Annotated in this window: 45 protein-coding genes and 1 tRNA gene (1 of these 46 cut by a window edge); 22 read left to right on the top strand and 24 right to left on the bottom strand. The window is 72.9% G+C overall.

Annotated elements, in window-relative coordinates; genetic code table 11:
* The 3 genes from ACFYYJ_RS14215 to ACFYYJ_RS14205 all read left to right on the top strand — a co-directional run.
* Positions 1-945 carry the 3' portion of a YfjI family protein gene (locus ACFYYJ_RS14215; RefSeq protein ID WP_389132048.1) on the top strand. Its footprint begins 390 nt before the window's first position, so 945 of the gene's 1335 nt are visible here — the last part of the coding sequence; its start codon lies beyond the left edge, outside the window; the stop codon is at positions 943-945.
* A gap of 593 nt (positions 946-1538) precedes the next feature.
* Positions 1539-1736: an AlpA family transcriptional regulator gene (locus tag ACFYYJ_RS14210; RefSeq protein WP_054226825.1), complete on the top strand. Its 198-nt coding sequence runs from the start codon at positions 1539-1541 to the stop codon at positions 1734-1736.
* Complete coding sequence (locus ACFYYJ_RS14205) at positions 1736-3136, top strand: tyrosine-type recombinase/integrase (protein ID WP_389132044.1); 1401 nt, start codon at positions 1736-1738, stop codon at positions 3134-3136. Before ACFYYJ_RS14210 ends, ACFYYJ_RS14205 begins: the two co-directional genes overlap by 1 nt.
* 164 nt (positions 3137-3300) lie before the next feature.
* Here ACFYYJ_RS14205 and ACFYYJ_RS14200 read toward each other — a convergent pair.
* Positions 3301-3376 (bottom strand) — tRNA-Arg (locus ACFYYJ_RS14200).
* A gap of 299 nt (positions 3377-3675) precedes the next feature.
* Here ACFYYJ_RS14200 and ACFYYJ_RS14195 point away from each other — a divergent pair.
* The 4 genes from ACFYYJ_RS14195 to ACFYYJ_RS14180 all read left to right on the top strand — a co-directional run bounded on the left by ACFYYJ_RS14195 (position 3676) and on the right by ACFYYJ_RS14180 (position 8937).
* Positions 3676-5298 carry a dynamin family protein gene (locus tag ACFYYJ_RS14195; protein WP_389132042.1) on the top strand — a complete coding sequence of 541 codons (1623 nt, stop codon included), beginning with the start codon at positions 3676-3678 and terminating at the stop codon, positions 5296-5298.
* 4 nt (positions 5299-5302) lie between these two features.
* A complete protein-coding gene (locus ACFYYJ_RS14190) occupies positions 5303-7153 on the top strand; it encodes a GTPase (RefSeq protein WP_389132040.1) in 1851 nt (616 codons plus the stop codon).
* Between the two features lie 99 nt (positions 7154-7252).
* Positions 7253-7660 carry a single-stranded DNA-binding protein gene (locus tag ACFYYJ_RS14185; RefSeq protein WP_384591782.1) on the top strand — a complete coding sequence of 136 codons (408 nt, stop codon included), beginning with the start codon at positions 7253-7255 and terminating at the stop codon, positions 7658-7660.
* Positions 7661-7731: 71 nt separating this feature from the next.
* A complete protein-coding gene (locus tag ACFYYJ_RS14180) occupies positions 7732-8937 on the top strand; it encodes a thioester domain-containing protein (RefSeq protein WP_389132037.1) in 1206 nt (401 codons plus the stop codon).
* A 57-nt stretch (positions 8938-8994) separates the two neighbouring features.
* Here the strand turns inward: ACFYYJ_RS14180 and ACFYYJ_RS14175 are convergent, their stop codons facing one another.
* Entirely contained in the window at positions 8995-9579 is a 585-nt protein-coding gene (locus tag ACFYYJ_RS14175; protein WP_385361028.1) for a hypothetical protein, read from the bottom strand.
* A gap of 153 nt (positions 9580-9732) precedes the next feature.
* On the opposite strand from ACFYYJ_RS14175, the gene ACFYYJ_RS14170 reads away from it, so the two are divergent.
* The 4 genes from ACFYYJ_RS14170 to ACFYYJ_RS14155 all read left to right on the top strand — a co-directional run bounded on the left by ACFYYJ_RS14170 (position 9733) and on the right by ACFYYJ_RS14155 (position 13392).
* Complete coding sequence (locus ACFYYJ_RS14170; RefSeq protein ID WP_389132033.1) at positions 9733-10347, top strand: YcxB family protein; 615 nt, start codon at positions 9733-9735, stop codon at positions 10345-10347.
* Positions 10348-10536: 189 nt separating this feature from the next.
* A complete protein-coding gene (ettA, locus tag ACFYYJ_RS14165) occupies positions 10537-12201 on the top strand; it encodes an energy-dependent translational throttle protein EttA (RefSeq protein WP_389132031.1) in 1665 nt (554 codons plus the stop codon).
* 13 nt (positions 12202-12214) lie between these two features.
* Positions 12215-12682 carry an acyl-CoA thioesterase gene (locus tag ACFYYJ_RS14160; protein WP_385129474.1) on the top strand — a complete coding sequence of 156 codons (468 nt, stop codon included), beginning with the start codon at positions 12215-12217 and terminating at the stop codon, positions 12680-12682.
* Positions 12679-13392 (top strand): hypothetical protein, encoded by a 714-nt coding sequence (locus ACFYYJ_RS14155; RefSeq protein ID WP_385361034.1) that lies wholly within the window; start codon positions 12679-12681, stop codon positions 13390-13392. The genes ACFYYJ_RS14160 and ACFYYJ_RS14155 overlap by 4 nt, the downstream gene beginning before the upstream one ends.
* A gap of 65 nt (positions 13393-13457) precedes the next feature.
* Here ACFYYJ_RS14155 and ACFYYJ_RS14150 read toward each other — a convergent pair whose 3' ends face one another.
* Positions 13458-13862 (bottom strand): globin, encoded by a 405-nt coding sequence (locus tag ACFYYJ_RS14150; protein WP_384590862.1) that lies wholly within the window; start codon positions 13860-13862, stop codon positions 13458-13460.
* Positions 13863-13975: 113 nt separating this feature from the next.
* Between ACFYYJ_RS14150 and ACFYYJ_RS14145 the strand changes: the two genes are divergently transcribed.
* Entirely contained in the window at positions 13976-14968 is a 993-nt protein-coding gene (locus ACFYYJ_RS14145) for a methyltransferase domain-containing protein (RefSeq protein WP_389132026.1), read from the top strand.
* A 24-nt stretch (positions 14969-14992) separates the two neighbouring features.
* On the opposite strand, the gene ACFYYJ_RS14140 is transcribed toward ACFYYJ_RS14145, so the two are convergent.
* The 14 genes from ACFYYJ_RS14140 to ACFYYJ_RS14075 form a co-directional block, all read right to left on the bottom strand.
* Positions 14993-16003: an FHA domain-containing protein gene (locus ACFYYJ_RS14140; protein WP_385361036.1), complete on the bottom strand. Its 1011-nt coding sequence runs from the start codon at positions 16001-16003 to the stop codon at positions 14993-14995.
* 58 nt (positions 16004-16061) lie between these two features.
* Entirely contained in the window at positions 16062-17390 is a 1329-nt protein-coding gene (locus ACFYYJ_RS14135) for a VWA domain-containing protein (protein ID WP_389132023.1), read from the bottom strand.
* A gap of 83 nt (positions 17391-17473) precedes the next feature.
* A complete protein-coding gene (locus tag ACFYYJ_RS14130; RefSeq protein WP_389132021.1) occupies positions 17474-19060 on the bottom strand; it encodes a protein phosphatase 2C domain-containing protein in 1587 nt (528 codons plus the stop codon).
* A gap of 3 nt (positions 19061-19063) precedes the next feature.
* On the bottom strand, positions 19064-22021 hold the full coding sequence (locus tag ACFYYJ_RS14125; protein WP_389132018.1) for a tetratricopeptide repeat protein: 2958 nt from the start codon (positions 22019-22021) through the stop codon (positions 19064-19066).
* A complete protein-coding gene (locus ACFYYJ_RS14120; protein ID WP_385361046.1) occupies positions 22018-23265 on the bottom strand; it encodes a hypothetical protein in 1248 nt (415 codons plus the stop codon). The genes ACFYYJ_RS14125 and ACFYYJ_RS14120 overlap by 4 nt, the downstream gene beginning before the upstream one ends.
* Before the next feature lie 83 nt (positions 23266-23348).
* Positions 23349-24323 (bottom strand): glutamate ABC transporter substrate-binding protein, encoded by a 975-nt coding sequence (locus ACFYYJ_RS14115; protein ID WP_385129505.1) that lies wholly within the window; start codon positions 24321-24323, stop codon positions 23349-23351.
* Between the two features lie 314 nt (positions 24324-24637).
* Entirely contained in the window at positions 24638-26047 is a 1410-nt protein-coding gene (locus ACFYYJ_RS14110) for a hypothetical protein (RefSeq protein WP_385361048.1), read from the bottom strand.
* Positions 26048-26227: 180 nt separating this feature from the next.
* Complete coding sequence (locus ACFYYJ_RS14105) at positions 26228-27256, bottom strand: N-acetylglucosamine kinase (protein ID WP_389132014.1); 1029 nt, start codon at positions 27254-27256, stop codon at positions 26228-26230.
* A complete protein-coding gene (locus ACFYYJ_RS14100; RefSeq protein ID WP_389132011.1) occupies positions 27247-28512 on the bottom strand; it encodes a 6-phospho-beta-glucosidase in 1266 nt (421 codons plus the stop codon). Before ACFYYJ_RS14100 ends, ACFYYJ_RS14105 begins: the two co-directional genes overlap by 10 nt.
* Positions 28513-28518: 6 nt before the next feature.
* On the bottom strand, positions 28519-29376 hold the full coding sequence (locus ACFYYJ_RS14095) for a carbohydrate ABC transporter permease (protein WP_389132007.1): 858 nt from the start codon (positions 29374-29376) through the stop codon (positions 28519-28521).
* Entirely contained in the window at positions 29373-30317 is a 945-nt protein-coding gene (locus ACFYYJ_RS14090) for a carbohydrate ABC transporter permease (RefSeq protein WP_385361056.1), read from the bottom strand. Before ACFYYJ_RS14090 ends, ACFYYJ_RS14095 begins: the two co-directional genes overlap by 4 nt.
* 6 nt (positions 30318-30323) lie before the next feature.
* Entirely contained in the window at positions 30324-31658 is a 1335-nt protein-coding gene (locus ACFYYJ_RS14085; protein WP_389132003.1) for an ABC transporter substrate-binding protein, read from the bottom strand.
* A gap of 124 nt (positions 31659-31782) precedes the next feature.
* Positions 31783-33000 carry an ROK family transcriptional regulator gene (locus ACFYYJ_RS14080; protein WP_389132000.1) on the bottom strand — a complete coding sequence of 406 codons (1218 nt, stop codon included), beginning with the start codon at positions 32998-33000 and terminating at the stop codon, positions 31783-31785.
* A gap of 205 nt (positions 33001-33205) precedes the next feature.
* Positions 33206-34288, bottom strand: coding sequence for a mechanosensitive ion channel family protein (locus tag ACFYYJ_RS14075; protein ID WP_385129499.1), 1083 nt, complete (start codon positions 34286-34288; stop codon positions 33206-33208).
* 269 nt (positions 34289-34557) lie between these two features.
* On the opposite strand from ACFYYJ_RS14075, the gene ACFYYJ_RS14070 reads away from it, so the two are divergent.
* Positions 34558-35094 carry an HNH endonuclease gene (locus ACFYYJ_RS14070; RefSeq protein ID WP_385129501.1) on the top strand — a complete coding sequence of 179 codons (537 nt, stop codon included), beginning with the start codon at positions 34558-34560 and terminating at the stop codon, positions 35092-35094.
* A 218-nt stretch (positions 35095-35312) separates the two neighbouring features.
* Here ACFYYJ_RS14070 and ACFYYJ_RS14065 read toward each other — a convergent pair whose 3' ends face one another.
* Entirely contained in the window at positions 35313-38312 is a 3000-nt protein-coding gene (locus ACFYYJ_RS14065; protein WP_389131995.1) for a beta-N-acetylglucosaminidase domain-containing protein, read from the bottom strand.
* A gap of 220 nt (positions 38313-38532) precedes the next feature.
* Here ACFYYJ_RS14065 and ACFYYJ_RS14060 point away from each other — a divergent pair, with 220 nt between their 5' ends.
* Together ACFYYJ_RS14060 and ACFYYJ_RS14055 are read left to right on the top strand one after the other, a co-directional pair.
* Complete coding sequence (locus tag ACFYYJ_RS14060) at positions 38533-40515, top strand: 4-alpha-glucanotransferase (RefSeq protein ID WP_389131992.1); 1983 nt, start codon at positions 38533-38535, stop codon at positions 40513-40515.
* A 56-nt stretch (positions 40516-40571) separates the two neighbouring features.
* Entirely contained in the window at positions 40572-40811 is a 240-nt protein-coding gene (locus ACFYYJ_RS14055) for a hypothetical protein (protein ID WP_385133822.1), read from the top strand.
* Between the two features lie 108 nt (positions 40812-40919).
* On the opposite strand, the gene ACFYYJ_RS14050 is transcribed toward ACFYYJ_RS14055, so the two are convergent.
* The gene (locus ACFYYJ_RS14050) at positions 40920-41414 is read right to left on the bottom strand and encodes a MarR family winged helix-turn-helix transcriptional regulator (protein WP_385133819.1); all 495 of its coding nucleotides are present in this window, start codon (positions 41412-41414) and stop codon (positions 40920-40922) included.
* Between the two features lie 117 nt (positions 41415-41531).
* On the opposite strand from ACFYYJ_RS14050, the gene ACFYYJ_RS14045 reads away from it, so the two are divergent.
* The 4 genes from ACFYYJ_RS14045 (at position 41532) to ACFYYJ_RS14030 (ending at position 45712) form a co-directional block, all read left to right on the top strand.
* Positions 41532-42800 carry an MFS transporter gene (locus tag ACFYYJ_RS14045; protein ID WP_389131988.1) on the top strand — a complete coding sequence of 423 codons (1269 nt, stop codon included), beginning with the start codon at positions 41532-41534 and terminating at the stop codon, positions 42798-42800.
* A 66-nt stretch (positions 42801-42866) separates the two neighbouring features.
* Entirely contained in the window at positions 42867-43811 is a 945-nt protein-coding gene (locus ACFYYJ_RS14040) for an EamA family transporter (protein ID WP_385365945.1), read from the top strand.
* A 42-nt stretch (positions 43812-43853) separates the two neighbouring features.
* A complete protein-coding gene (locus tag ACFYYJ_RS14035; RefSeq protein WP_385133813.1) occupies positions 43854-44789 on the top strand; it encodes a DMT family transporter in 936 nt (311 codons plus the stop codon).
* A 20-nt stretch (positions 44790-44809) separates the two neighbouring features.
* On the top strand, positions 44810-45712 hold the full coding sequence (locus ACFYYJ_RS14030; protein WP_385365947.1) for a LysR family transcriptional regulator: 903 nt from the start codon (positions 44810-44812) through the stop codon (positions 45710-45712).
* A gap of 577 nt (positions 45713-46289) precedes the next feature.
* Here the strand turns inward: ACFYYJ_RS14030 and pepN are convergent.
* Positions 46290-48875 carry an aminopeptidase N gene (gene pepN / locus ACFYYJ_RS14025; protein WP_389131982.1) on the bottom strand — a complete coding sequence of 862 codons (2586 nt, stop codon included), beginning with the start codon at positions 48873-48875 and terminating at the stop codon, positions 46290-46292.
* A 139-nt stretch (positions 48876-49014) separates the two neighbouring features.
* On the opposite strand from pepN, the gene ACFYYJ_RS14020 reads away from it, so the two are divergent.
* Complete coding sequence (locus ACFYYJ_RS14020; protein ID WP_389131979.1) at positions 49015-49515, top strand: DUF1203 domain-containing protein; 501 nt, start codon at positions 49015-49017, stop codon at positions 49513-49515.
* 60 nt (positions 49516-49575) lie between these two features.
* Here the strand turns inward: ACFYYJ_RS14020 and ACFYYJ_RS14015 are convergent, their stop codons facing one another.
* The 3 genes from ACFYYJ_RS14015 to ACFYYJ_RS14005 all read right to left on the bottom strand — a co-directional run bounded on the left by ACFYYJ_RS14015 (position 49576) and on the right by ACFYYJ_RS14005 (position 54992).
* The gene (locus ACFYYJ_RS14015) at positions 49576-50607 is read right to left on the bottom strand and encodes an aspartate-semialdehyde dehydrogenase (protein WP_385122587.1); all 1032 of its coding nucleotides are present in this window, start codon (positions 50605-50607) and stop codon (positions 49576-49578) included.
* 203 nt (positions 50608-50810) lie between these two features.
* Positions 50811-54134, bottom strand: a complete 3324-nt coding sequence (locus tag ACFYYJ_RS14010) for a S8 family serine peptidase (protein WP_389131974.1) — start codon at positions 54132-54134, stop codon at positions 50811-50813.
* A gap of 273 nt (positions 54135-54407) precedes the next feature.
* Positions 54408-54992 carry a CGNR zinc finger domain-containing protein gene (locus ACFYYJ_RS14005; RefSeq protein ID WP_385122582.1) on the bottom strand — a complete coding sequence of 195 codons (585 nt, stop codon included), beginning with the start codon at positions 54990-54992 and terminating at the stop codon, positions 54408-54410.
* A 127-nt stretch (positions 54993-55119) separates the two neighbouring features.
* Here ACFYYJ_RS14005 and ACFYYJ_RS14000 point away from each other — a divergent pair, with 127 nt between their 5' ends.
* Positions 55120-55578 carry a VOC family protein gene (locus ACFYYJ_RS14000; RefSeq protein ID WP_385122580.1) on the top strand — a complete coding sequence of 153 codons (459 nt, stop codon included), beginning with the start codon at positions 55120-55122 and terminating at the stop codon, positions 55576-55578.
* Positions 55578-56474: a pyridoxamine 5'-phosphate oxidase family protein gene (locus tag ACFYYJ_RS13995; protein WP_385122578.1), complete on the top strand. Its 897-nt coding sequence runs from the start codon at positions 55578-55580 to the stop codon at positions 56472-56474. Before ACFYYJ_RS14000 ends, ACFYYJ_RS13995 begins: the two co-directional genes overlap by 1 nt.
* Here ACFYYJ_RS13995 and ACFYYJ_RS13990 read toward each other — a convergent pair.
* A complete protein-coding gene (locus ACFYYJ_RS13990) occupies positions 56450-57412 on the bottom strand; it encodes a hypothetical protein (RefSeq protein WP_385122575.1) in 963 nt (320 codons plus the stop codon). The genes ACFYYJ_RS13995 and ACFYYJ_RS13990 overlap by 25 nt on opposite strands.
* Positions 57413-57671 lie beyond the last annotated feature (259 nt).

The raw sequence follows: 57671 nt of genomic DNA, 5'->3' as shown, positions 1-57671 counted from the left end.
ACCAGTCTCCTCGCCCAGCAGGACGGACGCATCGCGATCCTGTCCCCCGAGGGCGAGATCTTCGAGATCATCGCCGGACGCTACTCCGGCGTCCCGAACATGGGGATCTTCCTCAAGGGCCACGCCGGCGACATGGCTCGCGTCAACCGCCAGGCCCGGGACGCCCAGTTCATCGAGAACCCCGCCATCACCATGGGCCTGGCCGTCCAGCCGGACGTCCTGGACTCCATCGGCCAGATCAAGGGCGCCGACGGGCGCGGGCTGCTTGCCCGTTTCCTCTACTCCAAGCCCGAATCCCTCGTCGGCTACCGCAACCTCACCCCCGAACTCCTCGGCCCCGATACAGCCGACGCCTATGCGCAGAAGCTCGGGTGTCTGGCCCTGACCCTCGCAGGCTGGATCGAGACCGCAGCTCTCACCCTGACCCCCGAGGCGGACGCCGTCCTCCTCGCCTATCAGCGCGTCACGGAATCCCGTCTCCGCAAGGACGGGAGCCTCGCGCCGATCGTGAACTGGGCCAGCAAGCGCGACGGCGCCGTCGCCCGCATCGCAGGCCTCCTCCACCTCGCCACCCATCCCGAGGACGCCTGGACCCGGCCGATCACCGCCGAGACCATGGCCGCCGCCACCCGCCTCGGGGACTACTTCACCGCCCACGCTCTCGACGTCTTCAACGCCATGAAGGCCGACCCCGCACAGGAAGCCGCACATACGGTCCTAACGCACCTGACCGAGACCCGCACCACCGCCTTCACCAAACGCGACCTCTTCCGCGCGATGTCCCGCACTGAGTTCCCCGCCATGGGCGACCTCGACCCCGCCCTGGACCTCCTGGAGGAACACGGTTGGGTCCGCCAGCAGCCCCCGCCGCCCCGCACCACACGCGGCGGCCGGCCGCCTTCCCCCCGCTACGAGACCCATCCCCGCATCACCCCCGCCGCCTGAAACCTCCCAACCCACTGACAGAACTGACAGAACCTCCCGACCAGCCCCGTGACCTGCGGAAACGAGCACTTTCGGAGCTCTGACAAAACCTCCGAAAACTCTGACAGAACTCCAAAAACCTCGCCCGCGGGCGAGCCGCCCGGTCTGACAGAACCTAGGTTTTCGAGGTTCTGTCAGAGTTTTTTGAGGTTTTGTCACGCGGCCCGAACCGGCCGAAACCGCAGGTCAGAGCCCACATGGCGAGGTTCTGTCAGTTCTGTCAGTACTTTCCGGGGTTTTCGCGCCCCGGACCGAGCTGCCCGTGGACGTCCTGTGGGCCGGCCTGGTGGGAGTGGGCCCAGGCCAACGGCATGAAGTCGCTCGGCACGACACAGGTCTTCGGCCACAAGCTCCTCTCAGTCGTGCCCCAACTCCGCCGCTACCGCCCCTGCGATGCGTACGGCCAGCAGGGGGCCACGTGCGCCGGTCCGCAGAACTTTCTTGAGAGTCGCGACTCATCGCGACTCAAACCCCCTCACACCCGCTCTGAGTCGCGATGAGTCGCGACTCAGAGCAATCTCACTCCAACTTTTCGCCCCGAGGAGGGGATTTCGATGGCCGGCACGCCCAAGACCCGCGCGATGCTCACCGTCCCCGAGCTGTGCGACGAACTCGGCATCACCCGCTCCACCTTCTACGACTGGCGCCAGAAGCAGCGGGCACCCCGCTGCATCAAGCTTCCCAACGGCGGACTCCGCGTGCGCCGGGTCGACCTTGAGATCTGGCTGGACGAACACGAGGACGCTGCTTGATGGACACGACGTACGACGTGAAGTTCTGGAAGACCTCCGTGTACGAGGGGAAGACGAAGACCACTTACACGGTCCGCTGGTTGGTGGCGCGGGAGGAGTGGCGGAAGCCATTCGTCAAGGCAGCCCTCGCCGACTCCTTCCGCGCGGGGTTGATGTCCGCCGCCAGCAAGGGGGAGGCGTTCAGCCTCTCCACCGGCCTGCCCGTCTCGCACATGTCCCGGGCGGCCGGCGTGAAGTGGTACGACTTCGCGATCCAGTTTGTGGACCAGCTCTGGGAGCGGACGTCGGCGAACAACCGGCGGAACGTGGCCAAGGCGCTCACGCCCGTCACGATCGCTCTGCTCCGCTCCCAGCCGACGATGTTCAAGGGCGTGGACGTGCGCCGTGCGCTCCGCGAGTACGCGTTCAACACCCGCCGGCGGGACCAGGCCCCGCCCGAGATCGCCGTGATCCTGCGGTGGGTGCAGCGGAACTCGCTCACGATGGCGGCCTGGGAGAACGAGAGCATCGTGGACGAGGCGCTCCGTGCGGCCGCGACGAAACTGGACGGCACGTCTGTGGCCGCCAGTTCGGCCCGGCGGACGAAGCGCGTCCTGAACGTCCTTTTCGAGTACGCCCTCAAGAAGAAGGTGCTTAAGGAGAACCCCCTCCCGAAGGGGAAGGGCACCAGCACCACCGCGGCCAAGACCTCCTCCGCGGTCGACAAGCGGTCGCTGCTCAACACCGAGCAGGCCGCGAAGCTGCTCGGCTGGATCCACGGGCGGCCGCGGGGCGGCCGGCGGCTGCACACCTTCTTCGCCGCGATGTACTACGCCGGCGCCCGCCCCGAGGAGGTCGTGGCGATCGTCGTTGGGGACGTACGGCTGCCCGCCGCGGACGCTGACGACCAGTGGGGCGAGTTGCTGCTCCACACTGCCCACCCCGAGGTCGGGAAGCAGTGGACGGACACGGGAGAGGTGCGTGAGGAGCGCGGGCTCAAGGGACGGGCCGCCGACGACACGCGCACGGTGCCCTGTCGCCCTGCCCTCACCCGGATTCTCCGGGCCCATATCGAGAAGGAAGGGCTAAAGCCGGACGATCTGTTGATGCAAGGGGAGAAAGGAGGAGATCTCGCCGGGTCCGTGTTCCGGCGAGCGTGGCGGCGGGCCCGAAAGGAAGTGCTCACTTCGTACGAATTCGGGACCCCTCTCGGTCGCCGCGTGTACGACCTCCGGCACACCTGTCTGACGAACTGGCTCAACGCCGGCGTTCCGGCCGCGACCGTCGCCGAGTGGGCGGGCAACAGCGTCCCCGTCCTCCTCGCCACCTACGCCCGGTGCATCGACGGGCAGCTCGATGACCTGAAGCACCGCATCGAGCAGGCGGGGGAGCTGCCGGACCCCTCCGCGGCGACGGGCTGAAAATTTCTCCGCGTATTCTCCGTGGCCACCCGCAGAAACCCGGTTCCAGCCGGACACCGCCGGACGTGCCTTCCCTCGTCGTGGGGTGCGTCCGGCCCCTGGCCCGCCTGTCGAAAACTGCCCCTGACCAGGAAAAAGGACCCTCCTGAAGGGGGGTCCAGCTTTGGTGCCCCCGGCAGGACTCGAACCTGCGGCCAAGTGCTTAGAAGGCACCTGCTCTATCCACTGAGCTACGGGGGCCGGAAGGTGGCCGTTGTGGGCCGCGCCGGGTCAAGGATAGGGCTCCGGCTGCCTTGTCCCGGTTGCTTCACCCGCGTGCCACGATGTGTAGGTTCGGTGAAGCGGTCCCGATAATCGCAGGCAGGTGCGATTCACGCACCGCTTTTGCGCCGCCGCGCCCTTGGTGTTGTGCACTCGTTATGCCTGCGCCCCACTCGTCCACTGTGTCCAGGATGTCTCCTGGGGTAGCGCTCGGCGCGCAGAGGACTTATAAGCTTCAAAAATGGTCCTAAATTGGGCATTCTTCGCATGTGGTGACCTTGGATGTTCGGCCTCAGCTGCTCGATGCCCTGTCCGCCCTGCGCGACCGGGTCGCGTCCGTGCGTCTGCCGCTGCCCCTGCCCGGCGCCCCACGCGCCCGCCAGACCAGAGCCGAGCTGCTCGCGCAGCTCGACGACTACCTCGTACCCCGGCTGAAGGCGCCCGAGGCGCCGATGCTCGCCGTCGTCGGCGGGTCCACCGGAGCCGGCAAGTCCACCCTCGTCAACTCCCTCGTCGGCCGCCAGGTGAGTGAGGCGGGGGTGCTCCGGCCCACGACGCGCATCCCCGTGCTCGTCTGCCACCCGGACGACCACCACTGGTTCGCCGGGATGCGCGTACTGCCCGACCTGATGCGGGTCTGGGTGCCGCACGACGAGGACGAAGGACCGCCCGTCCCCCGCAAGTCCCCCCGCGACCCGGGACGAGGCGCCGTCGCCGGCCGACTGGTCCGCGAGATCCGCATCGAGACCGTGTCCACCCTGCCCCGCGGCCTCGCCATCCTCGACGCCCCCGACATCGACTCCCTCGTCGTCGAGAACCGCAACCTCGCCGCCCAGCTCATCTGCGCCGCCGACGTCTGGGTGATGGTCACCACCGCCTCGCGGTACGCCGACGCCGTCCCCTGGCACCTGCTGCGCACCGCCAAGCAGTACAAGGCCACGCTCGTCACCGTCCTCGACCGCGTCCCGCACCAGGTGCTCGCCGAGGTCTCACGCCAGTACGCCGCGCTCCTGACCCGGGCCGGGCTGGGCGACCTGCCGCGCTTCACCGTGCCGGAGCTGCCCGAATCGGCGGGCGGCGGCGGCCTGCTGCCCGCCAGCGCCGTCGCCCCCCTCTTCGCCTGGCTCGCCCACCACGCGCAGGACCCGGCCGCCCGCCAGTACGCCGTCGGGCGGACCGCCCTCGGGGCGCTCGACTCCCTCTCGCGGCGGATGCCGGAGCTCGCCTCGGCCGTCGCCGCCCAGCACGCCGCCGCCGTACGGCTGACCGCCGCCGTCGAGGACGCGTACAAGAAGGAGGGGAAGCGGATCCAGGGCCGCCTCGACCAGGGCGCCGTACTGGCCGGCGACGCCCTCACCCGCTGGCGCGGCTACCCCCTCGACACCAGCGCCGCCGAACTCCTCGACTCCCTCGCCGATTCCCTCGCCGCACTGGTCCAGTGCGCCGTGGCCGCCGCCGACGAGCGCATCGCCGAGGCCTGGAGGCGCGAACCGGCCTCCGGCGCCGTGACCCTGCCCGCCCCGGACAGGGAAGCGGGAGAACGCATCGGCATGGCCGTCCGGCGCTGGCGGCGCGTACTGGAGGAACTCGCCGAGGAAGAGGTCGCCACCCTCGACCGGCAGTCCGCCCCCGACCCCGACGGCGTCGCCGCCCTGCTCGCCGCCAACCTCCTCGGCGGCAAGCGGGCCCGCCCCGCGGGGGAGCGGCTCGCCGAACGGATCGGCGCCCAGGCCGCCCTCCGGCTGCGCGACCGGGGCGCCGAACTGGTCGGCGACCACCTCGACCAAGTGCTGCGCGCCGAACGCGACCGCCGGCTCGCCCCCCTCGAAGCACTCGAAGTGACCCCGGAACCACAGGCCGAGCTCATCGCCGCACTGTCCGTACTGCAGAAGGAGAGGTGACGCGGTGAGCGCCCTGACCGACCCGGACCGCGACCGCACCGAGGACCGCTGGGACGACGGACTGATCGCGCGCTCGCGCCGGGCGGAGGCGGACGGGGGCGAAGAGGGGATCGGCGAGGACGGCGACGACGCACTCGTACGGGCCGTCTCCGGCGCCGGCAGCGACGGCGGCAAATCGGCCACGCCCCCGCTCAGCGCCGAGGCCCAGGCCCTGAGGGCACGTCTCGACGCCCTGCGCCAGCTCGTCGGCCTCTCCCGGACCCGCATCCTCGACGGCAAGACCCTCGCCGAAGCCGGGCGGGTACTGGACGAAGCGGCCGCACGCCGCGGGCTGTCACCGCAACACACGGTCGTCGCGATCGCCGGCGCCACCGGAAGCGGCAAGTCCACGCTGTTCAATTCACTCGCCGGAGTGCAGATCTCCGAGACCGGGCTGCGCAGGCCGACCACCGCCGCACCCATCGCGTGCAGCTGGTCGGACGGAGCCGCCGGACTGCTGGACCGGCTGGAGATCCCGGGCCGACTGCGCCGCCGGCCCCGCGAGACCTCGGGGGCGGGGGCCCTGCGCGGCATGGTCCTCGTGGACCTGCCGGACCTGGACTCCGCGGTCGGCGCGCACCGCGACCACGTGGACCGCGTACTGGCGCTGGTCGACGCCGTGGTGTGGGTGGTCGACCCGGAGAAGTACGCGGACGCCGTCCTGCACGAGCGCTACCTGCGGCCGCTCGCCGGGCACGCCGAGGTCACCTTCGTCGTCCTGAACCAGGTCGACAGGCTGGCCGGCGAGTCCGCGGACCTCGTACTGGACGACCTGCGCCGGCTGCTCGACGAGGACGGGATCGCACTCGGCGAGCACGGGGAGCCCGGGGCCACGGTCCTCGGACTTTCCGCCCTCACGGGTGAAGGCGTCGGGGAACTGCGCGAGCTCCTCGGACAGTTCACCCAGGAGAAGGGCGCCGCGACCAGACGGATCTCCGCCGACGTGGACCGCGCCGCCGTGCGCCTGCGGCCGCTGTACGTGGCCGACGGGCACCCGGGGCCGGAGATCGGGGAGGCGGCGCGCACCGAGTTCGAGGACCGCCTCGCCGAGGCCGTCGGGGCGTACGCGGCCGGCCTCGCCGCCGAGCGGGCCTGGCGGCGCAACGCCGGGCGGGCGTGCGGGACGCCGTGGCTGAGGCTGTGGCGGTGGTACGAGGGCCGCCGCGCGCCCCGCACCCTGGCGGGCCTGGCCGCACTGGCCGTGATCGGCGGCCGGGGCGCCTCCAGCGCGCAGGCTCCCGTCGAGGAGGAGGTGACCGCGCGCCAGCGCGTGGAGCAGGCCGTACGGGCGGTCGCCGACGAGGCGGTCACCGGCCTGCCCGAGCCGTGGGCCCAGGCCGTGCGGGAGACCGCGGTGCGCGGCGGCGACCGGCTCCCGGAGGCTCTGGACGAGATCGCGGTGACCCTCGGCGCGGCGGTCGCGGTGCCGAACGCCAAACCCCCGCGGCCCGCGTGGTGGCCCGCGGCCGTGCTGGGGCAGGCGGCCATGACGCTGCTCCAGATCTTCGGCGGGCTGTGGCTGGTCGGACAGATCGTCGGGGTCCTGGAGCCGAAGCTGCTGCCGCCCGTGCTGCTGATGGTGGCGGGCATCATCGGCGGGCCGCTCGTGGAATGGGCCTGCTCGATCGCGGCCCGGGGCCCGGCACGCCGCTACGGGCAGGACGCGGAGCGCAAACTGCGCCAGGCCGCGGCCGGATGCGGGCGGGCCCGGGTGTTGGAACCGGTGGCGGCGGAACTGCTGCGCTACCGCGAGGTGCGCGAGCAGTACGCCACGGTCGCCGCAGGGGGGACGAAGTTGTCCACAACCCGTCAGTAGTCCACAGGCTCCGGCGGGTGTCGGCGCCGCGCCCCAGCATGGTCCGTAGCCCGTACGGATGGTCCGCACGGGCACGGTACGAGGGGGAGGGCGGCCGGGATGAACGACACCCAGGTGACGCTGGTGGGCTTCGTGGCGACGCGGATCGACTTCAGGGAGACGCCGGGCGGTCCGTCGGCGAGGTTCCGGTTCGCGGTGACGCCGAGGTACCTCGACCGGCGCACGGACACCTGGACCAACGGGGCGACGAGCTTCTACACGGTCTGGGCGCGGCGCTCGCTCGCGGTGAACCTGGCCGGCTCCGTTTCGGTCGGCGAACCGCTGGTGGTGCACGGGCGGCTGCGGGTGCGGGACGACCCCGCCGACGGGGAGCGCGACCGGTGGTTCTCGGCGGACATCGAGGCGACGGCCATCGGGCACGACCTCAACCTGGGGACCGCGGCCTTCCGGCGCGTGGTGAAGACGGAGACCCCGCTGATGCCCAATCAGAAGGCGGCGGTGGTCTGAGTGTTCGAGGCGGATAGGATTCCCCGGTACTCACGGGCACCTGGGTCTATTTCGGCCCGAAGGGGAAGACTGTGTCGATTTCCGTTCCCGCATCCTCCGCTCCTGATCCCGCTGCTTCCGTACGGGGTTCCACGCGCCGGCCGCTGGCAGTGGCCCTGCTGGCGGCGGCACTCACCGCCGCGCCCGGCGCCCGGGCGCTCGCCGACTCCGGCCCCGTGGCGCCCCGGACACCGGAGGGTGCGAGCGCCGTGCTGGACGGGCTGAAGACGTACGGGGCGGCGGTCGTGCGCTCCGGCGACGGATCCGTACGGCAGATCCCGGCCGGGCTCTACGAGATGCGGGTCGACGGCGGCGGCATGCTCCAGACGTACGGGGTGGGCGTGGCGGGCAACGCGCAGCCCCAGGCCCGGTACACGGAGAGCGGCTGGAGCGGCAGCCCGCTCGCCGGGAACGGGGACGCGGGCCGGATCCGCTGGGTCCTGGAGCACTCCTACCCCCAGCTGAACGACCTGGCCGGGCTCGCCAAGGCGGCCGGAGCCGGGGCGCTCACCGCGGAGAGCGCGGCGGCCGGTACCCAGGTGGCGATCTGGCGGCTGGCGGACAAGGTTCAGGTCGAGGCGGTGGACCCGGCGGCGGAGAAGCTCGCCGACTACCTCCAGAAGGCGGCCGCACGGCTGCCGGAGCCGCCGGCCTCGCTCGCGCTGGAGCCCGGCGAGGTGTCGGGGGCGGTGGGCACCCGGATCGGCCCGGTGACCGTGCACACCGGGGCGCGGAGCGTCTCCGTCGTGCCCGACGCCGCGGCGCTCGCGATGGGGGTGCGGGTGGTGGACGCCGAGGGGCGGCCGCTGGGCACCGCCGTCCACGGGACGCGGCTGTACTTCGAGGTGCCCGCCGGCACGCCCGACGGGGCGGCCTCGGTCACCGTCCACGGGGCGACGAAGGTGCCGGTCGGGCGGGTCTTCACCGGCGAGGTGCCGGCCCAGGCGCAGGTCGTGGCCGGCTCCAGCGAGTCCGCCTCCACGGCGATCGTCCACGCGCGGTGGCCGCAGCCCCAGGCCACCGGGACGGGCGCCACGGCCGATGCGGCGGGCCTCACGGCCCTCGGCACCCGCGCGGCCCCGGTCTCCCAGGCCACCCCCGAGGAGGAACGCCTGGCCACCAGCGGCAGCTCGGCGGCCACCCCGGTCATCGCCTCCCTGGCGGTGGGCCTGGTGGTCCTGGGCGGCGTCGTGGTCCTCCTGCTCCGCAAGCGCCCCCAGGACGAGGAGGAGGCCTAGCCTCACCGGCCTGCCGGAGGCCGTACCGGGCCTGTCCCGGCCGTGGCCGGCAGGGCCTCAGGGGTCGACGGGGGGCGGGCCCGCGGAGGCCGGTCCGGGATTCACTCCCAGGTCGGCGCGCATCGTGGAGCGCATGCCCGCCCACTGGACTCCCAGGTGCAGCAGGTCGTCGTGGACCTCTTGGAACGACCCGCCCTCGGGCCGGGGCCGGCCCTCCTCCAGTCGCATGGTGCGGCTGTACGCCTTGGCGAGTTCCTGCGTCATGGTGTCCAGCTCCGCCAGGACCGCGTCCGAGGAGACCATCTGCGCCTCGGCGAAGGCGGCGTGCATCGCGTGCCGGGCCTCTTCCAGCTCCGCCCGGGCCTCCGGGGTGACCTCGCCCTTGTGGGCGAGCCACAGGTACTTCATCAGCTCGGTGCGGTAGCGGCGGTAGCCGGAGTTCGCCGTCACGTAGCAGGCGCGCCGCTTGTCCACCTCGGCCAGGCGTTGCTCCCGCGCCCACTGGGCCTCGGCCACGCGCTGCTGCCGGTCGAACTGTTCCGCCTGGACGCGGCCCAGCACGCGCTGGGACAGGATCGGCGCGAGCAGGGTCCCCGTCACCGCGACGACCGCGCCGGCCAGGGCCAGCAGGGCGTTCTCCATCAAGCCTCCGTACAGATCATCGTCCGAGAGGCCGTGGCCCCGGGTCACATGGTCACCGGGTCATCCTGCCCGGTGATCATGTGACTCGGGTCGGATTCGGGGCCCACCGCCTCCGTTCTTGACCTGTACCTGACCTGCGCTACATTTCCGGCCATGAACACGGGTGGGGATCAAGACAAGGGCGCGATCGCAGAAGCTGCGGAGGTCGGAGAGGCCGCGAAGGCCACGACGGTCGAACTGGCGTACCGGCCGACCCCCGCGGACATGGCGGCGGGCATCAGGGCGCGGTGGCGTTTCACCCCCTCGGGGCGCAGGCAGCGGTGGACCTTCCCCCTGCTGGCGGCGCTCTTCTTCCTGATGGCCGCGAACAAGCTGCAGCACGGGATGAGCCTGGGCGACCGGGGCGTCTACCTGCAGCTGGTGATCGGCACGACCCTGCTCGCGATGGTCTTCCTCGGTCCGCGGCTGGGCGCCAAGAGGGTGCACAAGGCTCTGGTCGAGAAGCAGGGCGAGTTCCGTGCCGTGGTGACGGAGGCCGGAGTCACCGTCGGCTCCACCTCCTTCTCGCAGTCCCTGACCTGGGCGATGGCGCCGCGGTACACGGAGACCCCCGAGGCGTTCGTGCTGCTGAGCGCCGACAAGTACGGCGCGGGGATCACCGTCCTGCCCAAGCGGGGCACGCAGGACCCCGCCGACGTGGACCGGCTCCGGGCGTTGCTGGACCGGCACATCGAAAGGGTCGGCAAGACCCCCGCTCGGCCCGTGTGACCGTTGGCGGCCGGGGCGCCGGTCGAGCCGCCGGTCGGGCCGCCGGTCGGGCCGCCGGTCGGGGCCGCCGTTCGCGGACGCGGCGAGGGCCCAGCTCAGGGGCCCTGACCATACGGGTTTCCCCCGGGGGATGGACGTACGGCAGTATGGGGTGTATCTGCCCACCATCGATCTGCCGGACGGTTTCTCTTGGCTGAGTTCATCTACACCATGCGCAAGACGCGCAAGGCACACGGCGACAAGGTCATCCTTGACGACGTCTTCCTGAACTTCCTGCCCGGCGCGAAGATCGGTGTGGTCGGCCCGAACGGCGCCGGTAAGTCCACCGTCCTGAAGATCATGGCGGGCATCGAGCAGCCGTCCAACGGTGACGCCTTCCTCTCTCCCGGCTACTCCGTCGGCATCCTCATGCAGGAGCCGAAGCTCGACGAGTCCAAGACCGTCCTGGAGAACGTCGAGGACGGCGTCGGCCCGATCAAGCAGAAGCTCAACCGGTTCAACGCGATCGCCGAGGAAATGGCGACGAACTACACCGACGAGCTGATGGAGGAGATGGGCAAGCTCCAGGACGACCTCGACCACGCCAACGCGTGGGACCTGGACGCCCAGCTGGAGCAGGCCATGGACGCCCTGGGCTGCCCGCCCGGCGACTGGCCCGTCACCAACCTCTCCGGTGGTGAGAAGCGCCGCGTGGCCCTCTGCAAGCTGCTGCTGGAGGCCCCCGACCTGCTGCTCCTCGACGAGCCCACCAACCACCTCGACGCCGAGTCCGTGAACTGGCTGGAGCAGCACCTCGCCCAGTACAAGGGTGCCGTCGTGGCCGTGACCCACGACCGCTACTTCCTCGACAACGTCGCCGAGTGGATCCTCGAACTCGACCGCGGCCGCGCCCACCCCTACGAGGGCAACTACTCCACCTACCTGGAGAAGAAGGCCGAGCGCCTCAAGGTCGAGGGCAAGAAGGACGAGAAGCGCGCCAAGCGCCTCAAGGAAGAGCTGGAGTGGGTCCGCTCCAACGCCAAGGGCCGTCAGGCCAAGTCCAAGGCCCGTCTCGCCCGCTACGAGGAGATGGCGGCCGAGGCCGACAAGATGCGGAAGCTGGACTTCGAGGAGATCCAGATCCCGCCGGGCCCGCGTCTGGGCTCGATCGTGGTCGAGGTCAACAACCTCTCCAAGGCGTTCGGTGACAAGGTCCTCATCGACGACCTGTCCTTCACGCTGCCGCGCAACGGCATCGTCGGCATCATCGGCCCGAACGGTGCCGGCAAGACCACGCTCTTCAAGATGATCCAGGGCCTGGAGACGCCGGACTCCGGCGAGATCAAGGTCGGCGAGACCGTCAAGATCTCGTACGTCGACCAGGGCCGCGCCAACATCGACCCCAAGAAGACCCTCTGGGCGGTCGTGTCGGACGAGCTGGACTACATCAACGTCGGCCAGGTCGAGATGCCGTCCCGCGCGTACGTCAGCGCCTTCGGCTTCAAGGGCCCGGACCAGCAGAAGCCGGCCGGCGTGCTCTCCGGTGGTGAGCGCAACCGCCTGAACCTCGCGCTCACCCTCAAGCAGGGCGGCAACCTGCTGCTCCTCGACGAGCCCACCAACGACCTCGACGTCGAGACCCTGGGTTCGCTGGAGAACGCGCTGCTGGAGTTCCCCGGTGCGGCCGTGGTCGTCTCCCACGACCGCTGGTTCCTGGACCGAGTGGCCACGCACATCCTGGCGTACGAGGGCGACTCGAAGTGGTTCTGGTTCGAGGGCAACTTCGAGTCCTACGAGAAGAACAAGATCGAGCGGCTCGGCCCGGACGCCACCCGTCCGCACCGCGCCACCTACAAGAAGCTCACCCGAGGCTGAGGCCGGAACAATCATGGCCAGACACCACTACCGGTGCCCTCTGCGTTGGGCGGACATGGATGCCTTCGGGCACGTCAACAACGTCGTCTTCCTCCGCTACCTGGAGGAGGCACGGATCGACTTCATGTTCCGCCTCGCGCCGGGGGAGGGCAGTGAGTCCTTCACGGGCGGCTCCGTCGTGGCCCGCCACGAGATCGACTACAAGCTGCCCCTCGTGCACCGCCACGAGCCGGTCCTCATCGAATCCTGGGTGACCCGGATAGGCGCCGCGTCCCTGACCATCCGCTACGAGGTCAAGGACGAGGCGACCGAGGACGCGCCCGAGACGGTCTACGTGCGCGCCGAGACCGTGGTCGTCCCGTACAACCTCGCCGAGGGTCGGCCCCGCCGCATCACCGCCGAGGAGAGGCACTTCCTGGAGGAGTACCTCGACAAGCCGAAGGCGCCCGAAGCGGCTTCCGAAGGGCGCCTCGCGGCATGAACGAGCAGTTGCGCTTCGCCGACTCCGGGGAGGCGGCGGACCTCGCCGCCTTCCTGGGCCGGCTGGTGCACTACGACCGCGCCGCCGCGGTCCGCCTCCAGGCGGGCGGCGGCGCGCTCGCCGTCTTCGGACGGCCCCCGTCCTTCGAGGTCCTCGCCGTCCGCACGGTTCGGCTCGCCGAGCCGGTCGCGGCGCCGCTGGACCTGACGGTCTCCGCCGGTGAGTTCCTGGAGCACGTGGACGAGGCCTCGGCCGCGGCCGCCGTGCCCGGCGCCGTCACCGGCCCGCCCTGGACCGGTCTGCTCCCGCCCCGCGGCGGCTGGCAGCAGGTACCCGGGCTGCCCGGACCGGAGGAGATGCGGGCGGCCGTCTCGGCCGCCGTCGCCGAGTTCAGGGCCCGTGACGAGGCGCTGCCCCCGCAGCACCGCACCCGCTCCGAGCGAGACCGCATCGGCCGCGACATCTGGTCCCGGACGCTGGGCGACACCGAACTCCCGCTGCGCGCGGTGCACGCCGCGCAGTCCCTGGGCTTCCTGCGGCCCGTCCGGTCGGCGGTGCCCGCCGGCGGGCCCGCCGGCGACCCACCCGCCCCGGTGGCCCTGCTGGCCGCCGGGAGCTGGCTGCGGCTGCGCACCCCGTACGGCTCCGTCGCCATGCGCCGCCCCGGCGCGACCGGCGGCCTGGGCGCCCTCCAGGTCCGTCCCGTCTAGACCCGTCTCCTCACGACGCGCGCACCCCCTCGCATTCCGCTCGGGGGTGCGTCTCGTCGTCCGGATCAGCCCGCCGTGTTGATCATCGAGGCGGCCGCGTACGTCAGGTACTTCCACAGCTGGGCCTCGTGCTCCGGCGCCAGCCCCAGCTCGTCGAGCGCGACCCGCATGTGCCGCAGCCAGGCGTCGTGCGCCGCCGAGTCCACCTGGAACGGGGCGTGCCGCATCCGCAGCCGAGGGTGGCCGCGATGTTGGCTGTACGTGGTCGGGCCGCCCCAGTACTGCATCAGGAACAGCGCGAACCGCTCCTCGGCGGGGCCGAGGTCCTCCTCCGGGTACATCGGGCGCAGCAGCGGGTCCTCTGCGACCCCCTCGTAGAAGCGCCGGACCAGGCGGCGGAAGGTCTCCTCGCCGCCCACCTGCTCGTAGAAGGTCTGCTCCTGAAGCGTGCCCCGCGGAATCTCGTTCACCCGACCATCGTCTCAGACGCCCGGACGGAGGACCGGGGCCCCGGGGCCCATCCCCGGACCCACCGCCCCGCCCCGCAGTCGCCTCCCGGGCGCCCGCGCAGCACAGTGGAGACATGGGCGCACACACCTCACGCACCACCGCGGTACGGGACCTGCGGGAGACCGCCCACGCCGCCCAGGTGCGGGAGCTGACCGCCGCCGGCGTGCTGGAGGACCCGCGCTGGCGGGCGGCCTTCACCGCCGTGCCCCGGGACGTGTTCGTGCCGTACTTCTGGACCGGCCGCGGCGCCGGGCACGAGCGGCTGTGGGCCGAGGACACCGACCCCGAGCGGCGGGCTCGCTGGCTGCGCGGCGTCTACGCCGACACCCCCCTCGCCACGCGGCTGCGCGACGGCCGACTGGTCTCCTCCAGCAGCCAGCCCTCCCTGATGGCGAAGATGCTGGCGGCCCTGGAACCGGCCGACGGCGACGACGTCCTGGAGATCGGCGCCGGCACCGGCTACAACGCCGCCCTGCTGTGCCACCGCCTCGGCGACGAGCACGTCACCACCGTGGACCTGGACGAGGAGATCACCGAGTCCGCGCGGACCCACCTGGCCCGGCTCGGCTACCACCCGGCCGTGGTCACCGGCGACGGCGCGCGCGGCTGCCCCTCCCGGGCCCCCTTCGACCGGATCATGGTGACCTGCACGCTGCCGATGATCCCCGTCGCCTGGCTCGGCCAGTGCCGGCCCGGAGCGCGGATCCTGGCCCCGCTGTCGACGGGACTGATCTCCCTCACCGTCCGGGACGCCGGCTTCGCCGAGGGCCGCTTCCTGCACACCCCGGCCTATTTCGTCCCGCTGCGCGGTGCCACGGCGGCGCCCCCGCCCACCGAGATGGTGGAGGGGCACGGGCTCCCGTACGAGATGGTCGAGAACGAGCGCTTCCAGTTCATGCTGGTGCTGACCGACGGCGTACTGCACCCCCGCGAGGCCTTGGACCTGTGGCGCCGCGAGGACCGCCCGGGCCGCGAACGCTTCGGAGTCACCGTCAGCGCCGACGGCCAATGGTCCTGGCTGGACGACCCCCAGGGGCCCTACGTATGGCCCCTGGGGGAGGGCTGAACCGACCGGGGGCCGGCCCCCCGATCAGCCGCGGCGGATGGTGATCGTGGTCCAGGCGCCCACGTGGACGCGGTCGCCGTCGGCGAGCGGGACCGGGACGTAGGGCTGGATCGGCTCCTCGCCGCCGTTGATGGTGGTGCCGTTGGTGGAGTTCTGGTCCACCACCGCCCAGCTCTGGTCGGGCTGCTGGACGAGCACGGCGTGCGCGTGCGAGACGCCCGGGTCCTCCGGGGGCACCGACAGGTCGATGTCGGGGGACTCGCCCGTGGAGGCGCGGCGGCGGCCGATGGTGATCTGGCCGCCGGCGAGCGGGAGGTGCTGCTCCGGGGAGTACGCGGGCAGGTTGAGCCCGGCCGCCTCGGGGCCGCTGCGCTGCATCATCGCCATGAAGTACGAGCGGTCGGGGCCGATCGTCGCGGTCCAGGCGCCGCCCTGCGCCGGGAACGGCTGCTGCGGGGACTGCGGCTCCCGGTAATGGGGCGTGAACTGCTGCGAGGGCTGCGGCGGCACCTGGTGCTGCTGGTACTCGTGCTGCTGCGGAGCCGGTGGAGCCGGTGGAGCCGGGGGCGCCTGCTGGTACTGCTGCGGCGCGGGCTGCTGGTACTCCTGCGGCGCCTCGTGCGCGGGGGGCGGCAGCATCCAGTCGTCCTCGCGCTGGAGCGGCTCGGCCGGGCGGTTCACCCGGGACGGCCGCGAGCCCTGGTACTCGAAGTGGTCCTGCGAGTACGCCGGCGGTGCCGGAGCGGGCGGCGGCGGGGGAGGCGGCGTGGCGCCGGTCCGGGGGCCTGGCCCGGCGGTGGCCGTCCGCGTCAGGAAGTTGTACCGGCACTCCTCGCAGAACGGGGCCATGGCCTCGCGCGGGGTGCGGCACTCCGGGCAGAGCTCGGCCTGCATGGTCGCGGCACCACCGGTCGGGGGGAAGCCGTAGCCGTAGGAGGGGGCCGCGGGCGGAGTCTCATGGGCCGCCATGCGGTGGCCGCACACCTCGCACCAGTCGTCGGAGGCGGACTGGTGCCCGTTCGGGCAGGTCGGCATGACGGCGCTTCCCCCTTCTTCTCCCCGCGGTCTTCGCCGCAGGTCTTCTCAGGTCTTGTCAGGTCTTCTTCACTCGGACGGTCTGCGTCGAGCGCGTTTCGAGGGTCATCTCGTCGGCGTCGGCGACCTTCGCTTTCAGCCGCACAGTACCCGTCACCGCATCCACGACATCCACCACCTTCGCCAGAAGCTTCGCAGTGTCGGCGTTTCCGGACGCACCGGCCAGCTGTACGGCGCGTCCGAGCTTGGCCGTCGCGCCTTCGACATCGCCCAGTTTGCGTGCTTCGAGGCCCTGCTGGATAGCCTGCGCCAGCTCCGCCTGCCCCGTGTAGTGCGCGACCTGCGGGTTCATGGCCGTGGACGCTGCCAGATCGTCCGTCCACACCGCCCGAACCAGCCCCTGGGCGAGCGTGGTCACCGGTTCGCCGGGCCCCGCCCCCGGGAGGACGAGGGAGGCGCGGGCCGCCAGCATCTCCTGGCCCACGGAGGCGGTCGGGACGCGGACGCACACGTGGTACTCGCGGGACTCGTCGCCCCACGAGCCGGTCGGGTAGTCGCCCGCCCGGGGCCCGGCCTCGGTGCGGCGCGCGGTCAGGTCCTGGACGGTCGGCGCGACCTGCTTCACGTACTGGATCTCCACGCCGACCGGGGTCCACAGGCGCAGCGCGACGTCCGCGACCTCCTTGCCCATGACGTTCTCCATCATGCGCGTGAAGTCCTCGGCGAGGTGGGCCGGATCGGCCACGATGTCGGCGGAGCCGAGGAGCGCGCTCGCGATGCCGGTGACCTCCTTGACCTCCCAGTCGGTGCCCACCCCGCGCGCGTCGCAGGTGAAGCGGCCGGCGCAGGCGTCGAGGGTGGCGCGGAGCACCGCCGGCTCCTCGTGCTCGTTGCGGCCGTCGGTGAGCAGGATGCCGTGCCGGATGGCGGCGGAGGACTGGCGCAACAGGCCGTCGGCGAGGCGCAGCCAGGTGCCGATGGCGGTGCCGCCGCCTGCGCTCAGGCCGCGCAGGGCCTCCTTGGCCTGGGCCCGCGTGGTCGGATCGGCGACGGCGAGGCGGCCCTGGCCCGGGTAGACCTCCTTGGCCACGTGCGTACCGGCGACCACGGCGAACGAGGTGCCGTCGCGCAGGGTGTCGATCGCGGCGACCGTGGCCTCCCGGGCACCGCGCATCTTGTCCGGCGGGTACTCCATCGACCCCGAGCAGTCGACCATGATGACGACGGCGGCCGTGCCCTGCGCGACGCTCGCCCGAGTGGCGGCGGCGCCGCCGGTGGCGGTCACCGTGACGATGGCGTGCACCTCCCGCCCGCCCTCCGGCAGGAACTCGTTCTGGTACACCTCCACGCCGAAGCGCGGCGCGCTCGGCTTGGCGAAGTTCGCCATCGACTGGACTCCTTGAGGGCTCGGGCGGGGCGGGCGGGGCGGGCGGAGCAGGGTGGAGCGGGCGGGCGGGCGCTTGGGGCCGGTCAGGCCTGGGGGCGCGCTTCCGCTTCCGTATCTGTCCCGGACTCCGCTTCCGCATGCGCCTGTTCCTGTGCCCGCTCCGGCGGGAGCGCGGTGAACGGGACCACGGCCACGGTCACGTTGTCGTGCCCGCCGCCGTCGAGGGCGTGGCCCACCAGGACCTGCGCACTGTGCAGCGGGCGGGTGGCGGCGTCCGCGGGCAGCACCTGGGCCATCTCCCGTGCGGACTCCGCGTAGTTCCACAGGCCGTCGGTGCAGACCACGACCACCCCGGGGTGGTCCGGCTTGAAGGTGGCGGTGTGCGGTTCGAGGTCGTACGCGTCCGCCCCGAGCCAGCCGGTGATGGCGTGCGCGCGGACGTCGGCGTACGCCTCGGCCTCGCCCATCAGGCCCGCGGCGACCATCTGGGCGGCCCAGGAGTCGTCCTCGGTGAGGCGGCGCGGGACGGCGGCCCGGTCGTCCGGCACCCAGTAGGCGCGGCTGTCGCCGACCCAGCCGATGGTCAGCAGACCGTTGCCGACGACGGCGCCGACCAGGGTGCAGGCCGGGGCGTTCTGTGCGCCGGGGACCTCCGGGGCCAGCGCGTTCACCGCCGCCGCGGCGGCGAGGATCGCGGAGTGCATGGCCTCCTGCGGGTGCGCGCCGCGGGGGAGCGCTTCGAGCAGCGCCTCGTTGGCGGCGCCCGCGGCGGCGGCCGACGCCTCGTCGGGGCGGCTGGCGGAGGAGACGCCGTCGCAGACGATGGCCACGGTGGCGGTGGAGCCGTCGGGCAGGGCGGTGGCCGCCACGGCGAACGAGTCCTCGTTGCGGTGGTGGCGCAGGCCGCGGTCGCTGACGGCGGCGACGCTGCCGAGCTCCTCCTCCAGGTGGTCCCGCTCGCGCGGCTGCGCGTGCCCGCAGTGCTCGCAGTACCCGTCGGTGTCCACGTGGCCGGCGCGGCAGGCGACGCAGGTCTTGCCGGTACCAGTACCGGTACCGGTGCCGGTGCCCTGCGGGGCTTCGGCGTAGGGGGCCTCGGCGTACGGGGCTTCGCGCTCGGCGCCGCCACCCTCGTACGGGGCCCCGTGCGGGGCCTCGTGCGCGGCCTCAGGCGGGGCTTCGTACTGGGCCTCGTACGGCACTTCGGTGCGGGGCGCTTCTCCGTACGGGCCTTCGGCCATGCCCCAGGCGGTGCCCTCCGGGGGAGTGCCGCCGCCGGGCAGGTCGTACCTGGCCTGCGGTCCCTCCGGCCCGCCGCCGTGCGCGTGCTGCTCGGCCGGGCCGCCCGGGACCCAGGCCGGCTCGGCCGGCGCGTCGACCAGGGTCGGCGCGGCCGAGGTCACCGCGCCCCAGCCGGGGGCCGGAGCGGCGTAGCCGGCCGGAGCCGGCACGGCGGGCGGCGCTGCCGGGACGGGCGGCGCCGCCTGAGCCGCCTGCGCCACCACGGCCGGGGCGGCCGGTGGCGCAGGTGGGAGCTCGACCGTCGGGCGGTCCGCGGACGCCGCAGGTGGAGGCGCGGTGACGGCGTATCCGCAGACTCCGCAGAAACGGTCACCCTCCTCCAGCGGTTCCGCGCATTTGGGGCAGCCCGACGGCCGATGCATCGACATCACTCACACCCACGTCCGGGGACGGAAACGGTTTGCCCGTTCCACCAGTTCGATCCTCTCCTCGCCCCGCTGCGCCAGCCGCGCGAGCACGCGGTACGAGCGCTCCAGCCCGAAGCGCAGGCCCCGCTCGTCCAGTTGACTGCCGAGCAACGAGGTCCGACCGGGGTCGGAACCCCGGCTACCCGACAGTACCCAGTCCAGGGCCGAGCCCAGAACTTCGGTGGCGAGCCGTTCGTGGCGCTCGGGGTCCAGACCGAACCGCCGCAGCGCCTCCACCTGCTCGGCGGCGGCCGTCAGATCGGTCAGCAGCGGCTCCTGCGGGGACCGGTCGCGCAGACGTGCGCGTACGGCCGCCACCCGGGCGGCGGTGTAGTGGATGGACGCCTCCGGTACGGATTCCAGCGTGAGCACGGCTCCGTCCCGGTCGCCGGACGCCAGTTGGACCCGTGCCAGACCGAAGGCCGCGCTGACGAAACCCGGATCGGTGCTCCACACCAGGCGGTAGTACTCGGCGGCGTTGTCCAACTGGCCCAGCACCTCGGCGCACAGACCGAGGGCCAGCTTCGGCGCGGGCTCGCCCGGGAAGGCGTCGTAGATCGCGTCGAAGGACAGGGCCGCGATCTCGTCGTCCCCGGTGGCGAGGGAGGCGATGCCGCGGGCCCAGACGACGCGCCAGTCGTCCGGGTGCAGATCCTCCAGGTCCGTCAGCGTGCGGGACGCCTCCGACAGTTCGCCCAGTTCGAGGTGGGCCCTCAGCCGGCGCAGCCGCAGTTCGGCGGAGTCGGCCGGCGCCGCGCCGAGGGCGACGAGGAGCTCGCCGGGCGCGGAGGCCAGCAGGCCGGCCAGGAACCCGGCGTTGGGATCGCCCGCGTCCACGAGCGGCACGGGCAGCGCGAGGGCGGTCCCGCGGGTGTCGAGCGGTCTCGATTCCACGGAGGGGGCCGGGGACACGGGCATCGCCCCGGGCCGGGTCACCGGCGTGGGCACGGCGGCCGGAGCCTGCCGCGGCCCCGGCACGGCCGCCCCCGCCACATGCGTGGCGGTGGTCCCGATCCCCGGCCCGTCCCCGCCGGGGAGCGGCGCAACGCCCCCGGGCACGGGACCCCACGTACCGGGCGCCCCCGCGGCAAGGGGGGTTCCGCCGGGCGCGTGAGCCCCGCCAGGGCCCGCCGACCCCGGTGCGGGAGCGCCGTAGGGCAGAGCGGTTCCGCCGGGCGGGGTTCCGACGGGTGCCTGCGCCCCCGGGCCGGTCGCCCCCGCGGGCAGCGGGGTGCCGCCGGGCGGGGTGCCGGGGCCGGACGGGCTCGTTGCCGTACCGGGCGCTCCGGCCGGGCCCGGGGCGCCCGCCGGGAGCGCGCCGGCCGGACCGCGGTTCAGGAGGCCGAACAGGCCGCCGCCCCGACGGGAGGCGACCTCCCGCAGGCCCAGGCGGGAGACGGACCGGTCCGCCGCGTCCGCGAAGAGCCGGGTGTCCGGGACCCGGGTCTCGGGGCCGAACAGCGTCGACAGCTGCGGCCGCGGCCGGCCCGTCTGGAGCGCGACCACCTCCCGCAGCACACCCGTCAGCTGGTCCGCCATCTCCTGCGCGGACGCGAACCGCCGCCCCGGGTCCGGGTCGGTCGCCCGGACCAGCAGCCGGTAGAAGGACTCGTACCGCTGGAAGACCTCGATGTGCTCCGGGTCCGGCAGCGAGTCCACGAAGATGTTCGTATAGCCCTGGAAGTCGAAGGTCAGCACGGCCAGCGTCCGCGCCACCGTGTACAGGTCGGAGGCCACCGACGGCCCCAGCTCAGCCACTTCCGGCGCCTGGTAGCCCACCGTGCCGTATATGGCCGACTCGTCGTCGTCCATCCTGCGCACCGCGCCCATGTCGATCAGCTTCAGCTGGTGCTGCTGCTGGATCGCGTTGTCGACCTTGAAGTCGCAGTACAGGAGATTGCGGCTGTGCAGGTGCCCCAGCGCCTCCAGCGCCTCGATGCCGTACGCGCACGCCTGCTCCACCGGCAGTGGATCGCGCCGCCCGTCCGGCCGGCGCCGCTCGTTCGCGATCTCCTTGAGCGATTTGCCGCCGACGTACTCCATGACGATGTACCCGTCCAGCGAACCGGTCCGCTGGTCCAGGTGCTCCACGAAGTTGTAGATCCGCACGATGTTGGAGTGCTCGATCTCCGCGAGGAAGCGCCGCTCCGATATCGCGGCCTCCATCGCGTCCTGGTCCCCGGTGTCCAGCAGGCCCTTGAGGACCACCCAGCGGTCCGAGACCGCCCGGTCCACCGCCAGGTACACCCAGCCGAGCCCGCCGTGGGCCAGGCAGCCCGCCACCTCGTACTGGCCGCGGACCACGTCGCCCGCGCGCAGCTTCGGCACGAAGGAGTACGGGTGCCCGCACTTCGTGCAGAACCCTTCCGTCCGGCCGGGCCGGTCACCGCGCGCACGGCCCACCGGCGCCCCGCAGTCCGAACGCGAGCAGAACCGCTTGCGCTCCGGCACCTCCGGGTTCTCCAGGACCGCCGTCGAGGGATCCGGCCGCGGCACCTCGGGCACCTTGACCAGCCCCGCGCCGAGCTGGTTGCGCCCCGACGCCGAGACGGACAGGCCCGTACTGCGCACCGACACCGAACGGGTGGACGCCGCCCCCGACAGCGCGCGCGACAGCCGCCCGGACACCGAGCGCCGGGACGACGAGGACCGCGACGAACGGGAGGAGCGCGCCGACGTCGAGGTCGAGGACGAGGAACGCGAGGAGCCGGATCCCTGCGAACCCTGTGAACCGTGCGAACCCGCCGCGCCCCGCGCCGCGCTCGTCATCGCCGTCGGCGGCGACACCAGCTCCTCCGCGCCCGCCAGGGCCGCGCCCACCGGCGCCAGTCCGCAGGTGTCGCAGTACAGGTCGCCTTCGCCCATGTCCTCGTACGTGCCGGGGCAGCCGGGGCGCAGGCATGCCGTTCCCACCAGGCTCATGCGCCGTCCTTTCCGGGAGTCTCCGCGGCCTGCAAGGCCTCCGCCGTCGCCTGCTGGTAGCGCAGGACGGCCTGCTCGGCCACGCGCAGATCGCAGGGCGCGCTCCACAGCATCCGCCGGGCCGTGTCGTACCGTTCCATCAGCAGAGGATCCTCCGCCATGCCGTGCCGTGCCACCTTCGCCTTGTACGCGTCCAGCCGCCCGCGCAGCTCCGCCCGCACGGCCAGGGGAGCCGTCACGGCGGTCAACGATTCACGGGCCCTGCGCAGTTCCTCCTCGGCCCGTTCCTCCAGGGATTCCAGCAGCGGCGAGAGCCGGTGCCAGCGCGCGTGGCGCCGGTGCTCGGCCGCCGCCGCGAGCTGTTCCTGGAGCACCGTGGGCGGGCCGCTGACCGCGGGCACCTCCGACGCCGCGATCTTCGCCAACACCTCGCCGCGCGCGGCCCGCGCCTCCGACAGGGTCCGGTCGGCCCGCGAGAGCACGTCCCGCAGGCTGATCAGCCGCTGCTCGGCGTCCTGCCGGACGTCCAGCACCGCCTCGACCTCACGGCGTACGTCCTCCAGCGCGAGCGCGGCCCGGTCGTAGCGCCCGGTGTCCGGGCGGCCGCCGCCGGGGGCCGAACTGCCCGTCGCCGGCTGCCAGAACGCCAGCGGGTCGGCGATCACGCGGGCCCGCAGCTCCGTCAGCTCGGCGGTGATGTCCTCCAGGTCGTCGCCCGACGGGTGCTCGCCGGGGCGGACCCCCACCGAGTGGGCCAGCGAGCGGGTGCGGTGCAGTTCCGCGGCGAGCAGGTCGATGCGGGCGGGCAGCGCCGACCACACCGCGTCGGCGGCCACCACCACGTCCAGCGAGCGGGCGTACAGGTCGTTCATCCGGGCCACCAGCTCGGCGAGCGAGAGCCGCTCGGCGAGCGCGGCGCCCTCCGTCGCGGCGCCGGCGATCAGCACGCCCGGACCGCGCAGCCGCTCGGTCAGCTCGACGAGGTCCTCGCGGTTCGGCCATCGGCGCCGATCGCGGATCTGCCGGGCCGCGGTCAGGGCCCCGCTGTAGGCGTCGAAGTACGTCCACAGTCGGGTGATGTCGGCCTCGGCGGCCGCCCAGCGCTCCTCGGTGAGCCCGGTCAGCCCGGCGCCCTCCAGCAGCCGGCGCCCGGCGTGGTCCTGGAGGGCGAGCAGGGACGTCTCCACGGCCTCGTGCTCCGCGCCGAGCCTGGCCAGGGCGCGGTCCACGCCGTCCCTGTCCATCACCGCCGATCCGTCTTCCACCGACAGCGCCTCCACCGATCGCCCCTCTCGTCCCTCCGTGTCGGAATCCGCCGCCACGGGCCTCAGCCGTCCCGGTACTTGGGCGCCGGCGGCGCGGTCACTCCGGGCAGCACCCCTTCGAGGTGCTTGCGGTAGGAGACCATCCACGGACTGTTGGCGCCGCCCGCCCGGTAGCCCTCCAGCACGTTGTTGACGCGGCGGACCAGGTCGGAGGCGTTCTTGTTCATCGCGACACCGTAGAACTCCCGGGTGAACGGGGAGCCGACCAGTCGCACGGCGGGGTCCTGCGCGGCCTGGCCGGCGGCGAGGGCGTTGTCGGTGATGATCCCGTCGACCTCGCCCAGCTGCAGCCGGACCAGGCAGTCCAGCTGGTTGGGCACGGTGACCGCTGCCGCGCCGTACGACTGGGCCTTGAGCGAGGCCTCCGCCGTGGAACCGGCGGCCACGCAGATCTTCCTGTCCTTCAGCGAGGTGTCGTACCCGGTGATCGGAGAGCCCTTGGGGGCCAGCACCTGCTGCCCGGCCTCGAAGTAGGCCGTGGAGAAGGCCACGTCCTCCAGCCGCTTGCAGTTGATCGTCATGGTCCGCACGACGATGTCGACGCGGCCCTCCTGGAGGGCGGGGATGCGCTGGCTGGTGGGGATGGCCCGGTAGATGACCGCCTTCTCGTCGCCCAGTATGTCCTTGGCGATGGCCTTGACCAGGTCGATGTCGAAGCCGTCGAGGCGGCCCTGGTCGGACGGGTCCTCCGGGCCGGTCCCGCCGGTGGTGGTCTGGTTGCGGTAGCCCCAGCGGAAGCTGTTCTGGTCCACGCCGGCGACGAGCTTGCCGGCGGCCTTGATCCGGTCGATGGTCGGCCCGTCCACGGCGGACGGGCGCAGGCTCGCCTCCGGGTCCTGGCAGGTGTCGGAGGGGGCGGCCGGGGCCACCGCCATCGAAGCGGGCCCGCGGTACACCCCCGGGCGGCCGGAGTCCGGTGAAGCCTGGGTCAGCGGCAGCAGCACTGCCGCGGCCGTCATCGCGCAAGCGGCGGCCATGGCGGTCACCCCGCCCCACCCCCGCAACCGGGTCCGTGCCGCCCGCGGAGCGTGGACCGGCCCGTCGGGTCCACCGCCGTAGTGGCCCTCACCGCCGTCGTACCCGCCGTGTCCGTCGAAGCCGCCCGGGCCACCGCTGCCGTACCCGCCCGCGCCGCCGGGACCGGCCGCGCCGCCGTGACCGCTGCCCGTGGCGCCCGTGCCATCCGGACCGGCCTGGCCCGCGGCGGCGTCGGTGCCCGCGCCGAGGGGGCCGCGGGGTGTGCGGCCCTCGAAGCCCTCGGAGACCCGCCTCGCTCGTATCCGCATCGCGCTCACCTGTACTCCGAAAGCCTGCGCCCGATACCGAGCAGCGCCGCCGCCGCGCCGACGACCGCCAGGGCCGCCGAGCCCGTCACCAGACCGCCCAGCGCACCGAGCCCGTCCCGGGCCGCCCGGGTGAACTCCTGCTGTTCGTGGGCCACCGCCTGCTCCAGGGAGGCGTCCACCGTGTCGAACGCGGCCCCGCTGGTGTCCTTGTGCTGCGCGTCCCCCACGACCTGGGTCAGCGCGGCCTCGAAGTCACCCTTCAAGTCCGCGTCCCGGGCCGCCGCGTGCCGCTCCCGCCACTGCTTCGCACCGTCCACCGCGCGACCCACCGGCTCCCGGCCGGCATCGTCGTCGGCGAGCCGCAGCGCCGTGACCAGTCCGGTGTCCAACTGCTTCATGTTGGAGGTGAACTCCACGTCGTACTTGTCGGACTTCTTGTCCTCGGCCAGTACGGCGCCCCGCGCGACCAGCGTCAGGTTCTCCGCGGCCCGTGCCTGGAGCGAGGCGATGCGCGCGTCGTTCAGCACCTTCAGCGACTCCTGCCCTTCCGACCGGGCCGAGCTCAGGTCCGACCGTGCCACCGTGTGCCCCACGGCCAGCCACAGCAGGACCACCACCGACGCGGCCGTCGCGGCCAGCAGACCGTGGTTGAAGACCCGGTTCGTCCGACGGTAGTTGCGCCGCTGCGCCCACACCAGGGCGGCGAGCGCGACCAGGCCCAGCCCGAGCGAGACCAGCGGCCACGCGCGGGCCTCGTCGTAGTCCGTGTACAGCCGGTCCGTCTCCGACTCGTACAGCCGCTGCGCCGCGGGCAGCAGCTGCGTGGTCATCTGCTCGTTGGCGTAACGGAGGTAGGCGCCGCCCAGCGGCATGCCCTGCCGGTTGGTGGCCCGGGCCTGCTCTATCAGTCCGGTGTAGCGCGGCAGTTGCTCGCTCAGCAGGGCGATCTGGGCGCGCGAGTCCTCGTTGCCGCCGGTGTTGGCGGCCGCGTTCACCAGCAGCTTGGAGGCGTTGGCGATGTCCGCCTCGTAGCGCCGGCGGACCTCGCGCGGCTCCTGGGCACCCAGCAGGAACCCGCTGGAGGAGGCCGTGTCGGCGTCCGCGAGGGAGCGGTAGATGCTCGCCGCGTCCGCGCTCAGCGGCTGGCTGCGGCCCACGACGTCGTCGGCGGCGGTGGAGCGGCCGGAGATCTCCCACACGCCGACCACGCCGAACAGCAGCACCAGGGCGGCCAGTGCGGCGCCGATGATCCGCAGCCGTCCCGGCTCGGTCGTCGCCGCGCCGCGCAGCCGTTCAACGCCCTCGGCCCAGGCGGTACCCCGCCCCGGCGGCCCGACCGGAGGCGGTCCCGACGGACCGGCGGGCGGCACGGGGACACCGCCCCCGGGCGCGGGCGCGCGTGATGTGATCGCCACCGTGACCTCCCCCTCGGTCCTGTCCACTGTCCGGAGCAGTATGGCGCCAGTGTCGGCCCGCCACACCACCCGGTGCTCCATCTCGGACGATCCGACCCCCCGGCGCGCCCGCCACCCCTTCATCGTCAATACGCGTACGAGACCGCCACGGTTCCAGATCCGGCCCCTCCGCGGGTGGATTCACCCGAATCGGGCAGCGGAGCGTGCATCGAGCGGGGCCCCGAACTGCGCGCGCAGCCTCGCGTGGGCGGGGGGCGGGGCGCCGAGGGCGTCCAGGCCCAGGAGGGCGGAGCCCAGGACCGGCGGCGCCGTGATCACGTGCATCCGGGCGAGCGGGGCCCGTTCGGCGAGGCCCTCGGCGACGCGGTCGTTCAGCTGCGGGTGCCGGGCGGTCAGCACCCCGCCGCCCAGCACCACCGGCACCTCGCGGTCGAGGAGTTCCAGGCGGCGCAGCGCCACCGTCGCCATGGTCACGACCTCGTCCGCCTGCCGGTGCACCAGCGCGACCGCCACGGGGTCCCCGCCGGCCGCCACCGCGAACAGCACCGGGACCAGTTCGTGCCGCCGCCCGCCCGGGATCCCGCCCAGGTGCAGCGCCTCGATCAGCTCCCGCATCGAGGCGAGCCCGAAGTGCGCGGGCAGGGCCCGGGCCAGCTCCGTCGGCCCGCCCCGCCCGTCCTCGGCGCGGGCCGCGAACCACAGTGCCTCGTCGGCCAAACCGCCCCCGCCGCCCCAGTCGCCGGAGATCCGGCCGAGCGCGGGGAAGCGCGCGGTGCGCCCGTCCGGGGTCATCCCGACGCAGTTCACCCCGGCCCCGCACACCACCGCGACCCCGCACGGCTCCTCGACCCCGGCCCGCAGGATCGCGAAGGTATCGTTGCGCACCTCCGTGGCCGCGCCCCAGCCGCGGGCGCCGATGGCCTCCGTCAGCCGGCGCTCCTCCACCGGCAGGTCCGCGTTGGCCAGACAGGCCGACACCTGCGCGGCGTACGGGGATCCGGGCCCCGGCGCGGGCAGCCCCGCTGCCTCGGCCGCCGCCGAGACGGCCTGCCCGAGGACGTCGACCGCGGCCTCGACACCGGAGCGCGGAGGCTGGAAGCCCCCGGAGCGCCCGCTGCCCAGCACCGTGCCGTCGGCGGCGATCAGGGACGCGTCCGTCTTGCTGTTGCCCGCGTCGATCGCCAGTACGGAAGGGAGGGTCAGGCCCACGCCAGGTGCTCCTTGTTGTGCGCGAGGAGCCGGTCGGTGAGCCCCTCGGCGAGGTCGTACTGCCCGACCAGCGGGTGCGCGAGCAGGGCCTTGAAGACCCGTTCGCGACCGCCGCGCAGGGCCGCGTCGAGCGCGAGGTCCTCGTACGCCGTCACGTGCGCGACCAGTCCGGAGAACAGCGGGTCCAGTCGGGGCACGGGCAGCGGCACGGGGCCGGAGGCGCCGACACGGGCCTGCACCTCGATCACCGCGTCGTCGGGGAGGAACGGCAGGGTGCCGTTGTTGAGGGTGTTGACCACCTGGATCGGCGAGCCGCCGTCGCCCAGCAGGGCGGCCGCCAGGTCCACCGCCGCCTCCGAGTAGAAGGCCCCGCCGCGCTTGGCGAGCAGCGCCGGCTTCTCGTCCAGCGCGGGATCCGCGTACAGGGCGAGCAGTTCCCGCTCCATCGCGGCGACCTCGGCGGCCCTTGAGGGCGTGGTGCCCTGTTCCCGTACGACCTCGTCGTGGGCGTAGAAGTAGCGCAGGTAGTACGAGGGCACCACGCCGAGCCGGTCCAGGAGCGTGCGCGGCAGGTGGAGCTGGGCGGCGATCGACTCCCCGTGCTCCGCGAGCAGTCGGGGCAGCAGGTCCTCCCCGTCGGGTCCGCCGAGGCGTACGCCCCGCTCCCAGGTCAGGTGGTTGAGGCCGACGTGGTCGAGGTGGACGTCGGCCGGGGCCACGTCCAGCAGGGCGGCGAACCTGCGCTGGAAGCCGATGGCCACGTTGCACAGCCCGACCGCCTTGTGCCCGGCGGCGAGCAGGGCCCGAGTGACGATCCCGACCGGGTTGGTGAAGTCGACGATCCAGGCGTCCGGGTTGGCACGGCGCACCCGTTCGGCGATGTCGAGGACCACCGGGACGGTGCGCAGCGCCTTGGCGAGCCCGCCCGCCCCCGTGGTCTCCTGCCCGACGCAGCCGCACTCCAGCGGCCAGGTCTCGTCCTGGAGCCGGGCCGCCTGCCCGCCGACGCGGAGCTGGAGCAGTACCGCGTCGGCGCCGTCGACGCCCGCGTCGAGGTCGGCGGTGGTGGTGACCCGGGCCGGGTGGTCCTGCCGGGCGAAGATCCGGCGGGCGAGGCCGCCGATCAGCTCCAGCCGTTCGGCGGCCGGGTCGATCAGCACGAGCTCGGTGACGGGCAGGGTGTCGCGCAGCCGTGCGAAGCCGTCGATCAGCTCGGGGGTGTAGGTGGAACCGCCGCCCACCACTGCGAGTTTCATCAGTCGTCAGCCTTTCACTCCGGTCAGGGTGACGCCTTCGACGAACGCCTTCTGGGCGAAGAAGAAGAGGACGATCACCGGGGCCATGACCAGTACGGTCGCGGCCATGGTCAGGTTCCAGTTGGTGTGGTGGGCGCCCTTGAAGGACTCCAGCCCGTAGCTGAGGGTCCAGGCGGCCGGGTTGTCCGAGGCGTAGATCTGCGGGCCGAAGTAGTCGTTCCAGGCGCAGAAGAACTGGAACAGGGCGACCGCCGCGATCCCCGGCTTCGCCATCGGCAGGACCACGCGCAGCAGGGTGCGCACCTCCCCGCAGCCGTCGACGCGGGCGGCGTCGAGGTACTCGTCGGGGATGGTCAGCAGGAACTGGCGGAGCAGGAAGATGGAGAACGCGTCGCCGAAGGCCATCGGAACGATCAGCGGCCACAGGGTGCCCGACAGGTCGAGCTGTTTCGCCCAGAAGAGGTACATGGGGATGACCACCACCTGCGGCGGCAGCATCATCATGGAGATCACGAGCAGCAGCGAGAGTCGTCGCCCGTGGAAGCGGAACTTGGCGAGCGCGTAGGCGACGGGCACCGAGGAGACCACGGTCAGGAGCGTGCCGAGCCCCGCGTACAGCAGGGTGTTGCGCCACCACGTGAGGAAGCCCGGGGTGTGCCAGACCGTGGCGTAGTTGCCCCATTCCCAGGTGTCCGGCCACAGGTCGCGGGTGAGGGCCTGCCGGTCGCCCATCAGGGAGGTGAGCAGCAGGAAGACGAAGGGGAGGACGAAGAACAGGGCTGCGGCCACGCCCAGTGCGTGCACCCCGATCCAGTGCAGGACGGCCCTGCGGTCGCGTGCGCCCACGGCGCCGGCCGCGCTCACGCGTCCGCTCCGATCAGTCCGCCGCGGCGGCGCATCAGGAGCGCGGTGAAGGCCATGGAGAGGGCGAAGAGCACCAGGGCGATGACGCAGGCGGTGCCGTAGTCGAAGCGCTGGAAGCCGGCGTTGTAGACGAGCTGGGGGAGGGTGAGGGTGGACTTGTCGGGGTAGCCCGGCTCGAACTGCTGGCCGGAGCCGCCGATCACCCCGGCCGCCACCTTTCCCGCCACCAGCGGCTGCGTGTAGTACTGCATGGCCTGGATGACTCCGGTGACCACGGCGAACAGGATGATCGGCGTGATGTTCGGCAGGGTGATGTGGCGCAGCCGCGCCCAGGCCCCGGCCCCGTCCAGCTCGGCGGCCTCGTACTGCTCCTTCGGTACGTCGAGCAGCGCGGCCATGAAGATGACCATCAGGTCGCCGACCCCCCACAGTGCGAGGGCGGTCAGGGCGGGCTTGGACCAGTCGGCGTCGGTGAACCAGCCCGGGGTTGGCAGGCCGGCCGCGTCCAGGAGGGTGTTGGCGGGGCCGGTGCCGGGGTTGAGGAGGAAGACGAAGGCGAGGGTCGCGGCGACGGGCGGGGCCAGGTAGGGCAGGTAGAAGAGGGTCCGGAAGATCCCCGCCCCCGTCTTGATCTTCGTGATGAGCAGGCCGACCCCGAAGCCGAAGACGACCCGGCAGGAGACCATGACCACCACCAGCCAGAGGGTGTTGCCCATCGCGGGCCAGAACAGCGGATAGTCCGTGAAGACATAGGTCCAGTTGTCCAGGCCGTTGAAGGCGGGCGGTCGGAAGCCGTCGTACCGGGTGAAGGAGAAGTACACGGTGGACAGCAGCGGGTAGGCGAAGAAGAAGCCGAAGCCGATGAGCCAGGGGGACATGAAGGCCGCGGTGCGCAGCGCGGCGCGGCGGCGCTTGGACCGCAACGGGTTCGTGGTCGTCATCGGGGGCTACTCGGCCTTCGCGATGTCCGTGTCGATCTGCTGGTCGGTCTTGGCGAGTCCGGCCGGGACGTCGGCGACGTCGCCCTTCTCCACCGCGTACGCGAAGTCCTGGAAGGTCAGCTGGTAGGTGCCCCCGTCGGCCTGGGCCGGGGTGGTGTTGGACTTCGGGTGCCGCGCGATGTCGATGAAGGTCTTGAACTCCGGGGTCACCTGGAGGGCCGGGGACTCCAGGGCCGCCATCGTGGACGGCACGTTGTGGATGGCGTTGGCGAAGGCCACCACCGCCTCGGTGTCGGTGGTCATGTACTTGACCAGCTCCCAGGCGGCGTTCTGCTTCTTGCTGCCTCCGGCGATGCCCATGATCGTGCCCGACAGGTAGCCCTTGCCGTAGTCGTCGAGCCGGTCGTCGGGCACGGGCAGCGGCGCGGTGCCGACCTCGAACTTCACCCCGGCCTCCTGGGCCATCGAGGCCCGCCATTCGCCGTCGACCTGCATGGCGACCTGGCCCGTGTGGAAGGGGTGTTCGGCGCTCCACTCGTCACCGAAGGTGTTGCGGAAGCGCTCCAGCTTCTCGTAGCCGCCGAGCTTGGCCACCAGGTCCTTCTGCGCGGTCAGCATCTGCGCGAAGGCCGGGTCCTTGGCCAGGTTGGACTTGCCGTCGGCGCCGAAGTACGTCGGGCTCCACTGCGCGGCCAGCCGCATGGGGGTGGTCTCGTAGCCGTGGAAGGTGGGCATCAGGCCGACCCTCTCGTACGAATCCCCCTTCGGCTTCGTCAGCTTCAGCGCGACCTCGGTGAACTGGCTCCAGGTCTTGGGGGGTTCGGTGATGCCGGCGTCCGCGAACGCGGTCTTGTTGTAGACGAGGCCGTACGCGTCGTTCAGCAGCGGCAGCGTGCACTGGTTGCCGTTGAACTGGGTGTACTCCAGCAGGGTTTTGGGGAAGACCTTGGTCTTGTCGATCCCGGACTTGGCGAGGAAGGGGTTCAGGTCGGCGAAGGCGCGGGAGTTGCAGAACTTGCCGACGCTGTCGGTGGTGAAGGAGGAGACCACGTCGGGGGCCTTGTCCCCGCCGGCGCGCAGCGCCTGGTTGATCTTGTCGTCGGTCATGTTGCCGGTGACCTCGACCTTGATGTTCGGGTGCGCCTTGGTGAAGCGGGCGATGTTCTCCTCGATCGCCTTCACCTCGCCCGGCGCGGACCAGCCGTGCCAGAAGTTGAGCGTGACCTGGGCCTTCGGGTCGTCGGAGGCGGTGGCGCCTCCCTGGCCCGTACAGGCGCCGGCCAGGAGGGATATCGCGGCGAGGAGGACGGTCGCGGTGATCGGGCGTCCGGTTCTGGGCATGGCGGGGCTCACTCTCTGCGGGAGGAACTACCGATGGGGGGTGCCAGTGGGGGTGCGCGCGGGTGTGGGGTGTGCGGACGTGGTGCGGGTGTGCGGGTGTGCGGGAACGGGTCCGGGTGTGGGGTCAGCGGGAGGTGTCGAAGACCTCGTCGCGGGTGGCGGCCAGCGCGGTCTCCAGGGCGCCGCGCAGCACCGGACGGTCCGGGACCTCGCCGGAGACCAGGCGCGGGCGGGAGGGGGCCAGTTCGGCGAGCTCCTCCTCCAGGAGCCTGCGCAGCGGGTCGCCGCCGGCGGCGATCACGGCACCGGAGAGGACCACGATCTCCGGGTCGAGGACGGCCACGAGCGAGGCGAGGCCGGTGGCCAGCAGGGTGGCGTACGACTGGAGGAAGCGCAGGTGGGGCCCTTCGGGCGTGGCGGAGGCCCGGACGAGGAGAGCGACGGCGGCACCGACCTCGGGGCCGTACGGGTCACCCGCCGGGGGCGCGGGTTCGGCCTCCACGCCCAGTTCGGCGGCGAGGCCCGGCACCACCTGTGCGCCGGCCAGCTCCTGGTAGCCGCCGGTGTTGGCGCGGGCCGGCCGGCGGACCAGGGGGTGGCCCGGCACGGGCAGGAAGCCCACCTCGCCCGCGCCGCCGGTCCAGCCGCGGTGCAGCCGGCCGCCGAGCACGAGGGCGGCGCCGAGCCCCTCCTCGTTCCACAACAGGACGAAGTCCTCGTGGCCGCGGGCCGCGCCGAGGCGCTGCTCGGCGACGGCCGCGAGGTTGACGTCGTTCTCGTACTCGACGGGCATCGGCAGGGCCGCGGCCAGCTCGTCGAGGAGCGTGGGGGAGTGCCAGCCCGGGAGGTGGCCGGCGTAGCGCAGCCGCCCGGTCTGCGGGTCGAACGCGCCCGGGGTGGCGATGACCACCCGGCGCAGGTCGGAGCGGTGCAGTCCGGCGGCCTTGACCGCCTCGCCGAGGGCCTCGGTCACCTGCTCGACGGCCTCGGCACCCTCGGTGTACGGCACCTCGTGCGTGCCGACCACGGTGCCGGTGAGGTCGGCGACGGCCGCGAGCACCCGGCCCGGGGTGACGTCCAGTCCGCCGACGTACGCGGCCCGCGGGTTGACGGAGTACAGCTGGGCACTGGGGCCGGGGCGGCCGTCGTCGGTGCCGGTGGCCACGACGAGTCCGGCGGCCTCCAGGCGGGCCAGCAGCTGCGAGGCGGTGGGCTTGGACAGCCCGGTCAGGTTGCCGATCCGGGTCCGGGAGAGGGGCCCGTGCGCCAGCAGCAGTTCGAGTGCGGCCCGGTCGTTCATGGCGCGCAGCAGGCTGGGTGTTCCGGGCGTGGCGGCGGGCATGGCGCGGTCTCTCTCTCGCCGGAGCAGGACTGACGGACTGACGGACTGACGGAAGCACTGACGGACGGAAGTACCAACGGACGGAAGCACCGACGGACTGGCCGTGGAGAACTGTTAGGTAAGTTTCCTATCACCGTTCGGGCCCTGTCAATGCCGCTGCCCCGCAGGATCGACCTGCGGGGCGGCGGGGAAGGCGCGCTCGGTGCTACTTGGTGATCCTCGGGCCGCCGGGCGCCGGGATCGGGGCGGTGGCCAGGGACTGTGGGGAGGCCGGGTTCGCCAGTGCCGAGGGGGCGGCGACGGCGGCCGTCGGGTCCGCCGGGGCCTCCTCCTCTTCGGCGGGCGCGGCCGCGCCGCCGATGATCCGGATGCCCGCGGCGTCGAAGGCCTCCTTGATCCGCCAGCGCAGCTCCCGCTCCACCGCGAACTGCTTGCCGGGCATCGTCTTCGCCGACACCTTCACGGTCATCGAGGCCAGCAGCACCTCGTCCAGACCCAGCACCTCCACCGGACCCCACAGGCGCTCGTCCCACGGGGACTCCTTCGCCAGGGTGTCGGCGACCTCCTGGACCACCTCGCGGATCCGGGTCAGGTTCTCCGAAGGCTTGACCTGCACGTCCACGCTCGCGGTCGCCCAGCCCTGGCTGAGGTTGCCGATCCGCTTGATCTCGCCGTTGCGCACGTACCAGATCTCGCCGTTGTCCCCGCGCAGCTTGGTGACCCGCAGGCCGACCTCGATGACCTCGCCCGAGGCCACCCCGGCGTCGATCTTGTCGCCGACGCCGTACTGGTCCTCCATGATCATGAAGACGCCGGACAGGAAGTCGGTCACCAGGTTGCGGGCGCCGAAACCGATCGCCACACCGGCCACACCGGCACTCGCCAGCAGCGGGGCCAGGTCGATCTTCAGGGCGGCCAGCACCATCAGCGCGGCCGTGCCGAGGATCAGGAACGAAGCCACCGAGCGCAGGACCGAACCGATGGCCTCCGAGCGCTGGCGCCGGCGCTCGGCATTGACCAGCAGCCCGCCCAGGGCGGTGCCCTCGACGGCCTCGGCGCTGGTGTTCATCCGGTTTATGAGCTTGGTCAGCGCCTTGCGGACCACCGAGCGCAGTGCGGCCGCGATCACGACGATCAGCAGGATCCGCAGGCCGATGCTCAGCCAGGTGGCCCAGTTCTGTTCGATGAAGCTCGCGGCCTCGGTGACGCTCTCCTGCGCCTCTTTGACCGAGGCGGGCGCGTCCGGAACGTCCGCTGCCAGCGGCAGCAGAGCGGCGGGCCAGGGCACGACGGGAACCTCCAGGTATAGCGGTCTGCCCGGAAGGGGTGTGCGGGCAGACCAACCACACTAACGGGGCAATCCCTGCGACGTGTTTACCGAGGGGCTTCCTGTTCGAGGGAGAGACGGGACTCACCTGGGCAGGAAGCAGGTGTGGTTGAAAACACCCCGGACCCGTTACGGGCGCGTGGTGGCGCTTCGACCAGCCATAAGGAGAGACTGGAGAGCAGATCGTCCCGGCGCGAGCCACGCGCCGCCGGCGTACAAGGAGGCAGTCCGTGCCGCACGTCCTGGTCCTCAACGCGTCGTACGAGCCCCTCGGCGTCGTACCGCTCCGCCGCGCGCTCGTCCTCGTCCTGGAGAACAAGGCCGTCTCCCTGGAAGAATCCGGCGCCTATCTGCACAGCGCGACGAGGGTCGTCCCCGCGCCCAGCGTGGTCCGACTCAAGCGCTTCGTACGGGTCCCCTACCGGGGGCCCGTTCCACTCACCCGGCGCGCCCTGTTCGCGCGTGACGGGGGGCGCTGCATGTACTGCGGTGCCGTCGCCACCAGCGTCGACCACGTCATCCCGCGCAGTCGGGGCGGCCAGCACGCATGGGACAACGTCGTCGCCGCGTGCCGCCGCTGCAACCACGTCAAGGCCGACCGCCACCTCGTCGACCTCGGCTGGCGCCTGCGCCACCAGCCGGCGCCGCCGTCCGGGCTGGCCTGGCGGATCATCGGCACGGGGCACCGGGATCCGCGGTGGATGCCGTACCTCCAGCCGTACGGGGCCGAGGACGCGCTGGAGCGCATCGGGGTCGCGGCCGGGTAGCTGCCGCGGGGCCACCGGTCCGTGTGCGGCGGCGGCCCGGCTTCCCGGGGCTCCGCCCCGGACCCCGGGGGGGGGGGGGCGGGGGGGGGGGGGGGGGGCGCCCGGGGCGCCGGGGCCCCCCCCCCCCCCCCCGCCCCCCCCCGCGGGGGGGGGTGTTTTGGGCGGGGTTCCGCGCCGCGGGGGTTCGGGGCGGAGCCCCAGACAGCGGCGCCGCGGGCTTACGGGGTCACCGCGTACGCCTCCGCGCCCCAGAGCGAACAGCCGAAGCGGGTCGCGCGCTTCTCGCACGTCACCCGGACGAAGCGGGAGCCGGGGGCGTCCACGCGGACCGTCTCGCGGCCGCCGCGGGAGGCGGGGACGGTGGCCGCCGGGCGCCACGTCGTGCCGTCCGCGGAGGTCTCCACCCGGTACGCCGACGGGTACGCCTCCTGCCAGTGCAGCTCCAGGCGCCCGATCCGGGCCGGGGCGCGCAGTTCGGCCTGCCACCACGCGCCGTCCACCGCGGGCGAGGACCAACGGGTGTTCGGATAGCCGTCGACCGCCGCCGACGCCGGGAAGTCCGCGGTCTCGTCCCCCGAGGAACTCGCCCGCGCCGTGCGCAGCAGGTCCGGCCCGCCCGTGCGCGGCACCGCACGCACCGTCAGGGTGCGGGTCTCCCCGCCGAAGGTGACCGGGACCGCATAGGTGCCCGGCGCCGTCCCCGGGGCCACGCCGACCTCCACCGGGATCGACACCTGCCCGCCGCGCGGGGCCACCACGGTCCCCGGCAGCCCGACCGACACGCCCGCCGGCGGCTTCGCCGTCAGCGGCCCGCGGACCTCGCCCGCGCCCAGCGCGGTCAGCTTCGCCGACACCTTCTGCGTCGTGCCGCCGATCTCCGCGTCGGCCGCACCGTCCGCCAGCTCGAACCGGGCCTGCGGGCCGTCCCCGAGCCACGGCACCACCTGGTGCACCGAGGGCGCGGCACCCGCGCCCGCCCAGGAAAGGCGCACCGCGTCCGCGCGCACCCCGCCCGTGTCCACCTGGGTCCAGCCGGAGGCGGCGGCCTCGGCCACCTTGCGCCAGCCCTCGCCGGGCACCTCGACCTCCACCGCCGCGCCCCGCGCGCCCGCCGGGAGCGGGTCCGTCATCACCGTCACCGCCGACACCGGGCGCGCCGCGTCCAGCCGCACCGTCCAGCTGTTCGCGTCCTTCGTCACCGTGCCCGTCTTGCGCGCGGCGCCCGTCCACGCGTCGGCCTCCGCGGCGGCCTGCTTGAGGAACGGGTCCAGTACGGCCTTGTCCACCCGCACCGTGCCCGGTTCGGCCAGCGCCTGCCGGGCCCGGTCCAGGGCCTGGGACGCCTTCCACGCGGCCGTCCCGTCGCTCTTGGCCTGGGCCTGGAGTACGTCGAGCGCCAGCTCCCCGGCGGTCCCGTAGCGCGCCAGCCGGTCCAGCCAGGGACCGGCCTCGGCCGACAGCGACGGCAGCCGGGCGGGCGCCTCCCGCAGGACCGTGAAGGCCTTGCGCAGTTCGGTCCCGGCCGCCGGGTCGCCCGCCGCGCGGGCCTTCCAGAACTGGTCGACCAGAGGCTTCAGATACGCCGACTCCTCCAGCTTCAGACCCGAGGACGCGGTGTTCCCGGCCAGCGCCGCCACCGCCTCCCGCGCCCGCGCGTCCGGGCCCGCGAGCTCGCGCACCGCCGCGGCCCAGGACTCCCCGGCCCGGTAACCGCGCGGGTTCCACGCGAAGTCGGCCGCCGTGAACAGCGGGATCCGCGACAGGGTGCCCTGCGGCATCGCGTTGGCCAGCAGCGCCGCCGAGCCGCCCGCCACCGCCGGCTCGCGACCCGCGTAGGGGCCGAGGAAGATCCGGGCCGGATCCCAGTCGTTGACCGGGTAGTTGTCCATGGTGACCAGCGGGTGGCCCATCGTCGACCGCGCCCCGGCCACCTCCTTCCCGGTGATCGTGCGCGGGACCACGCCCACGCCCGTCCAGGCCACCTCGACCCGCGGGTCCAGCGCGGCCGCCAGGGCCTTGCGGTAGGTGGTGGAGCCCTGCTGGTGGTACTCCGTCGGCAGCAGCGACAGCGCGGCCGTCTCCCGGTCCTTCCGGGCCGCCAGGTGCGCCGCGAGTTCGTTCGAGACCTCCGCGTGCGCCTTCGCGGCCGCCGCGGGCCCCCGCCCGTACTTCTCGCGGTCCTCGCGGCAGCCCCACTCGGAGTAGCTCACGTCCTGGAACTGCACCTGGAAGGCGCGGAACCCCAGCTCCCACATCGCGTCCAGCTTGCGGGCGAGGGCGGCCCGGTCGGCCGCCGAGGACAGGCACATCGACTGGCCGGGAGAAACCGCCCAGCCCAGTACGACCCGGTTGGCGCGGGCCTTCTCCGCCAGCGCGCGGAACTCACCCTGCCGCTCGACCGGGTACTCCTGGCGCCAGCCCGTCGTCCGGTACGGGTCGTCGCCGGGCGCGATCAGCAGTCGGTTCTGCTTGGTGCGGCCCATGAACTCCACCTGGGCCACGCGCTGTTCCCCGGTCCACGGCTCCCCGTAGAAACCCTCGGTGATCCCGCGCACCGGCGCCGCCGGCCAGTCCCGCACCAGTACCCCGGGCGCCTTCCCGGCGCCCGCGGCCAGCAGTTGACGCAGCGTCTGCGCCGCGTGGAACAGCCCGTCCTCGCCGACCCCGGCCAGTGCGACCGTGTCCCGGCCGCCGGGCCGTCCCACGGCCAGCCGGTAACCCCCCTCCGGCAGGTCACCGGGCGCGGCCGCCCCCAGCGCCCGCAGCGCCTCCTGGGCGTCCGGGCCCTGGAGGCGTACGACGGTGCCGTGCGCGGGCAGCGGGGCCCCGGGGGCGGCTTCGCGGACGGTGCGGACGCCCGCCGCGCGCAGGGCCTCCTTCACCACCCGGACGGCATTGGGGTCCGCGTCGTCCGGGGCCACCAGCACGGCCTCCGTACCCAGGGGCACCTCGCGCGCCGGATCGGCGGTCATCGACTGCGGCCGGGGCCACACGGCGGGTCCCTCGGCGGCGGTGCGCGGCGGGTTGGCGGCGGGGTCGAGGACGAGCTCGGCGGAAGCGCCCGCGCCGGCGACGGCGGCCGGTTCGCGGTCCGGCCCGGCCGGACCGGCGACGATCGCGAACATGCCGATCGGGGCGGAGCCCGCGGCCCCGCCCAGCAGCGAACCGATCACCGCCACCGCGGCTGCCGTCGTCCGCTTCCTGCCCCTGAGCTGCACAGAGCCTCCTCGTCCCGGGACGTCCCCCGTCCGTACGGATGAGCCCGAGCCCACCACCCGTGCGGCTGGAGTGTCAATGCGGATGGGTGATCTGACCGGGATACGCCAGGAATGCGATGCCCCGTACTGGGTAGGGCTGCTGTGTTCGCGGCCGTGTCCCGGGGTGCCGCGCCGGTGTTGACCGGGCGCCGACCCACCCTCAGCACAAAGGAGTGCGCCCATGGACGACGACCTGGCCCGGCTCGCGGCCCTGCACGGCGTGGCCACCGCCTACCAGCCCGCCGCGGACGTCGACGTCCCGGTACCGCGGGCCACGGTCGCCGCCGTACTCGGGATGCTCGGAGTCTGCACCGACACCCCCGAGGACGTCCGGGCGGGTCTGGAGTCGGCCGAACGGGGGGCGCGGGAGCGGCTGTTGCCGCGGACGCTGGTGTGGTGGGAGGGCGAGCCGCCACCGGCCGAACTGGCCGGGCTGCCGGCGGGGACGCGGGTCCGGCTGGAACCGGAGGAGTCGGGGGCGGTCGTCGAGTGGGTCGTCGGTCCTGACGGGGCGCCCGCCGGGCTGCCGTTCGGGGTGCACCGGATCGACGTCACCACGCCGGACGGCGAAGTCGGCGGGGCCACCCTGATCGTGGCCCCGGAGCGTGCGCCCGCCGCGCCCGAGCGGGCCCACGGGGTGCTCGTCCAGCTGTACTCGCTGCTCTCCGAACGCTCCTGGGGCATGGGCGACCTCGGCGACCTCGCCGAACTCGCCCGCTGGGCCGGGCGCACCCACGGCGCCGGCTTCATCCAGGTCAACCCGCTGCACGCGGCCGTGCCCGGCACCCCGACCGACCCGTCCCCCTACCGCCCCTCCTCGCGCCGCTTCCCGGACCCGGTCCACCTGAGGATCGAGGACGTCCCGGAGTACGCCCTGTGCCCGGAGCGGGAGGCCCTCGCCGAGCTCGCCGTACGGGGTGCGCGGCTGCGCCGCGCGGTGCTGGAGAAGGGGGAGCTGATCGACCGGGACGCGGTCTGGGAACTGAAGCGCGCCGCCCTGGAGTTGCTGTACGCCGTCCCGCGGACGGCCGAACGGGAGGCCGCGTACCGGTCCTTCTGCGCGGAGCAGGGGGTCCCGCTGGACGTCCACGCCACCTGGTGCGCCGGGCACGCGGGGGAGGACCCGAAGGAGCGGGCCGACTTCCATCGCTGGCTGGTCTGGCTGACCGACGCCCAGCTCGCCGGTGCCCAGCGGGTGGCCCGGGAGTCGGGCATGGCCGTCGGGATCGTGCACGATCTCGCCGTCGGGGTGCATCCGCAAGGAGCGGACCGCTTCGGGGCGCACTGGTACGCCGGTCACATGACCGTGGGCGCGCCGCCCGACGCCTTCAACGCGCGCGGGCAGGACTGGGGGCTGCCGCCCTGGCGGCCCGACCGGTTGGCCGAGACCCGGTACGAGCCCTTCCGGTCCCTGCTGCGTTCGGTGTTCCGCTACGCGGGCGCCCTGCGCATCGACCACGTCATGGGCCTGTTCCGGCTGTGGTGGATCCCGGAGGGGACCCCGCCCGCCGAGGGCACGTACGTCAGGTACGACGGCGAGGCCATGCTGGCGGTCCTGGTCCTGGAGGCCCACCGGGCCGGGGCGCTGGTCATCGGTGAGGACCTCGGGACGGTCGAGCCGCGCGTGCGCCGGGCGCTGGCCCGGCGCGGGGTGCTCGGCACCTCGGTGCTCTGGTTCGAGCGGGACTGGGACGGCGGCGGCAAACCGCTCGCGCCACAGGACTGGCGGGCCGACTGCCTGGCCACCGTCACCACCCACGATCTGCCGCCCACGGCCGCCAAGCTGGCCGGGACCCACGTGGAACTGCGCGACCGGCTCGGCCTGCTGGCGCGCCCCGTCGAGCGGGAGCGGGCCGAGGACGCCGCCGACACCGCCGAGTGGCTGGAACTGCTCGGCGGGTTGGGCCTGGACACCGGGGACGAGGAGGCCGCCGTACGGGCCCTGTACGCCTTCCTGCTGCGCACCCCCGCCCGGCTGGTCGGCGTATGGCTGCCGGACGCGGTGGGGGACCGGCGGCCGCAGAACCTGCCGGGCACCTGGGACCAGTACCCCAATTGGCGGCTGCCGGTCGCCGACGCCGACGGACGGCCGCTGACGCTGGAGGAACTGGCCGCCTCGCCCCGGGCGAACGCCCTGCTGAGGGCCCTGCGGAAGGGGGCCTGACCCCGTACGGCACCCCCGGGCGCGCGGGCCGTCGGGGCGTTCGCTAGTTTGGCACCGTGGACAAGAAGAACGCTCTGCGCGCCGGCGCCGTCACGGCCGGATCTGCGCTGATGATGCTGCTGATGACGTCTCCCGCCCTCGCGCTCACCCGCGACGACGGCGACGACCCGGGCCAGGGCCTGAGCGTCGGCGCGACGCTCGGCCTGTACGTGGCCCTGCCGATCGTGCTGTTCCTGGTCATCGCGGGTCTGGTGATGGTCCTCGACAAGTCGGACAAGCCGCAGAAGCAGGCCTGATCGGGCCGACCCCGTAGGGGCGGCACCACATACTTCCCGGGGCGCCGGGGGTCCGCACCGCCGATTCGTTTCGGCCGTGTGACGACCCCCGGCGCCCCGTCGTGTTCTCTACATGCCGGCCAGTAGCTTGCGGAGCAGCCCGCCGAGCACCTCGGCCTCTTCGTCACTGAGCCCGGTGAGCGCGGCGCGCTGCACCTCCAGGCCGGCCGTGACGGCCTCGTCGATGAGCGCGAGCCCGCGGTCGGTGATCGTCACCTGGAGTCCGCGCCGGTCGTGCGGATCGGGCTTGCGGCTGAGCAGCCCGGCCTTCTCCAGCTTGTCCAGACGCCCCGTCATGCCGCCCGTGGTGAGCATCAGCGTCGCCGACAGCTGCCGCGGCGAGAGCGTGTACGGCACGCCGGAGCGGCGCAGCGTGGCGACCACGTCGAACTCGCCCCGCGAGATCCCGAAGCGGGCGTAGGCCCGTTCCATCTCGTCCCCCATGGCCCGGGCGATCCGGTAGATGCGTCCGAAGACTTCCATGGGTTCGGTGTTCAGGTCCGGGCGCACCACGTGCCACTGGGCGGCGATGGCGTCGACGGCGTCCTTGTTGGCCTCGGTCATGGGCGCAGTATCCAGCCTTCCGGAAGTCGATCGCAAGAAAGTTGCTTGACGGAAAGTAGCTTACGAGTAAGCTACTTTCCATCGACCTACTTTGATCGGCCAACTGCGGGGGACACGATGGAAACGAGAGTCGCGGGTGAGCGGGCCATGCTCGCCGGTGTCGGGATCAGCTCGGTCGGTATCGGCATGTACGTCCCGTTCTCGCTGGTCTTCTTCCACCACGTCACGGGGCTCTCCTTCACCCTCGTCGGCCTGGTCATGACCATCACGGGCGTCGCCGGACTGGCCTTCATGCCGCTGGCGGGGACGGCCGTCGACCGGTTCGGCGCCAAGAAGGTCAACCTGGGCCTCTACGGGATGCGGGCGGTCGGCTTCGCGCTCTACCCCTTCGCGAGCTCACTGGCCGCGTTCGCCGCCGTCACCCTCGTCACCGCCCTCGCCGACCGCTCCTTCTCGATCGTCCAGCAGTCCCTGATCGGGGAGGTGGCGCGCGGCTCCGCCCGCGACCGGCTCCAGGCCTCGATCCGTGCGCTGCAGAACGCCGGGATGGGCGCGGGCGCCATGCTCGTCACCGGGGTCCTCGCCCTGTGGGGTACCGGCGGGTTCACCTACACCGCCTGGGCCAACGCGCTGGCCTTCGCCCTCGCCGGGCTCCTCGTCGCCCGGGTCCGCCCGGTGCGCGACGTCGAGGGCGCCGCCGTGAAGCGCGAGGCCGCCGGCTACCGGATGGTCCTGCACGACCGGCCCTTCCTCGGGCTCACCGCCGCCAACTTCCTCGCCGCGCTCGGCTACGCCGCCCTCTCGGTCCTCTTCCCGCTCTACCTCTCCACCTGGCTGATGGCGCCCGCCTCCCTCACCGGGGCCGCCTTCACCCTCAACACCGTCCTGTGCGCCGGGGTCGGCGTACTGATCGCGAGCCGGGTCCGCCGCTCCGGCGCCCGCCGCACCCGTTCGGCCGCCCTCGGCTCCCTGCTCTTCGCCGCCGCCTTCGTCGGTCAGATCGTGCTCGGCACCGTCCGCCCCGGGCAGACCGCCACCCTGGTCGCCCTGATGGTCATCGTGGTCGTCTACACCCTCGGTGAACTGGTGCACAGCCCCTCCGGCGGCGCCCTGTCGGTCTCCGCCGCCCCCGAAGCCGTCCGCGGCCGCTACCTGGCCACCTACCAGCTGTCCTACTCGCTGGCCACCGCGCTCGCCCCCTCCCTCTTCACCGCCCTGCTCGCCGTCGACGGGCGGCTGCCCTGGGCCGTCCTCACCGTCAGCGCGCTCGGCGCCGCCCTGGCACTGGTCCGGCTGGAGCCGCACCTCCCCGCCGAGGCCGTGTACGCCGAGCCGCCGGTCCCCGCCGCCGGGCGCACCCCGGCCCCGGCCCCGGCCGCCGCCTGAGCCGCGCCCGTAGGCACGTCACACCCCTCACGTCCCTCCTTCCTCACCTGCCGAGGAGTCAGCATCATGAAGCGCGTCGCCACCGTCGCCCTCACCGCCCTCGCCCCGATCTCCTGGGGTTCCACCTACTTCGTGGCCAGCGAACTGCTGCCCCCCGACCGGCCGCTGTTCACCGGCGTGATGCGCGCCCTGCCCGCCGGACTCCTGCTGACCGCACTGTCCCGGACCATCCCCAAGGGCGAGTGGTGGTGGAAGTCCGCGGTCCTCGGCACCCTCAACATCGGCGCCTTCTTCCCGCTGCTGTTCCTCTCCGCCTACCGGCTGCCCGGTGGCGTCGCGGCCGTGCTCGGCTCGGCCGGACCGCTGTTCGTCGTGGGGCTCGCCGCACTGCTCCTCGGGGAGCGCGCGAGCATCCGTACGGTCCTCGCGGCCATCGTGGCGGCCTTCGGCGTGAGCATGGTCGTCCTCACCGCCGAGGCGAAGCTGGACGCCATCGGGATCGTCGCCGGCGTGGTCTCCTCCGCCTCCATGGGCGCGGGCACCGTCATGACGAAGCGCTGGGGACGCCCCGAGGGCGTCGGCCCGCTGGCCATGACCGGCTGGCAGCTCACCGCGGGCGGGCTGGTCATCATCCCGGTCGCCGCCCTGGTCGAGGGCGCGCCGCCGGCCCTCGACGGCCACGCCGTGCTCGGCTACGGCTACATGATGCTGATCAACACCGGCACCGCGTACTGGCTCTGGTTCCGCGGCATCGGGCAGCTCAGCGCCACCTCGGTCACCCTGCTCGGCCCGCTCTCCCCGCTGACCGCCGCCGTCATCGGCTGGGCGGCCCTCGGGCAGGCGCTGACGCCCGTACAGCTGGCGGGGATGGCGATCGCCTTCGGGGCCACCGTCGCCGGACAGCTCGCGGCCGCCCGCTCGGCCCGCGCCGCCGAGGAATCGTTCAGTTCTACTGAAGAGAACGATCGAAACATTTCGATGGACCTGACCGATGGGAAGGTGCGACGGTAGGCCCACGCATCGCTCAGACCCACCCCGAGGGGGAGACACCCAGTGGCCGTCACGGACCGCGCCCGCACCGTCCCGCAAACAGAGCCCGACGTCACGGGCACCGGGAAGAAGGGAGCCGCCGGTCTCGGCGTGCTCCTCGCCCTCCTGGCGACGGTCGTCTGGTCCGGAAGCTTCGTCGCCACCCGCGGAATGGCCGGACACGTCCCGCCCGTGCAGGCCGTGTTCTGGCGCTGGGTGATCGCCCTCCTCGCCGTCGCCCCCTTCGCCGCCCGCCAGGTCTGGCAGCAGCGGGCCCTGATCCGGCAGCACCTCGGATTCATCGCCCTGGCCTCGCTGTTCGGCGTCGCCCTCTACAACACCCTCGTGCACCAGGCCGGACTGACCACCTCCGCCTCCAACATGGGCATGATCATGGCGGCCTCGCCCGTCATCATGGCGCTGTACGCCCGCCTCGGCGGCGAACGGCTCGGCGCCCGGCGCACCATCGGGATGTTCGTCGCGGCCTTCGGCGTGCTGCTGCTCGTCGGGGACGGCTCCATCGGCTTCGACTTCGGCGCCGGCGACCTGTGGATGTTCGCCGCCGCCCTCTCCTTCGCCACGTACAGCGCCCTGCTCAAGCGCAAGCCCGCCGAACTGGGCGGCCTGGCCTTCCTGATGACCACCTTCGCGCTCGGCGCGCTGATGCTGGCCCCGGCGTACGCGGTGTCCGTCTCCGTCCAGGGCGCCTTCGAGGTCACCGCCGGGTCCGTCGGAGCGCTGCTGTACGTCGGGGTGTTCTCCTCGGCCGTCGCCTTCTTCGCCTGGAACAAGGCGGTCTCGATCATCGGGGCGGCCCGCGCCGGAATCGTCTACTACCTCCAGCCGGTCTGCGTGGCCGGACTCGGCTTCCTGCTGCTGGGCGAACGGACCGGCCCCGCGCAGCTGCTGAGCATGGTGCTGATCCTCGGCGGGGTCATGCTGGGGAGCGCCCGCAAGTAGGCCGCCGGTAGGTTCGGCCCATGACCGAGTGGGACATCAAGAAGCTGCGGATCCTGCGGACCCTCGCCGAACGGGGGACCGTCACCGCGACGGCCGAGGCGCTGCACATGACGCCCTCGGCCGTTTCGCAGCAGCTGACGAACCTCGCCCGGCAGCTGGGTGTGGTGTTGCTGGAGGCCGAGGGCCGGCGGGTCCGCCTCACGGACGCGGCGCACCTCGTACTACGGCACGCCGAGGCGGTGTTCGCACAGCTGGAACGGGCCGACGCGGAGCTCGCCGGGTACCTCGCGGGGGACGCGGGGGAGGTGCGGGTGGGCGCCTTCTCCACCGCCGTACCGGCGCTCGTCGTACCGGCGGTGGCGGCGCTGCGGGAGAGTCGGCCGGGGGTGGAGGTCCGCGTGCGGGAGACCGAGGCCGCGGAATCGTACGAGCTCCTCGCGGCCGGGGGCGTGGACCTGGCACTGTCCCTGGCGGCCCATGCGCCGACGGCGCGCGATCCGCGGTTCACGCGGGTGACGCTGATGGAGGACCCCCTGGACGTGGCGCTCCCGCCGGGGCACCCGCTGGCCGGGGCGGCGGAGGTCCGGCTGGCGGACCTGTCCGGCGACCCGTGGATCTACGGGGGCAGCGGGCCCTGGTCGGAGATCGCGGTGGGCGCGTGCGAGGCGGCGGGGTTCGTACCGGAACAGGCGCACTCGGCCTCCGGCTGGACCGCGATCCTCGCGATGGTGGAGGCGGGGATGGGCGTGGCCCTGGTCCCCCGCATGGTGTCGAGCCGGGCCTCGGGCGTCGCCGTCCGGGTCCTCACGCACGACCGGCCGACGCGGCACGTGATCGCCGCGGTCCGCCGGGGCGGCGAAGCCGCACCGGCGGTCTCCCACGTCCTGACGGCCCTCCGCGCGGTGGCCGCGACCCGCGGCTAGTCCCGCCTCGCGGGCAGCCCGGGCCCGGGGGTATGGCCCCGGCCCGGGGTACCGCCCCGCCCCGGGATGCGGACCGGGCCCGGGATGCCGCCCCGCCATGGGGGACGCGGCCCTGGCCTGGGGTACCGCCCCGTCCCGGGATGCGGACCGGGCCCGGGATGCCGCCCCGCCCCGGGGTCCGGCTGCGGACCGGGGTGCCGCCCTGCCCTGGGGCGCGGGCCGGTCCGCGGTTCGGGTGCCGCTGCGCGGGGCCGTCCCCTACCCGCCCTTCCACCGTTCCCTGGGGCTCCGCCCCGGACCCCGCGCCTCAAACGCCGGCGGGGCTGGATCTGCCCTGCGGGCAATTCAGCCGCACGTGGCGGACGGCAGCAACCGAATCCAGCCCCGCCGGCGTTTGAGGCGCCGCCGGAGGCAAAACAGCCCGTCCGGCGTTTGAGGACCGGGGCTCCGGGGTCCGGCCCCGCGGCGATGGCGCCGCAGCCGGGGGTCCGGGGTCCGGCCCCCGGCAACGGTGCCGCAGCCTGGGGAGCGGGGGCCGTGCCCGTGGGGCCGGGGGGCTCCACGGGCACGGTGGGGGCTACGCGCGAGCGGCAGCGGCGGCGGCGGCGTCGGCCGCCTGGGCCTTCAGCGCGCGCTCGACGCCCGAGCGGGACTCCGACACCAGACGGCGAAGGGCCGCGTTCGGCTCGGCCGAGGCGAGCCAGGAGTCCGTCTGGGACAGGGTGGCCTCGGAGACCTGGAGCGACGGGTACAGACCCACCGCGATCTGCTGCGCGATCTCGTGGCTGCGGGACTCCCAGACGCCCTTCAGCGCCGAGAAGTACTTCGCCGTGTACGGGGCCAGCAGCTCCCGCTGGTCCGTCTGGACGAAGCCCGCGATCACCGCCTCCTGCACCGCGTTCGGCAGGTCGCCGGACTCCACCACCGACGCCCAGGCCGCGGCCTTCGCCTCGGCCGTCGGACGCGCCGCCCGCGCCGTCGCCGCGTGCCGTTCGCCCGCCGCCGTCGCGTCCCGCTCCAGCTCGGCCGCGATTGTCCCCTCGTCGGCGTGGCCCGTGGCCGCCAGCCGCTCCAGGAACGCCCACCGCAGCTCGGTGTCGACGGCCAGGCCCTCGACCACGGTCGAGCCGTCCAGCAGCGCCGACAGGAACGTCAGCTGCTCCTCCGTGCGGGCCGTGGCCGCGAAGGCGCGCGCCCACGCCAGCTGGTGGTCGCTGCCCGGCTCCGCCGCACGCAGGTGCTCCAGCGCCGCCGAGGTCCAGGCCGCCAGGCCCTCCTCGCGCCACGCCGGGTCCGCGTACAGCTCGATCGCCAGCTTCACCTGACGGTGCAGCGACTGGACGACGCCGATGTCCGTCTCCTTGCCGATGCCCGACAGGACGAGGGAGAGGTAGTCGCGGGTGGCCAGCTCGCCGTCGCGGGTCATGTCCCACGCCGAGGCCCAGCACAGCGCGCGCGGCATCGAGTCGGTGAAGTCGCCCAGGTGCGCCGTGACCGTCGCGAGGGACTCCTCGTCCAGACGGACCTTGGCGTACGACAGGTCGTCGTCGTTGAGCAGGACGACGGCCGGGCGGGCGCGGCCCAGCAGCTCCGGCACCTCCGTCAGCTCGCCGTCGATGTCCAGCTCGATCCGCTCCGTGCGGACGAGCTTGCCACCGTCCAGGTCGTACAGGCCGACCGCGATCCGGTGCGGGCGCAGCGTCGGCTCGCCCTTGGCGCCGGCGGGCAGCGCGGGCGCCTCCTGACGGATGCCGAAGGCGGTGACCACACCGTCCGCGTCGGTGGTGATCTCCGGCCGCAGGATGTTGATGCCGGCCGTCTCCAGCCACGCCTTCGACCAGGCGGTCAGGTCGCGGCCCGAGGTCTCCTCCAGGGCGCCCAGCAGGTCCGACAGGCGGGTGTTCCCGAAGGCGTGCGCCTTGAAGTACGCCTGCACGCCCTTGAAGAAGGCGTCCGTGCCGACGTAGGCGACGAGCTGCTTGAGCACCGACGCGCCCTTGGCGTACGTGATGCCGTCGAAGTTGACCATGACGTCGTCGAGGTCACGGATGTCCGCCATGATCGGGTGCGTGGACGGCAGCTGGTCCTGCCGGTACGCCCAGGTCTTCATGGAGTTGGCGAACGTGGTCCACGCGTGCGGCCACTTCGAACCCTCGGCGTAGGCCTGGCAGGCGATCGAGGTGTAGGTGGCGAAGGACTCGTTCAGCCACAGGTCGTTCCACCACTCCATGGTGACCAGGTCGCCGAACCACATGTGCGCGAGCTCGTGCAGGATCGTCTCGGCGCGCACCTCGTAGGTGGCGTCCGTGACCTTCGAGCGGAAGACGTACTGGTCGCGGATGGTGACCGCGCCCGCGTTCTCCATCGCGCCCGCGTTGAACTCGGGGACGAAGAGCTGGTCGTACTTGGCGAACGGGTAGTCGTAGGCGAACTTCTCCTGGAACCAGTCGAAGCCCTGCCGGGTCACGTCGAAGATCGCGTCCGCGTCGAGGAACTCGGCGAGCGAGGGGCGGCAGTAGATGCCGAGCGGGACGACCTGGCCGTCCTTGCCCTCGTACGAGCTGTGCACCGCGTGGTACGGGCCGACGATCAGGGCCGTGATGTAGGAGGAGATGCGCGGGGTCGGCTCGAAGGCCCACACCCGGTCCTTCGGCTCCGGGGTCGGCGAGTTCGAGATGACCGTCCAGCCCTCGGGGGCCGTCACGGTGAACCGGAACGTCGCCTTCAGGTCGGGCTGCTCGAAGCTGGCGAAGACGCGCCGCGCGTCCGGCACCTCGAACTGGGTGTACAGGTACGCCTGCTGGTCGACCGGGTCGACGAAGCGGTGCAGACCCTCGCCGGTGTTGGTGTACGCGCAGTCCGCGACGACACGGAGCTCGTTGGCCCCGGCCTCGAGCCCGCTGAGGGCGATCCGGGAGTCCTGGAAGACCTCCGAGGCGTCCAGCGACCTGCCGTTCAGGACGACCTCGTGCACGGCCGGGGCGACCAGGTCGATGAAGGTCTCGGCCCCGGCCTCGGCCGACTGGAACCGCACGGTGGTCACGGAGGGGTAGGTGCCACCCTCCTGAGCGCCGCTGAGATCGAGCTCGATCTCGTACGAGTCGACGGTGAGCAGCTTGGCCCGCTGCTGGGCCTCTTCACGGGTGAGATTCGTGCCGGGCACGCGTTCATCTCCTTTGATGGTGACGTTGCCCGGCCATCCTTCCATGCGGTCCGCGCCACCGGGTCGGAGTAATCCACGGGCGAACGCGACGTCGGATTCCCGCCGGACTCCGGCGGGCGGCGCCGCCATGCTGACGGACATGGACAGCAGGTACTGGGCGAGGCCCATCGAGGAGACGGCGCTCAAGGAGCTCCGGGTACGGGACGACGCCGGACGGGAGCGCGTCCCCTACCGGGACGAGGAGGGCGGGGCGCCGCTGCGCTGCTGCCTGCGGCCGAGCGGGGCGGGCGAGCGGATCGCGCTCGTCTCGTACGCGCCGCTGCGCCGCTGGGCGGCCGCCACGGGCGCGGACCCGGGGGCGTACGACGAGCAGGGGCCGGTCTTCGTCCACGCCGAGGCCTGCGCGGGGCCCGCGGAGGGCGGCGGACACCCCTTCGCCCGCGCCGGCGTGCAGCGCACCGCCCGGCGGTACGACGCCCGCGGGCACATCCTCGGCGGGCGGGTCCTCGACCTGGGCGAGGAGCCCGACGCGGTGATCGAGCGGGCCCTGGACGAGGCCTTCGCCGAGCCGGAGGTGGCGCTCGTCCACCTGCGCGCCGCCGAGTTCGGCTGCTTCCTCTTCGAGGTCCGCAGGCCGTGACACGGCGAAGGGGGCGGGCACCGAACGGTGCCCGCCCCCTTCGCGAGGGTTCGCCGGGGCTCAGCCCTGACGCAGCTCCTCGGCGACGAGTTCCGCGATCTGCACCGCGTTCAGCGCGGCGCCCTTGCGGAGGTTGTCGTTCGACAGGAACAGCGCGAGGCCGTTGTCCACCGTCTCGTCGGCGCGGATGCGGCCCACGTACGAGGCGTCCTTGCCGGCGGCCTGGAGGGGGGTCGGGATCTCCGACAGCTCGACGCCCGGGGCGTCCTTCAGCAGCTCGTAGGCGCGCTCGACGCTGATCGGACGGTCGAAGCGGGCGTTGACCTGGAGCGAGTGGCCGGAGAAGACGGGGACGCGCACGCAGGTGCCGGAGACCTTGAGGCCCGGGATCTCGAGGATCTTGCGGGACTCGTTGCGGAGCTTCTGCTCCTCGTCGGTCTCGAAGGAGCCGTCGTCGACGAGGTTGCCCGCGAGCGGGACCACGTTGTAGGCGATCGGACGCTTGTAGACGGCGGGCTCGGGGAACTCCACCGCGTCGCCGTCGAAGGTCAGCTGGTCGGCGGCCTCGGAGACCGCGCAGGCCTGGCCCTTGAGCTCGGCGACGCCGGCCAGGCCGGAGCCGGAGACGGCCTGGTAGGTGGTGGCGATCAGCGCGGTCAGGCCGGCCTCCTCGTGGAGGGGGCGCAGCACCGGCATGGCGGCCATGGTGGTGCAGTTCGGGTTCGCGATGATGCCCTTGGGGCGGTTCTTGATCGCGTGCGGGTTGACCTCGGAGACCACGAGGGGGACCTCGGGGTGGCCGCGCCAGGCGGAGGAGTTGTCGATCACGACGGCGCCCTGGGAGGCGACCTTCTCGGCCAGCGCCTTGGAGGTGGCGCCACCGGCGGAGAAGAGGACGATGTCCAGGCCGGAGTAGTCCGCCGTCGAGGCGTCCTCGATGGTGATCTCCCGGCCCTCCCATTCGAGGGTCGTGCCGGCCGAACGGGCCGAGGCGAACAGCCGCAGCTCGTCCACCGGGAACTTGCGCTCGGCGAGGATGCCGCGCATGACTCCGCCGACCTGTCCGGTGGCTCCGACGATTCCGACCCTCACGGTGACTCCTTTAGTACATACGACGCGGGCACTGTAGCCATCATGCGTTCGACCGTCCGGTCCTTGTCCAATCCATTGTCCGCAGTACGGACGATCTGCCGTGATTGACGGGTCCCGGGACAGCGCGAAGGGGCCGGCGCCATCGGCACCGGCCCCTCCGTCATGCGGTCACACCGTCATGCGTCCGCGCTGTCGCGCACCCGCTACGGCAGGACCTTCTCGATCTGCACGCTGCCGGTGCCGGCGGCGGTGCCGCGGGCGTTCAGCAGCTGGACCTGGCCGAAGAACTGCCGGCCCTCGGGGGCGGCGGCGCCGACCAGGACGTTCGCCGAGATCGCCGTGGAGGCGCCGTTGGCGAGGTTCACCGCGGCGGCCTCGTCGACCTGGACGGAGCCCAGGGCGGCCGAGAAGTACACGTCGCGGTAGTCGTAGGTGGTGGAGCCGGACGGGACCGCGTAGCCGAGCACCTTGATCTGGTAGGTGCCCGCGGCCGGGTTGGCCAGGCTCACGGCCTCCTCGGAGTCGCCGTCGGCGGAGGAGCCGACCTTGACGCCGTCCTTGTAGACCTCGAGGTCGAGGTCGGCGGCGGTGTCGGAGACCTTGCCGATCGCGATGTCGAGGCGGGAGACGCCCTCGCCGATCGTGACCTCGGTGGTCTGGGTCTCACCGTTGGCGATGGTCGGCTTGGCGACCTTCGCGGAGCCGAGCGGGCCGCCCTTGAGCTTGCCGCCGGAGATGGCCGCACCGTCGTTCTTGACGGTCCACTGGACCGGCGCCGGGGTGCCCTGCTTCACCTCGGGCAGGACCTTGACCGCGGGGTCGAAGGCCGCGCCGAGCACGGAGACGTCCAGCTTGAACGGGTTGTCGAGGAGCGGCGACGTACGGCGCGACTCGACCTCGATCTCCCAGACGCCCGGCTGCGGGTCGGCGTACGACCGCAGGTCGGGGCGGCACTGGTTCGCCGGGTTGTCGTAGTTCGGGTAGCACTGGGTGGTCGCGCTGTCCTCGACGCCCACACCGTAGGGGTGGATCGAGATGAAGCGCGTCTGGCTGCCCGCCGCGAGACCGCCGAGGGCGACCTCGAGGGTCTTCGCGCCCTGCGGCACGGTGACGAAGTACGACTTGTGGCTGTTGCGCTGCACGGACGAGGTGTCCGAGAAGGAGAACGACGGCTTCGCCAGCGGGGTGGAGGCGATGACCGTGGTCAGGATCTGCTTGTCGATGCCCTCGGTGGTCTCGTCGTCCAGCTGCAGGATGCCGCTGTGGACGCCGGCCGTCTTGGGCTTGGCCTCGACCTTGATGGTGACGGGCTTGTTCAGCGGCAGCGTGACGTAGTCGTAGTCGCCGAGGATCTTGAACGTGCCGTCGTTGTTGCGCCAGCTCAGGTTGTGGCGGGTGCCGTACTTGACGCCGGTGGTGCGGGTGACGACGACGTCGTAGACCTTCTTCTGGCCGACCTTCAGGCCGCCCTCGCGGTCGTAGAGGCCGGTGCCGAAGCCCGGGGTCTTCAGGAACTGGTCGATCGCGGTGTCGACCGGCGCCTTGACGGTGAACTCGTTGGACTTCGCGCCGCGCTGGATGGACTCCCACGCGCCGAGGACGTTGATCAGACCCGAGCCCTGGGCGTGCGCCGGGACGTCGTCGATCTTCTTCGCGGTGCTGGTGAGCGCGGTGCGCAGGCTCGCCGGGGACAGCGCGATCTTCTGCTGCTTGGCGGCCGAGATCAGCAGGGCGCTGGCGCCCGCTGCCTGCGGCGAGGACATCGAGGTGCCCTGGAGCATGCCGTAACCGGCCGGGAGGTTGTAGCCGGCCTCCTTCACGGGCGCGCCGGGCAGCCAGGTCTGGATGGTGTTGATGGCCGCGCCGGGGGCGGTGATGGTCGGCGTGAACCCGCCGTCCTCACGCGGACCGCGCGAGGAGAAGGGGAACATGTTGTACTTCTTGGTCACGCCGGAGCCGTAGTTGGCGGCCCAGGTCTCCTTGGAGACCGCGGCACCCACGGAGATGACCTTGTCCGCGAGACCGGGGTCGCCGATGGTGTTGACACCGGGGCCCTCGTTGCCCGCCGAGATGACGAGCTGGACACCGTAGGTGTCGATGAGGTTCTTGTAGAGCTCCGAACGGGCGTTGTTGCCGTCGTTCAGCGCCGGCAGGCCGCCGATGGACATGTTGACGATGTCCACGCCGCGGTTGACGACGAGGTCGATCATGCCCTCGGTCAGCGCGATGTTGGTGCAGCCGCCGGACCAGGTGCAGGCGCGCGAGGAGACGATCTTCGCGCCCGGCGCCTCGCCGTTCATCTTGCCGCCGAAGAGGCTGTTGGCGGCGGTGATGCCCGCGACGTGCGTGCCGTGCTCGGACTCGATGATGCCGATGTTGACGAAGTCGGCCTTCTTGCCGACCCAGTCCCCGCCGAGCGGGTCCATCGGGACGTCCTTGCGGATCTGGATCACGAACGGGATGCGCTCGGCGACGTCGGTCGCCGGGTTGTCCGTACCGAAGTACCCGATCTGGTAGCCGTCCTTGTACGGCTTCATCGGCTCGTTGTTCGTGAAGTCGTTGTCCTGGTCGGTGTCGACGCGGACGGTCCCGGCGACCGGGTCGTAGAGCATGCCGAACCGGTCGGTGGTGTCCCCGTCCCGGTTGACGTCGCCCTTCATGTCGCCGTTGGCGGTGATCGACTCGCTGAAGCGGCTCCACTGGAAGCTGCCCTCGGGGGCCTTCCAGCTCGCGCCGCCCGCGGTGAAGGTGCCGCCGGTGGACGTGACCGGGGTGATCTGGGCGCGCCAGGTGGCGTCGCCGTCGGCGATCGGGTCGGTCGCGGTCACCCAGTCGACGATCTTGCGCTCGCCGGTGGTGGTCTTCTGCAGCGCCGGGTGGCTGACGTCGACGCCCGAGTCCAGGATGCCGATGGTCACGCCGCGGCCGTCCGCCTGCGGGTTCTTCGCGACGAAGTCCACCGCGCCCGTCTCGAAGGACGGGTTGTACGGGTTCTTCGCCGGGGTGTTCTTGTCCGGCGCGGGGTACGACTCGGCGGCGGTCTTCTGGACCTTGCCCGACTCGCCCTTGGTGTCGGGGCGGGGGTCCGGCAGCTGGATCTCGTGCCGCAGGTCGATGCCGTGCACGGAGGACAGCTTGGCGGCCGCCTTCAGCGCGGCCTCCGCCTTGCCGGTCGGCAGGGTGGCGCGCACGTAGCCGAGCTTGTCGTAGGTCTGGCCGACCGAGGCGCCGGGGACGGCACCGATCTGGTCGGTGACCTGCTTGGTCTCGCCGGGGGCGGTCGCGACCATGACGGTGACGGTCGCGTCACCCTTGGCCTTGGCCTCCTGGAGCAGCTCTGCGTCGGCCGAACCGAGCTTCTGGTCGGCGGACTTGACGGCCGGGTTGGAGCCCGGGGCGTCGGCCGCGTTCGCCGCGAAGACGGGCGCCGAGCCGGTGGCCGCGAGGGCGGCCACCAGGCCCGCCGCGGCCGCGACGCGCGCGACGCGTCTGGCCGCGGGTATGGAGCCGGGGGATTCGAGGGTCATCAGCATCCCTGGTAAGTGAAAGATACGGTCCGGATTTCGGTGCCGGATGACCGGTCAGCTTTGCGCAAACGACAGCTCTTTGGGGAGTGTTGTCATTGACCGGTACCCGCCATGGCGGACACTCGCCAGCGCGGCGCATACGCCAGCGCGGCCTTACCGGGACAGACCGGAGTGAACTCCGGTGGTCGCGGAGCTGATTTGTCGACTTGCCGACTGCAAGACAGCACCGGGGCGCGATCGCGCCCCGGTGCGGGTGTGACGGTTTCGGACCGTTCAGCGCTCGCGCGTGCGCGCGTAGTGTCGGGAGGCTTTCGCCCGGTTTCCGCAGACGGACATGGAGCACCAGCGCCGGGTCCCGTTGCGCGAGGTGTCGTGGAAGTGCAGCACGCAGGTCTCGGAGGCGCACTTGCGGATCCGGTCGGGCGCGGTGCCCAGCAGCTCCAGGTAGTTCCGGGCGGCGGTCCAGGCCGGACCCCAGGTCGGATCGTCGAACTCGGCCCGCTCGCCCGGGCCTTCGGCCGTCAGGGTGGCGCGGATGCGCCCGTGCTCCAGTACGGCGTCGACCAGTGCGCGGGCGCTCTCGTCGGCGGGGTCCGCCACGGCGCGGGCCAGTGCCTCGCGGGCGGTCATCAGGTGGACGAGGGTCGGGGCGTCGGCGCGGAAGCGGTCGGCCAGCCCGGTGGACTCCAGCCAGATCCGCAGCCCCTCGACCCGGCCGAGCCCGAAGGCCCCGGCGAAGAGGTCGGTGAGCTCGCCCTCCCGCATCCAGCGGGTGTTCAGCAGGTCGAGCGCGACCGGCTCCCCGGTCAGGGGGCGGGGGTCGTCGGCCCGGTCCGTGGCCTCGTCCGTCGCCGTCATGTTCCGTCTCCTCCGCGCCTCGCTAACCCCTGAAGGGTACGTGACCGGTTGACGTATCCCATCCTAACCTTTAACCTCGATTTAGAAGGTTAGGAAGTCGCGCAGTCCTCTGGGGAAGGAACCCGTCATGACCACCGCCATCAGCACCCTCCGTACCGGCCACGTGGGCCTGAACGTCACCGATCTGGAGCGCTCGCTCGCCTTCTACCGGGACGCGCTCGGCTTCCGAGTGCTGGGCGAGGGCAAGGAGGAGGGCCGGCGCTTCGCCTTCCTCGGCCAGGACGGCGAGCTCGTGCTGACCCTCTGGCAGCAGGCCGACGGCGCGTACGCGCCCACCGCGGCCGGACTGCACCACCTGGCGTTCTCCGCCGGCGCCATCGAGGAGGTGCGCGCGTACGAGGAGCGGCTGCGCGGCCTGGGCGTGGAATTCGCGTACGAGGGCGTCGTCGCCCACCGCGAGGGCGCGGCCTCGGGCGGCATCTTCTTCCACGACCCCGACGGGACCCGCCTGGAGATCTCGGTCCCGACCGGCGCCGAAGGTGCCCCCGCCCCCAGTGAATCCGCTCCCACCTGCGGATTCTTCTAATGTCCGGGGCCTACCACCAGGGCTCGCTCGCCGTTCAGGAACGGGTCGGCGTACGCGAACTCGCCGAGCACGTCGGTCGTTCGATCGGCACGGGCATCAAGGACGTGGCCGCGGCCTTCCTGGAGCAGCAGCCCCACCTCGTCGTCGGCGCCGCCGACGGCGGGGGCCTGGTGTGGGCCTCCCTGCTCACCGGTCCGCCCGGTTTCGTACGGGCCACCGGGCCGCAGCGGATCACGGTCGCCGGCGGCCTGCCGGCCGGGGATCCGCTGACCGGGGCGCTGGCCGCGGCCGGGACGAAGGTCGGCACCATCTCCCTCGACCCGCGCACCCGGCGACGGATGAGGCTGAACGGCACGCTGGAGGTGACCGGTCGGGGCTTCGCGGTCCAGGCCGAGCAGGTCTTCGCCAACTGCCCCAAGTACCTCCAGAAGCGGCAACCGCTGGACCTGGCCGCCGAAGGAGCCGGTGTCGTGCGGCGCGGGGACGCGCTCACCCCCGACCAGGAGCGGGCCGTCCGTGCCGCCGACACCTTCTTCGTGGCGACCACGGCAGAGGCGGACGGGGTCGACGCCAGCCACCGGGGCGGGCTGCCCGGCTTCGTCGAGGTGCTCTCGCCGACCGAGCTGAGCTGGCCGGACTACGCGGGCAACGCCATGTTCCTGACCCTGGGCAACCTCGCGGCCGACCCGCGGGCCGGGCTGCTCTTCCCGGACTGGGAGACCGGGGCCGTGCTCCAGCTCAGCGGCCGGGCCCGGGTCGAGTTCGGACCCGACGGGGGCCGCACCACCCGCTTCCGCGTGGAGTCGGTGGTCGAGGCCGTCCATCCGGGGCGGCTGCGCTGGAGCGCCCCGGAGTACTCGCCCCACCTGCCTCACCTGGGCAGGACCACCAGATAGGCGGCGGGCTCGCGGTCGCCGGACGCCGTCAGGGCGGTCCGGACGACCGCCGCCTGCTGCTCGGGCCAGTCGCGGAGCTTGCGCGGGGTGATGTGGATGACGGTCACCCCGAGCCGCTCCAGGGTCTCGCGCTTGCGCACGGACTCGGACCACTCCTCGTCCTCGCCCTGGCGCGGGGCGCGGGTGTCGAGCTCCACGGCCACGGAGTGCTCGGGCCAGAAGGCGTCGACGCCGCCGAGGTGCGGGCCGCCGGGGATGCGCAGGTCCACGTTCCAGACCGGCTCGGGCAGCTCGTAGCCGCGTACGAGGTGGTACAGCCGCTCCTCGGCGATGGCGCGGCCCTCGGCGAGGAGGGCCTCGACGGCGTCGACCACGTGCGTGCGGTTCAGCAGCCGGGCCACCGTCAGCTCCCTTACGACGGCGGCCGGTTCGCAGTGCCCGGCGCGGACGGCCTCGCTGAGCAGGCGGCGTACGGTGCCGGCGTCGTCGAGCTGGGCGACGGCGTCGGCGACGGCCCGCGCGACGGGCGCCACCGGAAGCCCCGTCACCTCCTCGGGCCGGGGCGGGGTGTGCGCCCGCACGATCCGCACGTCCCCGGTGGAACGCAGCCGGCGGGTGCCGGGGACGAGCACGTCGACGTGCGAGAGGGCGAGCAGGGCGGGGACGGAGGTGAACCGGTACAGCGCGAGCGCCGCCAGTCCGGTGATCATGACCTCCCCGTGCCCGCGCCGGCCGGCGTACAGCAGCGCGGCGTGCAGCCGCTCCTCGCTGGTCGCGGGGCCGGAGTGGAGCAGGAACACCCCCGGCAGGATCTGCTGCCACGGCCGCTCGGCGGCGTCGGAGGCGGTGACGCCGTGCTCGCGCAGCTGGGCGAGGGTGAGCACGCGGGGGCGGCTGCCGGTGAGGTGGGCGAGGGGGAGGGGCGCGTTGTGGTTCATGACGCGGTGATTCCCTCAGGCCATGGCCTTGATAACCGCTGTTACACGCTCGTCGACAAACCCGGACAAGACGGGGCTAAAGTACGGGCGTTCGATGACCGATACGCTGCGCCGCCGCGGCGGGGGGGGCCCCCCCCCCCCCCCCCCCCCCAACCCCCCGGGGGGGGGGGGGGGCCCCGGGCCCCGGGGGGGGGGGCCCCCCGGGGGGGGGGGGGGGGGGGGTTTTTGGGGGGGGGCGGGGGGCGGGGGGGTTTTGGGG

Source organism: Streptomyces sp. NPDC002467 (assembly GCF_042889825.1).
GTDB lineage: Bacteria > Actinomycetota > Actinomycetes > Streptomycetales > Streptomycetaceae > Streptomyces.
This window is presented reverse-complemented; position numbering and strand designations above follow the sequence as displayed.

Coding starts and splice junctions, on each gene's coding strand:
- ACFYYJ_RS14125 (WP_389132018.1), bottom strand. CDS start 22,021: ATGAGCCTGGTGGGAACGGCATGCCTGCGCCCCGGCTGCCCCGGCACG.
- ACFYYJ_RS14210 (WP_054226825.1), top strand. CDS start 1,539: ATGGCCGGCACGCCCAAGACCCGCGCGATGCTCACCGTCCCCGAGCTG.
- ACFYYJ_RS14175 (WP_385361028.1), bottom strand. CDS start 9,579: ATGGAGAACGCCCTGCTGGCCCTGGCCGGCGCGGTCGTCGCGGTGACG.
- ACFYYJ_RS14040 (WP_385365945.1), top strand. CDS start 42,867: ATGAAGCGCGTCGCCACCGTCGCCCTCACCGCCCTCGCCCCGATCTCC.
- ACFYYJ_RS13990 (WP_385122575.1), bottom strand. CDS start 57,412: ATGAACCACAACGCGCCCCTCCCCCTCGCCCACCTCACCGGCAGCCGC.
- ACFYYJ_RS14205 (WP_389132044.1), top strand. CDS start 1,736: ATGGACACGACGTACGACGTGAAGTTCTGGAAGACCTCCGTGTACGAG.
- ACFYYJ_RS14080 (WP_389132000.1), bottom strand. CDS start 33,000: ATGCCCGCCGCCACGCCCGGAACACCCAGCCTGCTGCGCGCCATGAAC.
- ACFYYJ_RS14020 (WP_389131979.1), top strand. CDS start 49,015: ATGGACAGCAGGTACTGGGCGAGGCCCATCGAGGAGACGGCGCTCAAG.
- ACFYYJ_RS14100 (WP_389132011.1), bottom strand. CDS start 28,512: ATGAAACTCGCAGTGGTGGGCGGCGGTTCCACCTACACCCCCGAGCTG.
- ACFYYJ_RS14000 (WP_385122580.1), top strand. CDS start 55,120: ATGACCACCGCCATCAGCACCCTCCGTACCGGCCACGTGGGCCTGAAC.
- ACFYYJ_RS14115 (WP_385129505.1), bottom strand. CDS start 24,323: ATGGCCGCCGCTTGCGCGATGACGGCCGCGGCAGTGCTGCTGCCGCTG.
- ACFYYJ_RS14060 (WP_389131992.1), top strand. CDS start 38,533: ATGGACGACGACCTGGCCCGGCTCGCGGCCCTGCACGGCGTGGCCACC.
- ACFYYJ_RS14045 (WP_389131988.1), top strand. CDS start 41,532: ATGGAAACGAGAGTCGCGGGTGAGCGGGCCATGCTCGCCGGTGTCGGG.
- ACFYYJ_RS14090 (WP_385361056.1), bottom strand. CDS start 30,317: ATGACGACCACGAACCCGTTGCGGTCCAAGCGCCGCCGCGCCGCGCTG.
- ACFYYJ_RS14160 (WP_385129474.1), top strand. CDS start 12,215: ATGGCCAGACACCACTACCGGTGCCCTCTGCGTTGGGCGGACATGGAT.
- ACFYYJ_RS13995 (WP_385122578.1), top strand. CDS start 55,578: ATGTCCGGGGCCTACCACCAGGGCTCGCTCGCCGTTCAGGAACGGGTC.
- ACFYYJ_RS14170 (WP_389132033.1), top strand. CDS start 9,733: ATGAACACGGGTGGGGATCAAGACAAGGGCGCGATCGCAGAAGCTGCG.
- ACFYYJ_RS14155 (WP_385361034.1), top strand. CDS start 12,679: ATGAACGAGCAGTTGCGCTTCGCCGACTCCGGGGAGGCGGCGGACCTC.
- ACFYYJ_RS14145 (WP_389132026.1), top strand. CDS start 13,976: ATGGGCGCACACACCTCACGCACCACCGCGGTACGGGACCTGCGGGAG.
- ACFYYJ_RS14030 (WP_385365947.1), top strand. CDS start 44,810: ATGACCGAGTGGGACATCAAGAAGCTGCGGATCCTGCGGACCCTCGCC.
- ACFYYJ_RS14135 (WP_389132023.1), bottom strand. CDS start 17,390: ATGGCGAACTTCGCCAAGCCGAGCGCGCCGCGCTTCGGCGTGGAGGTG.
- ACFYYJ_RS14185 (WP_384591782.1), top strand. CDS start 7,253: ATGAACGACACCCAGGTGACGCTGGTGGGCTTCGTGGCGACGCGGATC.
- ACFYYJ_RS14140 (WP_385361036.1), bottom strand. CDS start 16,003: ATGCCGACCTGCCCGAACGGGCACCAGTCCGCCTCCGACGACTGGTGC.
- ACFYYJ_RS14085 (WP_389132003.1), bottom strand. CDS start 31,658: ATGCCCAGAACCGGACGCCCGATCACCGCGACCGTCCTCCTCGCCGCG.
- ACFYYJ_RS14120 (WP_385361046.1), bottom strand. CDS start 23,265: ATGGACAGGGACGGCGTGGACCGCGCCCTGGCCAGGCTCGGCGCGGAG.
- ACFYYJ_RS14050 (WP_385133819.1), bottom strand. CDS start 41,414: ATGACCGAGGCCAACAAGGACGCCGTCGACGCCATCGCCGCCCAGTGG.
- ACFYYJ_RS14010 (WP_389131974.1), bottom strand. CDS start 54,134: ATGACCCTCGAATCCCCCGGCTCCATACCCGCGGCCAGACGCGTCGCG.
- ACFYYJ_RS14005 (WP_385122582.1), bottom strand. CDS start 54,992: ATGACGGCGACGGACGAGGCCACGGACCGGGCCGACGACCCCCGCCCC.
- ACFYYJ_RS14130 (WP_389132021.1), bottom strand. CDS start 19,060: ATGTCGATGCATCGGCCGTCGGGCTGCCCCAAATGCGCGGAACCGCTG.